Below are 53945 nucleotides of genomic sequence, written 5' to 3'. Positions count from 1 at the left end.
CGGGACGCGGCGGAACTGGTGCTGCGCGACCGGGCGGTGGAGGTCTCCGGGGTGCAGTCCGTACGGGTGCGGGTGAGGCGGTCCCGGGTCGCGGTGCGGGCGGTGTCCCACTTCCGCGAACTCGACGAGGTCCGGTCCGACCTGGACACCGCGCTGGGCGACGGCATCCGCGAGCTCGGACTGGTGCGGCGGCCGGCCCTGTCCGTGCAGGTGCGCCGCCCGGCCGGGAAGGGGTGAGGGGAATGCTCCGGGTCGTCAACCGGGTCCTGGTCGGGCTGGCCGGTCTGCTGCTCGTGCTGCTGGGCGGAGCGGTGCTCGCGGCAGGGCTCGGGCTGCCGGTGCCCTCCTGGTGGCCGTGGCGTGGGCCGGAAGCCGTACTGCTCGGCGAAGCGCGCCGGCAGCGGTGGGAGGACCAGGGCTGGTGGTGGCCCGTGGTGATCGCCGCGCTGTCGGTGGTCGTCCTTCTCGCCCTCTGGTGGCTGCTGGCGCAGTTCCGCCGCTCTCGGCTTGGCGAGGTGCTGGTGGACAGCGGTGACGGGGAGGGCGCGCTGCTGCGGGGCCGTGCCATGGAGGCCGTGCTCGCGCGGGAGGCCGAGGACCTGGACGGCGTGGCCCGCGCCCAGGTCGCCCTGTACGGCCGCCGCACCGCTCCGGCGGCCCGTGTGCGGCTCCTCCTCGAGCCCTTCGCGTCACCCGGCCGGACGCTGCACCGCTTCTCGGCCGGGGCCCTGACCCACGCACGCGACTCGGCGGGGCTGGCGTCGCTGCCCGCGGAGGTACGGCTGCGGGCCCAGAAGCACCGGGCTCGGCGGGTGACTTGAGCGGGGCCGAGGGTCGCGCGGCGGGGAGCCTCTCGGACGGAGCGCCCCCGTCATGCCGCCGCCCTTCCACGGCCAGGGCCCGGTTCCGGACCCGGTTCCGCGAGCCTGTCGCCGCGAGCGTGCCGCCGGGGGAGATCCAGCCTGCTCCACTCGTTCGGCGCGGCGGTCACCTCCGCGGGCGCCGCCGAAGGTGCTTCCCTTCGGCCGGTGCCCCGAGCGCCCTCCGTTTCCGGCATGAGCGGCGTTCGGGATGCGCGTGGCCAGGGGCACTGGTTCGCTGAGAGTGGTCCGCTGAAGTCGACACCGAAGGAGGTCATCAGCATGTCGGACGAGGTCGGCGGCCGGGTACGGCAGATGCGGCAGAAGGCCGAGGAACTGAAGCAGGCCGCGGAACGCGTGAACGATCCCGAGGAGAGCCGGCGGCTCAAGGAGAAGGCGCGCAGGCTCCAGGAGCAGAGCGAGCAGGAGAGCGCGATGGGGTCGGGGGACGTCTACCCCATGGAGTGACACTCCGTGCCCGTACGCGCCGGCCGGTGATCGCGCATGTCACCGGCCGGCGCGTGCACGCTCCCGCGCAGGCCCGCCCGGCGCCCGTGCGGAGGGACGCTGGAGGACGCTGGGGGATGCCGGTGCCGTGAGGACATCGGGAGGCATCCCGGGCCGGGCTCCGGACGGGCCGTGCCCGGCCGCCCGGGAGCGGGTGCGGTGACCCATCCGGTGACTCATTCGGTGACTCATCCGGCGCCCGTCGGCACCTCACCCGGCGGCCTCCCCGGAGGGTGCCTGCCGGTGCTCGCCTGCCACGAGCACGGGAACGGCGTGCTGACGTACCAGTTCCCGGGCGACGTTGCCGAGCAGCCGGCGTGACAGGCCCCTGCCGTGCGTGCCGACGACGATGAGGTCGATGTCCTGCTCTCTGGCGTAGTCCACCAGAGCCTGCGCCGGTGGGCCCGAGATGATGTCCCATTCCGTCACCCGCCCCCCGCTCCGCTCGGCGACGGTCTCCAGACGGCTCCTGGCCGCGGTGATGCTCGGGTCCCCCTCGTCGTCGGCCGCGTCGTACCCCACGACCTCGACCGCGACGAGCGCTTTCGCGTACGGCCCCAGCAGTTCGACGGCCAGGTCCAGGGCGGCCTGCGATGCTCTGGAGCCGTCCACACCCACCAGCACGCGCAGGCCGCCCGGCCCGGGCGCACCGACTTCCATCCGCGCGAGCGGTCCCACACGGCGCGGCTGGATGCGCTCGCTGGCGACCAGGGCCAGGATCGGCCCGAAAACGGCACCCATCAGCAGCCACCCCCAGTGGTGGTAGCCGCGTCGAGCCATCCACCAGGCGGTGACGAGGCCGATGGCGATCCAGGCCCCCACGACGACGAGGACGAACGCGAGATCACTCATGGCGGTTCCAGGACGGGGACGGGGCGGCAGGTCGCGCGTGACGGCAGGACTGCCACCGGGGTACGGGGGAGTGGCCGGTCGGCACCCCGTGCGGGGGGGAACGGGGCGCTGTTCGGCAGGACGGGCGCGGCGCGCGCCGCCCGCGTGGTAGCCGGCTCGTCGCGGCGCACCGGGAGCCTCACCGCCGGGTGTCGGACGCCCGGACGACGACGACCGGGCAGTGCGCGTGATGGAGAAGGGCCTGGCTGACCGATCCGAGGAGCAGACCGGTGAACCCGCCGCGGCCGCGGGCACCGACGACGATCAGCCCGGCGCTCCCGCTCGCCTCGATCAAGGCCTCTCGGGCACCGCCCCGTACGGCGGACTGCTCCACCGCGACATCCGGGTACCGCTCCCGCCGGCCGGCGAGGGTCTCGGCCAGCAGCCGCTCCTCACCGGCGGCGAGCACCACCGGATCCAGCGCGTTGGGCATCGACGGGTCCTGCGGCGGGGTGACGGCCACGCTCCACGGCGTCCACGCGTGCAGCGCGACCACGCCGGTGCCGCGAAGGACGGCCTCCCGGAAGGCGAACTCCACCGCCCCCTCACCGGCCGGTGAGCCATCGGCTCCCAGCAGGATCGGGCGGGTGTCGTCGACCCGGCCCCTCACCACCATGACCGGGCAGCGGCCGTGAGCGGCCAGGTGCACCGCCGTCGAACCCAGCAGCAGCGCGCCGAACCCGCCGAGCCCCCGGCTGCCGACCACCACCAGCGGTGCCGTGTGCGACTCGGCCTCCAGCACCGTCAGCGCCTCACCCGTCACCACCGCGTTGCCGACCTCCACCTCGGGGGCCGCGGAACGCGCATGCTCCACCGCCTGCGCCACCAGCTGTCCGACCATGTCCCGCATCCCGCCCTCCGCGGGACCGAGCGGCGACGACCCGAGCGGCACATGCATCGCGGGCCAGAGGAACGCGTGCACCACCTTCAGCCCGCACCCCCGCAGCCGTGCTTCCCGAGCCGCCACCGACACGGCGTCCAGACTCGACGGTGAACCGTCCACGCCGACGACGACCGGCCCGCTCACCGCGGGCCTCCCGGCCGCCGCCACGGCTCCCGGCCGCGGTGGGAGGACCCGCCGGTCCGCGCCCGGCGCTCCGTGCCGTCCTGCCGGGCGGCCGGTTGGGCGGTACATCCAGTGATCACGGTGTCCACCTCCTCCTCACTCATCACACTTGTTCATGTGTGCGCGAAGCGCCAATGAGGAAGACGGGCCCACCCCCGGGTGGCCGGACGACGGCGCGGCCCGGCCGGGCCGCGCGAGGGAAGGCGGTGGGCGGACCCGACCGCCGGGCCGCTCGGACGCGACGTCCGGAGACGGCCCGGGGCACCTCGTCGGAAGCCGGATCCTGCCCCGCCGCGCAGCGCCGGCGCCGCCCCCGTCAGAAGCCGGACCTCGCCCCGCCGTCCACCGGCAGCATCACCCCCGTGAGGTACGACGCCGCGGGCGAGAGCATGAACGCCGCCGTGCGCCCGAACTCCTCCGGGGTGCCGTAGCGCCGCAGCGGGATACGGGACTCGTTGGCGGCACGGGCCGCGTCCGCGTCCCCCGACAGCGAGTCGAGCTCGCGCACCCGGTCGGTGTCGATACGGGCGGGCAGCAGTCCCACCACGCGGATCCCGCGCGGACCCAGCTCGTCCGAGAGCGACTTGGCGAAACCGGCCAGGCCGGGACGCAGGCCGTTCGAGATGGTGAGGCCGGGGATCGGCTCGTGGACCGAGCCGGACAGCACGAAACCGACGACCCCGCCCTCGCCCAGCGCCGCCGCCGCGCCCCGCGCCAGCCTGACCGCGCCCAGGAACACCGACTCGAAGGCCGCCTGCCACTGCTCGTCCGAGTTGTCGGCGACGAATCCCGGCGGCGGGCCGCCGACGCTGATCAGTACGCCGTCGAAGCGGCCGAAATGCGCCCTTGCGGCTCCGATCAGCCGCTCGGCGGTCTCGGGGGCGGCGTTGTCGGCCGCGACGCCGACGGCGTCCGGGCCGATCTCCGCCGCCGCGTCCGCGGCCGCCTTCGCGTCCCGCCCGGTGATGATCAGCTTCGCGCCCTCGGCCGCGAGTGCCCGGGCGGCTGCGTTGCCCAGTCCGCGGGTCGCGCCCGTCACGACGTAGACACGGTCCTTCAGTCCAAGATCCATGGCCCTATCCTGCCGCGCCGCGTGCGGCCAGAGCCAGGGCGGATCCCACCAGTCCCACATGGCTGAACGCCTGCGGGAAGTTGCCGAGCTGCCGCCGCGCCACCGGGTCGTACTCCTCGGCCAGCAGACCCACGTCGTTGCGCAGCTCCAGCAGCCGTTCGAACAGGTCCTTGGCCTCCTCCACCCGTCCGGTCGCGCGGAGTGCGTCGACCATCCAGAACGAGCAGACCAGGAACGTTCCTTCACGGCCGGGCAGCCCGTCGACGGAGGGGCCCTTGGTGCTGTAGCGGTCGACCAGCCCGTCGCGGCTCAGCCCGGCCCGCACCGCGTCGACCGTGCCCACGACCCTGGGGTCTTCGGGCGGGAGGAAGCCCACCCGGGGAATGAGCAGCGCCGCGGCGTCCAGCTCGTCCGAACCGTAGTACTGGGTGAAGGTGTTCCGCTCCGCGTCGAAGCCCTTCTCGCACACCTCCCGGTGCACGGCGTCCCGCATCGCCCGCCACCGGGTCACATCACCCGGCAGCGAGGGGTCGTCCTCCAGCGTCCGTACGGCCCGGTCGGCCGCTACCCAGGCCATCACCTTGGAGTGCACGAAGTGGCGCCGCGGCCCCCGCACCTCCCACAGGCCCTCGTCGGGTTCCCGCCAGGTCGACTCGAGGAAGCCCAGCAGACTCAGCTGGAGGTTCCAGGCGTGCGGCGCGGACTCCAGACCGGCCTCGCGGCCCAGCCGGAGCGAGTCCATGACCCCGCCGTAGACGTCGAGCTGGAGCTGGTCGACGGCGCGGTTCCCGATCCGCACCGGCGCGGAGTTCTCGTAGCCGCGCAGCCAGGGCAGTTCCGCCTCGGGCAGCCTGCGCTCCCCGGCCACCCCGTACATGATCTGCAGATCGGACGGGTCGCCGGCCACCGCGCGCACCAGCCAGTCGCGCCAGGCGGCGGCCTCCTCGAGGTAACCGGTGGACAGCAGTGCGCCGAGGGTCAGTGTGGAGTCGCGCAGCCAGCAGTAGCGGTAGTCCCAGTTCCGTACGCCGCCCGGGTCCTCGGGGAGCGAGGTGGTGGGAGCGGCGACGATCCCGCCCGTCGGGGCGTACGTCAGCGCCTTCAGGGTGATCAGCGAACGGACCACGGCGTCCCGGTACGGGCCCTCGTAGGCGCACCGCCCCGACCACTCCCGCCAGCCGTCCACGCTCGCCGCGAGCGCCTCGAAGGGATCGACGAGCCGGGGGGCCGGTTCGTGCGAGGGGTGCCAGGTGAGGACGAACGCGAGGGTCTGGCCCGCGCCGACGGTGAACGACGAGACCGTGCTGAACTGCTGTCCCCAGGTCTTCACCGGCACGGAGTCCGGGTTCTCCAGCCGCAGCCACACGGAGTCGGGGCCGGCGACCGCGACCCGGTGGCCGTTCGTCCGCCGCATCCAGGGGACGACCGAGCCGTAGTCGAAGCGCAGCCGGAGGGAGGCGGCCATCTCGACGCTGCCGCTGACGCCCTCCACGATCCGTACGACGTCGGGGGCCCTGTCGCGCTGCGGCATGAAGTCGGTGACCTTGACCGTGCCGGTCCGGGTCTCCCAGAACGACTCGAGGACGAGTGTGCCCGGGACGTAGCGGCGGCGGGTGCAGTTCCCCGCGCCCTTGGGTGCGAGCCGCCAGTGGCCGTTGTCGTCGTCGCCGAGCAGCGCCGCGAAGCAGGCGCCGGAGTCGAAGCGCGGCAGGCACAGCCAGTCGACCGAGCCGTCCCTGCCCACCAGACCCGCGGTCTGCAGATCGCCGATCAGGGCGTAGTCCTCGATGCGTTGGGTCACGACAGGCCGCTTTCCCTCGCAATCGGCCGCCCATGCGGTCGGGTTGCCCACGCGCACCCCCACTCCCATGCGCACGCCCACTCCCACGCTCACGACGAGGACGGCGCCGGAGACGGAGACGGAGACGGCCATCAGGCATCGGGCATCGGGCATCGGGCGTAGGGGTGCGGGCGTCGGGGTGCGGGGACGGCCCGGGCGTCCTGCGAGGGGCCGTGCCGGTCGTGGTGGCCGTGGTGGCCGCGGTGGGACTCGGGCCGGGGGAGCGCCCGGCGGAGCGCCCGGCGGCTCAGTTCGCCGGCGCACCGGCCGTCGCGGGTGTCTCCTCGGCGGCGGGCCCGGCGGCCTGCTCGGCCCGGTCGCGCTTCTCGCGGCGCACCAGAACCACCCAGCCCACCGGGACACCGGCCGCGAACAGCCACCACTGCACCGCGTACGCCATGTGCGCGCCGATGGATTCGTGGTCGGGTTCCGCGATCAGCTTGGGCGTGCCGCCTGCCGGCTCGGGGGCGGTCTGCTGGAGGTATCCGCCCAGCACGGGCCGGCCCAGGCGGCCGGCCTGCTGCTCGCTGTCGATCAGCATGATCTGACGCGGCGGCAGCCCGCTGAGGTCCTTGATCCCGCTGGCTTCGGTCGTCTCGTCGGCCATGAGCCGGCCCGTGACGGTGACCTCGCCCTCGGGCGCCGGCGGCACGGCGGGGTACGCGGCCTGGTCGGCCGCCGCCGGCACCCAGCCCCGGTTCACCAGGACCGCGCGGCCGTCGGCGAGGATCAGCGGGGTGAGGACGTGCACCCCCACCCGGTCGTCGCCGTCGGTACGGCGGCGCACGACGACCTCGTGGGCGGTGTCGAACGTGCCCGTGGCCGTGACGTGCCGCCAGTAGTCCGCGCGGGGGACCGTGTGCCCCGGGGAGGTCAGCTCGGTGACGGGCACGGGGCGTGCGGCGAGGTTGTCCTCTATCAGCTTGTTCTGCGCGACGCGGCGCTCGTGCCGGTGCAGCTGCCAGAAGCCCAGCTCGGCCATCACGGGGATGAGGACGAGGCTGACGAGGGTGAGGATCACCCACTGCCGGGACAACAGGAAGCGGTACACCCCACGACGGTACAACTCGGTCGCGGGGTGTCCGGCGGCAGGGTCCCGGGCACGGCCCGGAAGCGTGCCCGGTGAAGCCCGGTGAAGCCCGGTGGTGGCCGGTGGGCCCGGTGGTGGCCGCGGAAGCGGTGCGCCGTGCGGGGGACCGGCCGAGGGACCGGACGAGGAGCCGGCCGAGAACCGGCCGGGTCACACCTTGTCGACGATGCCCGTCCTCCCCTCGGCGCGGGCGCAGTGCCCGCCGCAGTACCAGTGGCCCTGGACCTCGACGCCCTGGCCGATGATCTGGACCCTGCAGTGCTCGCAGATCGGGGCCATCCGGTGGATGGCGCAGGAGAAGCAGTCGAAGACGTGCACCGCGCCCTGCGCGTGCACCTCGAAGGACATGCCGTAGTCGTTTCCGCAGACCTCGCAACGTGCCATGCGCCGCATGGTCCGCAGGCGGGCGGACCGGGGCAAGGTCCGGCAGGGCGGGTCGGGCCTGCTGCACCCGACCGGCTCAGGCCCCTCCGGGCCGCGGTCCGCCCGCGGGATCCGGGCCGCCGGGCTCCCGGCGGGCGGTCACTCCTCGGCCGGTGCCACGTCCCTGAGAAGCTGGGTGAACGCGGCCTCGTCGATGATCGGCGTCCCGTACGACCTGGCCCGGAGCGTCTTGGAGGTGGGCGCGTCGGGATCGTTGGTGACGAGGAGACTCGTCAGCCGGGAGACGCTCGTCGCGACATGGAGTCCGGCCTCGACGGCACGGTCCTCCAGCAGCTCCCGCTCGATCGAGGTGTCGCCCGAAAAGGCCACCCGCATGCCCTGTTTGAGTTGTTTGTCCGCCTCGTAGCGTCCCGGATTCGGATACGGGCACGGGGACCGCTTGCGTGACGGGCGCCAGCCGTTCGGCCGGTACGAGGAGCCCGACGCCTGCCGGCCGATCCGCGGTGCGGAGGGTGCGGCGGACCACTCGGTGAGCGGACGGCACTCCAGCAGCGGCAGCCGTACGCCCCGTTCGGCCGCCGTGTGCAGACTCGGCCGGAACACCTCCGCCAGTACCCGGGCGTCGTCCAGGGCGTTGTGCGCATGGCGCTGGACCACGCCGAAGTGTGCGGCGAGCGACTCCAGCTTGTGGTTGGGCAGCGGCAGTGACAGCTCCTTGGAGAGCGCGATGGTGCACAGCCGCTGGCGCACCGGGGCGAGGTGCTCCGCCCGTGCGTACTCCCTGGCGATCATGGACCAGTCGAAGACGGCGTTGTGCGCGACGAGCACCCGGCCGTCCAGCCGGTGCGCGAACTCATGGGCGATGTCGCCGAAGAGCGGCGCACCCTCCAGCATGTCGCTCGTCAGTCCGTGGATCCACACCGGACCGGGGTCCCGCTCGGGGTTGACCAGGGAGTACCAGTGGTCCTCGACGTTCCCCTGCGCGTCCAGGCGGTAGACGGCAGCAGACACTATCCGGTCGTCGCGGGCGAGGCCGGTGGTCTCCACGTCGACGACCGCGTACCCCTGTGGATACGCGGCCGGCCACGCTGCTGCTGTCGTACGGTCGTCGAGCATGGTCACAGAGCTTACGGGCCGCCACTGACACGGTCGCTGGGGACCCGTGCGCCGCCGCGCACGGGTCCCGGCCGGCGGGGTGCGCGTCTGGGGCCTCGTCAGCCCGGTACGGAAACCGGGCAATTCGCCCCGGCCGACCGGTGGGGATCTCGCCGGACACATCCGGAATCCGCCGGGGGAGGGGAGCGGCCGCTCACCCCGCGTCAGGTGCTCCCCTGCGCCAGCAGGGACTTGACCAGCGCCCGCATGGACGCGGTGAACAGCCGCTCCGGGTCGGCGGGGCGCGCCAGCGCGCGGGCCAGAGCCGGGTCCTTCCTCGCGCTCGCGCTCTTCCGTGGCCGCTCCCGTCCGGGCGTCTCGTCCTGGGCGAGCTCGCGCGCACGCTCGACCAGGACGAAGCCGACGACCTGGAACTGCACCGCGCGAACCGCCTCGGCGGCACGGGCGCCCCGCAGTCCGGCGGTGTGCGCCTCCCGGACGAGCGCGCGCTGCGCGGGCAGCAACACCCGTTCGGTCAGGCCGCGTTCATGGACCATGGCGATCAGGTGCGGCCGCGCGTGCAACTCGCCGCGGAGCCTGCGGGCGACCGAGACGATCCGGGTGGCCGGGGTGCGGCCGGTCGGCTGTATCGCCCCCATCTCCTCGACCGTCCGCTCCACGAGCGCGTCGAGCAGTGACTCGCGATTGCCGACGTGCCAGTAGATGGAGGTCACGGCCGTACCGAGCCGGGCGGCGAGCCCCCGCATGGTGAGCGCGTCGGGACCGTGCTGCCGCACGAGGTCGTCCGCGGCCTCCAGCACCTGCTCGCGGGTCAGCACGGTACGCGACATGGAACCCCCAACTCCGGTCAACTCCCCTGTGGAAGACGGTTCTTGGATCTTCCATCGGCAAGCAGTGTAACTGCGTTACAGGCGATGCCGGGCCGCACACCCGCACCAGCCCCGTTGCGGTGCCCCCGCGCCGCCCGTGTGGCGGCTGTGTCAGCGGCGGCGGGAGTGGGACGCTCCCGGTGTGACGCAACCGACGCCCCGCCACGTGCCGCACGGCGCTTCCATGGGCACCCGGCTCAACTGGCTCCGCGCCGCGGTCCTCGGCGCCAACGACGGCATCGTGTCGACCGCGGGCCTCGTGGTGGGTGTGGCGGGTGCGACGAGCGACAGCGCCGCGCTGCTCACGGCCGGCCTCGCCGGACTGCTCGCCGGATCCATGTCGATGGCAGCCGGGGAGTACGTCTCGGTCTCCACCCAGCGTGACTCGGAGAAGGCGGCACTGGCGCTGGAGAAGCGGGAGCTCAAGGAGCAGCCCGCGGCCGAACTCGAGGAGCTGACCTCCCTGCTGATCGCCCGCGGCCTCTCCCGCGAGGTCGCCCGCGCGGCGGCGGAGCAGTTCACCGCACGCGACGCGCTCCGCGCCCACGCCCGGGTCGAACTGGGCATCAACCCCGACGAACTCGCCAACCCCTGGCACGCGGCCGGCGCCAGCTTCCTCGCCTTCACCGTGGGGGCGCTGCTGCCCCTGCTGGCCATCGTGCTGCCGCCGGCCGCCGCCCGGCTGCCGGTGACCGTCGTGTCCGTACTGCTCGCCCTCGCCTTCACCGGCTGGTGGAGCGCCCGCCTCGGCACGGCGCCGGCCGGGCGGGCGATGGTGCGCAATGTGTGCGGGGGCGCGCTGGCCATGGGGGTGACGTACGCGGCCGGCTCGCTGCTGGGGGCCGCGGGCGTCTGACCTCCCCCGGCCGCGCACCGGAGGCGGTGCCCGCGGGCACCGCCCGGGGAGGAGCCGCCGGAACCACCCGGTGCCCCGTCCCGAGACGGAAGCCGCCGGAACCACCCGGGCGCCCCGTCCCGAGAACGTGCCGGTAACCGTCTGGCCGAGCCGCCGTCCCCGCCCCTACGGTGCCCGCATGCCGTCCAGCCTGCCCGATGTCGTGCTGTGGTCGATCCCCGCCTTCGTCCTGCTCACCCTCGTGGAGATGGTGAGCTACCGGCTCCGTCCCGACGACGCGGCGGCCGGCTACGAGCCGCGGGACGCCGCCACCAGCATCGGCATGGGACTCGGCAGCCTCTTCTTCGACCTGCTGTGGAAGGTCCCGGTCGTCGCGATCTACACCGCCGTGTACGAACTCACCCCGCTGCGGGTGCCCGTCCTGTGGTGGACGGTACTGCTGACGCTGCTCGCACAGGACTTCTTCTCCTACTGGTCGCACCGCGGGCACCACGTCATCCGCGTCCTGTGGGCCTGCCACGTGGTGCACCACTCCAGCCGGAAGTTCAACCTCGGCACCGCGCTGCGCCAGCCGTGGACCGCCTTCAGCTCGTGGCCGTTCTACCTGCCGATGATCGCGTGCGGGGTGCACCCGGCCGCCCTGGCGTTCTGCTCCTCGGTGAATCTCGTGTACCAGTTCTGGATCCACACCGAGCGGATCGGCAGACTGCCGCGCCCGGTCGAGTACGTGTTCAACACCCCGTCCCACCACCGGGTCCACCACGCCTCCCAGGGCGGCTACCTGGACCGGAACTTCGGCGGCATCCTCATCGTCTGGGACCGGCTCTTCGGGTCGTTCGCGGCCGAGACCGAGCGGCCCGTGTACGGGCTCACCAAGAACATCGAGACGTACAACCCGCTGCGGGTCGCCACGCACGAGTACGTGGCGATCGCCCGGGACCTGCGGGCGGCGGCCGACTGGCGCGAGCGGGCGGGGCGGTTGTTCCGCGGGCCGGGTTGGCGGCCGGGGGCGTCGGCCTCCGGGCCGTACGCCGCCGTCACCGTCCCGCCCGGGGGCCCCGGGCCCCGTGACCGGGACGCCTCCCGGCGCCCGGCCGAGGCAGGGGAACCCTCCGGGTGACGGTCGGCCCCCGGCGGCGCGGCCGCCCGGTTACCCGGGCCGGGGCGCCGCCCGCAAGCCCTCAGGCCAGCGTCTTCAGCGCCGCCGCGTCGTACGGCTTCAGCTCGTCCGTCCGGCCCTCCAGGACCTTGGACGCCCACTCCGGGTCCTGGAGCAGGGCGCGGCCGACGGCGACCAGGTCGAACTCGTCGCGCTCCAGGCGGTCGAGCAGGTTGTCGAGGCTGCCGAGCCCGGCGCCCTCGCCCATGAACGCGCGGATGAAGTCGCCGTCCAGGCCGACCGAACCGACGGTGATGGTGGGCCTGCCGGTGAGCTTCTTGGTCCAGCCGGCCAGGTTCAGGTCGGAGCCGTCGAACTCCGGGAGCCAGTAGCGGCGGGTGGAGGCGTGGAAGGCGTCGACGCCGGCCGCGGCGAGCGGGGCCAGGATCGCCTCCAGCTCCTGCGGGGTCTCGGCCAGCCGCGCGTCGTAGGCCTCCTGCTTCCACTGCGAGTAGCGGAAGATCACCGGGAAGCCGGGCGAGACGGCGGCGCGGACCGCGGCCACGATCTCGGCCGCGAACTTCGAACGGGCCACGGGGTCGCCGCCGTAGGCGTCGGTACGGCGGTTCGTCCGCGCCCACAGGAACTGGTCCAGGAGGTAGCCGTGGGCGCCGTGGAGTTCGACGCCGTCGAAGCCGAGGCGCTCGGCGGCCGCGGCGGCCTCGGCGAAGGCGCCGATCACGTCGTCCAGGTCGCGCCGGGTCATCGCCCGGCCGGTGCCCTCGGTGCCGTCGACGCGGATACCGGAGGGGCCTACGGCGGGGGCGTCGGCGAAGGGCGCGTCGCCCTGCTTGCGCACCATGCCTATGTGCCACAGCTGCGGCACGATCGTGCCGCCCGCCTCGTGCACGGCCTCGGCGACCTTCGCCCACCCCGCCAGCTGCTCCTCACCGTGGAACCGCGGCACGCGGTCGCTCTGCCCGGCCGACTCGTGGCCGACGTAGGTCCCCTCGGTGACGATCAGGCCCACCCCGGCGGCGGCCCGGCGGGCGTAGTACGACCGCACGTCCTCGCCGGGAACGCCGTCGGGGGAGAACATGCGCGTCATGGGCGCCATCACGATGCGGTTCGGGACGGTCAGGCCGTTCAGCGCGACGGGCCGGGCGAGGATCTCGGCGGCGCGGGAGGTGGGGGACGCGGTGACGATCACGGAAGAACACTCCTCGTGGTTACTTGATAACCTAGATGCTTGAGAACTTCAGGTAATGGAGGAGACGGTAGAGGCGACTACTTGAAATAGTCAAGCTTCTCTGGGTAGGGTCCCCTCATGACAGAAGCCCCGCGTGTCGACACGTCCCAGCTCATGGAGCTGCTCTCGGTGTCACTCGGCGTCTTCTACGGCGACTTCACCGTCGCGGCGGCGAGTGAGAACCTCACGGCGAGCCAGGGCAAGGCGCTGACCGTGCTGCGCCGCGGGCCCGCCGCGATGCGCGCCCTGGCGGAGACCATGGCCTGTGACGCCTCCAACGTGACCGGGATCGTCGACCGGCTGGAGAAGCGCGGCCTGGTGCGGCGCGAGGCCGGCGCATCCGACCGGCGGGTCAAGAACGTCGTCCTCACGGCCGAGGGGGAGCGCGTCACCGACGCGATCCGCGCCAGGATGCGCGCCACGCAGGACGGCCTGGACAGACTCGGCGACGAGGACCGGGACCGCCTCCGCACCCTGCTGGAGCGGGTCTTCCTCGACCGGCCCGCCGCCTGACCCGAGACGGGGAGGGCGTCCGGGCCCGGCACGGTCCCCCGCCGCCTACGCGCACCGTCATGAAGTGCCGTGGCCAGGCGACCGCACGACAGGTCCGGGCGGACTCCCCGGCGATTCCCGCAACCCCGGCGCACCCCGGAACCCCGGAATCCCCCCGGCCCACTCCCCGGCGCCGTCAGTCCGTGCGCCACACCGGCGCGTCCGCGCCCCACACACCCGGCGGGCGCGCCCAGTCCGCCGGGCCGCCGGCGTACCCGACCGGGGGCAGCGCGTAACGGAGCCGGCCGAGCGGGCCGTCCCGTTCCGCCAGCCACCGGCCCGGCTCGTACCGGCCTTCGTCCCCCTCGGGGGCGCGCGGCAGCCCGTGTACCAGGAAGTGCGCGGTGCGGGCCAGCGCCAGCCGTACGAGACGGGTGCCGCCGTCGTCGTCCTGGTCGGTGAGCGCGCGCAGCACCGCCGCCGCGAGCAGATAGCCCGTGGCGTGGTCCAGTGCCTGTGCGGGCAGGGCGCCCGGCCGCTCCGGGGTGCCCTCCAGTACGGCGATCCCGCTCGCCGCCTGGACCAGGCTGTCGAACCCGCGCCGCGCGTCCCAGGGGCCCCCGTCCCCCCACGCCGAGAGGCGGGCGACCACCAGCCCGGGCCGGACCAGCCCGAAGCGCTCCAGTGCGCCCGGCCGGTATCCGGTGACCAGGACGTCGGCCCGGTCGAGGAGTTCGCCGAACACCCGCCGGTCCCCGGCGCGGGCCAGGTCCAGCGTGGCCGACCGCTTGCCGAAGCCGGTGTCGGCGTGCTGGTCCGGCAGTTCCGGCAGCCGCGGCGGATCGACGCGCAGCACGTCGGCGCCGAACAGGGCGAGGGTCCGGGTGGCGACCGGGCCCGCGATGACCCGTGTCAGGTCGAGGACCCGCAGCGGGCGGCCCGAACGGTCCGGGGGAGGGGCGTCGTCGAGCCGCTCCCGCACCACCGGAGGGAGGGCTCCCGCGGCCACGCCCTGCGGATGCGCCGCCCACTCCCCGGGCGTCCGCACCGCGACGGCCAGGCCGCCGGCCGCGTACACCTCCTCCTCCACTGCCCTCGCCGGCCGCTCCGCGAGCGCGGCGGCCATCCCGCTCTCGTCCGTGTCCAGCGCGGTCAGCAGGGCGGCCCGGTGGTGCGGGTAGTTGGCGTGGGTACGCACCCAGCCGTCGGCCGCGCGCCAGTACCCCGACAGCGGGGCGAAGGTCACCGGTGCCCGGCCGTCCACCCTCAGATGCCGCTCGCTGACGAACGCCGTGGCCACCGCTCCGTCGTCGACCCGGACCGCGGGCACCGGGCCGCCGGTCCCGCGGGCCGCCCGCTCCGCCGCGGCGAGCGAGCACACGGCGACCGCGGCCCGGGCGAGTTCCCTGACGGGCAGCCGCGCCGGGAGCACGCCCGGCGGGCCGCCGTGGGCGACCCGCGCCGTGAGCGCGGGGTCCCCGCCGAGGGCCGCCCAAAGCGCCTCCGTGCCGCCGGGGCCCGCGGGGCCACCGGCCTGGCCGGGTACCGCGCTTGAGGGAGTGTCGGTCATGGTCGCAGTCTGCACCCGCGGTGCGCGCGGACGCACCGGGGCCCGGGCGTGATCCCTCACACCCGGGCCCCTCACCGGTGCCCGCGCCCACCCGGCAGGCGGGCCGCCTGCCGGGCGGAGCGTCCGGCTACCAGCGCACCGCGTCCAGCGCGTCGACCATCCCGGCCCCGTAGAAGCCGTTCTTGCCCTTGCCGCCCTCGCACACCGCGTCGACCGTGCCGTCGCCGTTGATGTCGTACGGGTTGGTGCAGGCGCGGTCGTCGGCCTGTGCGTACAGCAGCGCCTTGACCCCGGCCGCCGGCAGGTAGGGGTGCTTCGACTTGATCAGCGCGACGACACCCGCGACATGCGGGGCGGCCATGGACGTGCCCGCCTTGTAGTTCCAGGTGTGGCCGCCCCGGAACGTCGTCGAGAGGATGAGCCCGCTGGTGGCTGGCGCCTCCGGCGGCTGGAGGGCGGTGGAGTCGCCGCCCGGCGCCGCGATGTCGATGACCCCGTGGCCGTAGTTCGAGTACGACGACTTCAGGCCCTTGGCCCCGGTCGCCGACACCGTCACCACACCCGGCAGCATGGCCGGGATGTCCGGGCACTCGCGCGGGTTGACGACCCGGGTGACCGGAGTGGTGTCGTTCGGGCTCGTCGTGTCGGTGACCTCCTCGGAGGTGAGGTCGGTGCGCGAGTTGCCGGCCGAGGCGACGTGCACCACGCCCTTGCGCTCCGCGTACCGGGTGGCCCGGGTGAGGGTCTCGACCAGGGCCTTCTGGTCGTCGTCGGCCTTGCAGTTGTACAGCCACGGGTCGACGTAGTAGCTGTTGTTGGTGACGTCGGCGCCGTGGTCCGCGGCCCACATGAAGCCGCAGAGGACCGCCTCGGTGTAGAAGAACCCGTCCGGGTTCGCCACCTTGAGGCTGGACACCTTCACCCCGGGTGCGACGCCGGTGACGCCGAAGCCGTTCTTCGCGGCGGCGATGGTGCCCGCCACGTGCATGCCGTGGTCGCTCTCGCCCGCCGCCGGACGCCACGCGTCGTTCTCGGTGACCGGGACGCCGCTGACGCAGTTCGCGGACGCCCGGCGGTCGAAGTTCTGCGCGATGTCCGGGTGGGTGTCGTCGATCCCCGAGTCCAGGACGGCGACCGTGACCTTGCTGCTGCCCAGCGAGCGCTGGTGGGCCTTGTCGGCCTTGATGGCCGGCAGGTCCCACTGCAGGGGCTCCAGCGGGTCCTGCTCGTCGGTCGCCTTGGCCGCGGCGGCCTCCATCTGCTCGGCCGTCAGCGGCTGCTCGGCGTCGATGGCGTCGTCCCGCTGGGGGACCAGCGGGTTGGTGCGCGTGGCGCCCGCCGAGGCGACGTTCTTCACCGCCCTCATCTGCCCGGCGAAGTCGGGGTTCTGCGAATGGGCGACGATGACGCCGATGCTGTCGTAGGCGATCACCACCGTGCCGCCGGCCTTCTCCACCGCCCGCTTCACCTTGGCGACGGCCGATCGCCCGCCGTCCACGTTGACGACGTACGAAAGCGCCGGGCCGTCGGTCGAGACGGCGGCGGGCGTGTCGTCGGTGGGGGCGGCGGTCGCCGCACCCGCGGGCAGGAATCCGAGCGAGGCCGTGAGCGCCAGACCCGCGGGCAGTGCTATCGCGCGCGTTCGTCTGGATCGCAGATGAGCCATGGGATCTCCACATCATCCGGTCGGCCGCCCAGGCACCCGGTGCCTTGGGCGGGTACATGACGAGTGAAGCTATCGCCGATCACGCGGGCACATCAACGATTTCGGGAACTCGGATCCGGAATCCGGGCGGAAAGCGGAAGCGCGAACAACGGCCGGAGGTGAACCGCTCCGCGGTGCGCGCCGTGCCTCTGTTGCAGAAGAAGGGGTGAGCCGCCCCGCTCCCGTACGCGATCCCGTCCCCTCCCGAGCAGACCACCAGACCACCAGACCCGACCCGTCCCGACCCGTCCCGACCGTCCGGTCGATGTCCCGCCGCACCCGCGGCGCGAGGAGAGCCCGTGACCACCGACGCACCGCCGCCCGCCGGAAGCAGGGACCTCGGTCCCCACCGGCCCACGACCGAACGATTCGTCGAGGTGCAGGCGAGCGCGGAGTTCGCCGAACTGCGCCGCGCCCACCGGTCCTTCGCCTTCCCGCTGACCGTCGCCTTCATCCTCTGGTACCTGCTGTACGTCCTGCTGTCCAACTACGCGGGCGCCTTCATGGGCACCAGGCTCTTCGGCAACATCAACGTGGCCTTCGCCCTCGGCCTCGCCCAGTTCGCCACCACCTTCCTCATCGCCTGGTTCTACGCCCGGCACGCGGCCGGGAAGCTCGACCCCAGGGCGGACGCGATCAAGTCCCGTATGGAGGCCGACGCATGAGCGCCACGGCACTCCCCTCCGCCGGGCTCGCGGCGGCGAGCGACGCCGGTGCGCACCGGCCGCTGATCATCACCCTGTTCGCCGCCTTCGTGGTCGCGACGCTGTTCATCACGGTATGGGCCGGCCGGCAGACCAAGGACGCCGCCGACTTCTACGCCGGCGGGCGCCAGTTCACCGGTTTCCAGAACGGACTCGCCATCTCCGGCGACTACATGTCCGCCGCGTCCTTCCTCGGCATCGCCGGCGCCATCGCCCTCTTCGGGTACGACGGCTTCCTGTACTCCATCGGCTTCCTGGTCGCCTGGCTGGTCGCCCTGCTGCTGGTGGCCGAACCCCTGCGCAACTCCGGCCGGTTCACCATGGGCGACGTCCTCGCCTACCGCATGCGGCAGCGTCCGGTCCGCACCGCGGCCGGCACCTCCACGATCGTCGTCTCGATCTTCTACCTGCTCGCCCAGATGGCGGGCGCCGGAGTGCTGGTCTCCCTGCTGCTCGGCATCACCAGCGACGCGGGGAAGATCGCCATCGTCGGCCTGGTCGGCGTGCTGATGGTCCTCTACGTCACCATCGGCGGGATGAAGGGCACCACCTGGGTGCAGATGGTCAAGGCCGTCCTGCTGATCGCGGGCACCCTGCTCATCACCTTCCTGGTGCTGTGGAAGTTCGACTTCGACGTCTCCGCGCTGCTCGGCACCGCGGCCGAGCAGAGCGGCAAGGGCGCGGCCTTCCTGGAACCCGGCCTCAAGTACGGCGCCACCGGCACCTCCAAGCTCGACTTCCTCTCGCTCGGCATCGCCCTGGTGCTCGGCACCGCCGGCCTGCCGCACATCCTGATCCGCTTCTACACCGTGCCCACCGCCAAGGCCGCCCGTACGTCGGTGATCTGGGCCATCGGCATCATCGGCGCCTTCTACCTGATGACGATCGCCCTGGGCTTCGGCGCGGCCGCCCTGGTCGGCCCGGAGGAGATCACGGCCTCCAACAAGGCCGGCAACACGGCGGCACCGCTGCTGGCCCTGCACATCGGCGGCGCCGACACCGCCGGCGGCGCGATCCTGCTGGCCGTGATCTCGGCGGTCGCGTTCGCCACCATCCTCGCCGTCGTCGCCGGGCTCACCCTGGCGTCCTCCTCGTCGTTCGCGCACGACATCTACGCCAACGTCATCCGCAAGGGGCAGGCCACCGAGAAGGAGGAGGTCCGCGCGGCCCGCTGGGCGACCGTCCTCATCGGCGTCGTCTCCATCGCCCTGGGGGCCATGGCCCGCGACCTGAACGTGGCCGGCCTGGTGGCGCTCGCCTTCGCGGTCGCCGCCTCGGCGAACCTGCCGACGATCCTCTACAGCCTGTTCTGGAAGAGGTTCACCACCTCCGGCGCCCTCTGGTCGATCTACGGCGGCCTGGTCTCCTCGGTGGTGCTGGTGTTGTTCTCCCCGGTCGTCTCCGGCAAGCCCACGTCGATGTTCCCCGCGGTGGACTTCGCCTGGTTCCCGCTGGAGAACCCCGGACTCGTCTCCATCCCGCTGGGCTTCCTGCTCGGCTGGGCCGGCTCCCTGCTGTCGAAGGACGAGCCGGACCGGGGCAAGTACGCGGAACTGGAGGTCAAGTCCCTCACCGGCGTCGGCGCCCACTGAGGAGGAAAGCGTCATACGCCCGTACCGGCCGCGTCGTAGGGTCCTACGACGCGGCCGCGCCGTTCCTCGTGGCAAACGGCCCCTGCCGTTGTCGGAGGTCTCGCGTAGGCTCGCCTGTAGGTACGAGTTCCTCACTCGCGAGACGAGTGCCAGACGACTTCCGGACACGGGGAGGGGGCCCACAGTGCTCATCGACACGTACGGCCGCGTGGCCACCGACCTGCGGGTCTCGCTCACCGACCGGTGCAATCTCCGCTGCTCGTACTGCATGCCGGAGGAGGGCCTGCAATGGCTCTCCAAGTCCACCCTGCTCACGGACGACGAGATCGTCCGGCTCGTCCACATCGCGGTGACCACGCTCGGGATCACCGAGGTCCGCTTCACCGGCGGCGAGCCGCTGCTGCGGCCGGGGCTCGTCGGGATAGTGGAGCGCTGCGCCGCGCTGGAGCCCCGCCCCAGGCTGTCGCTCACCACCAACGGCATCGGCCTGAAGCGCACCGCGACGGCCCTGAAGGCCGCGGGGCTGGACCGGGTCAACGTCTCCCTGGACACGCTCCGCCCCGACGTCTTCAAGACGCTCACCCGGCGCGACCGCCACCACGACGTCATCGACGGCCTGCGGGCCGCCCGTGACGCCGGCCTCACCCCCGTCAAGGTCAACACCGTGCTGATGCCGGGGCTCAACGAGGACGAGGCACCCGAGCTGCTGGCCTGGGCCGTGGAGCACGCCTACGAACTGCGCTTCATCGAGCAGATGCCGCTGGACGCCCAGCACGGCTGGAAGCGCGACGGGATGATCACCGCGGACGACATCCTGGAGTCGCTGCGCACCCGCTTCGACCTCGTACCCGAGGGCGGCCAGGCCCGTGGCTCCGCCCCCGCGGAGCGCTGGCTGGTGGACGGCGGCCCGCACAAGGTCGGCGTCATCGCGTCCGTCACCCGCCCCTTCTGCAGCGCCTGCGACCGCACCCGCCTCACCGCCGACGGACAGGTCCGCACCTGTCTGTTCGCCCGCGAGGAGACCGATCTCCGCGGTGCGCTGCGCTCCGGCGCCCCGGACGAGGAGATCGCGCGGATCTGGCGGGCCGCGATGTGGGGCAAGAAGGCGGGTTCCGGGCTGGACGACCCGGAGTTCCTTCAGCCGCAGCGCCCGATGTCAGCCATCGGCGGCTGAACCGCGCCCTTCGCCGGGCGCCGGGTCCTCCCACTCGCCGAGCGTCACGACGTCCTTGAGGAAGCCGCGCACACCGAGGAACGCCGACAGATACTCCCGGTGCTCCTCGCAGGCCAGCCACGTCTTGCGGCGCTCGGGCGGGTGCAGCTTCGGGTTGTTCCAGGCCAGCACCCACACCGCGGCGGCTCGGCAGCCCTTCGCGGAGCAGATGGGGGTCTCGGCGCTCACCGGGTCGGTACTCACCGGATCATTGTCCACAACGCCGCGACGCCGAGCAGCCACGGGGGGAGCTGCCCGGCGTCGGTCCGTCGCTCCGACGGGGGATGCGGAGCGCACTGGCAGTATGTCACGGGGAACGGTCCGTGGTGCACCGGAACTTCATGATTGATCTGAGCTTTTCCTGAGCTTCTCGGTGCATGTGCCGGCGGCCGCGCCGTTCAGCCGCGCCCGTACTCCCGTTCCGGCGCCTCCTGCGCCCGGTGCTCCGTACCGTCCTCGGCGGGCGTCCGCACAGCGTGCCCGAGGTGCGCCGCGTCCTCCGGCGCCGGTCGCGGCGCCGGAGTGCCGCTCCCGAGGGCCGGCCGGGTGGGCGCCGGCACGAACGTGGCAAGGGGCTTCGGGGCGCTCTCCCGGCCCGCATTGGCGATCACCACGGCGATGTACGGCAGGGTGGCTCCCAGGACGAGCGCCACGATCGCCACATGCCGTTCGACGTTCCACAGGACCGCGGCCAGGACCACCGCGAGGGTGCGGATGGACATGGAGATGACGTACCGGCGCTGGCGGCGGCGCACATCCTCGGCCAGACCCTGCCGGGCGCCGGTGATCCGGAAGACCTCGGTCTCCTTGTGCATCCGCATGTCGTTCCGCCGCTCAACCGCCGCGCCGGGCCCTCCCCGGCGCGCACCTTCTTCCACGGTACGCCGCGGTTCCGCCGCATTCGAGACCGGGCCCCGTGTCCGGCCGGCGGCGGCGTCCCGTACCGCACGGACCACGGTCCGACATGCGCCCTCTGGCGGATGCGTCGAAACTGTCCGTAACTGCTCACGTCGATCCGAAAGCGGGAGGCAGCCATGGGCTGGTTGTGGGCGATCATCGTCGGATTCGTGCTGGGGTTGATCGCCAAGGCGATCCTGCCGGGGAAGCAGCACAGTCCGCTCTGGCTCATCACGATCTTCGGCATCATCGGGGGCATCGTCGGGAACGCCCTCGCGGGAGCCTTCGGGATCGGGGAGACCCCCGGTATCGACTGGGGCCGCCACGCCCTGCAGATCATCGCCGCCCTGGTCGTCGTCGGCGTCGGCGACATGCTCTACATCGCCGTCCGCGGCAGGAAGAAGGTGGCCTGACGGACCGCGCCGTGCGCCGGCCGGGCCCTTTGGCCACGGACCGGCCCACGGAGAGCCAGGGACCGGCAGACAGAGAGCGACGGACGAACGGCGGCCGGGCGGGAGCGCGTCCCGCCCGGCCGCCGCGTCGTGTGACGCCCCGGGCCGTGCCCCGGGCGCGGCCTCAGCCGCCCGTGACCTCGATCGCGGCCAAATTCCTCTTGCCGCGACGCAGCACCAGCCAGCGCCCGTGCAGCAGTTCGCCCGCGGCCGGGACCGCGTCCTCGGCGGCCACCTTCACGTTGTTCACGTAGGCCCCGCCCTCCTTGATGGTGCGGCGGGCGGCCGACTTGCTCGCCATCAGCCCCACCTCCGCGAAGAGGTCCGCCACCGGGCCCGGCTCGGCCACCCGCGCGTGCGGCAGCTCGGACAGCGCCGCCGCGAGGGTCGCCTCGTCCAGCTCCCCCAGCTCGCCCTGGCCGAACAGCGCCTTGGACGCGGCGATGACGGCGGCGCACTGGCCGGCGCCGTGCACCAGCGTCGTCAGCTCCTCGGCCAGCGCCCGCTGCGCGGCGCGGGCCTGCGGGCGCTCCTCGGTGAGCCGCTCCAGCTCCTCCAGCTCCGCCCGGCTCCGGAAGCTGAGGATCCGCAGGTACCGGGCGACATCGCGGTCGTCCACGTTCAGCCAGAACTGGTAGAACGCGTACGGCGTCGTCATCTCCGGGTCCAGCCAGACCGCGCCGCCCTCGGTCTTGCCGAACTTGCTGCCGTCCGCCTTGGTCATCAGCGGAGTGGCGAGCGCGTGCACGTTCGCGTGCGGCTCCAGGCGGTGGATCAGGTCCAGCCCGGCGGTCAGGTTGCCCCACTGGTCGCTGCCGCCCTGCTGCAGGGTGCAGCCGTGGCGCCGGTACAGCTCCAGGAAGTCCATGCCCTGCAGCAGCTGGTAGCTGAACTCCGTGTAGCTGATGCCCTGGTCGGACTCGAGCCGGCGGGCGACCGAGTCCTTCGTCAGCATCTTGTTGACGCGGAAGTGCTTGCCGATGTCCCGCAGGAACTCGATGGCGGACATGCCCGCCGTCCAGTCCAGGTTGTTGACCATGACCGCTGCGTTGTCGCCCTCGAAGGACAGGAACGGCTCGATCTGGGCGCGGACCCGCTCCACCCAGGCCGCGACGGTCTCCGGGTCGTTCAGGGTGCGCTCGGCCGTCGGCTTGGGGTCGCCGATCTGGCCCGTCGCCCCGCCCACCAGGGCCAGCGGGCGGTGTCCCGCCTGCTGCAGCCGGCGCATGGTGAGCGCCTGCACCAGATGCCCGACGTGCAGGCTGGGCGCGGTCGGGTCGAATCCGCAATAGAACGTGACGGGACCGTCCGCGAGCGCCTTGCGCAAAGCGTCCTCGTCGGTGGACAGGGCGAACAGCCCGCGCCACTTCAGCTCGTCGACGATGTCCGTCACGGTTCCGGTTCTCCTCGAACAGTGGGAAGAGGGTGGTGGTCGCCCCGAGGGGCATCCTGCAGTCTACGGTTTTCGCCCGGGGGCCCGGACGCGCGCTCGCCCCGGCGGCGGCCGGGCCGGGGGCGCCGGGCAGAGGTGGCCGGGCCGGTGGCGGCCGGGCCTCGGACGCGTCGGCCCCGGAGGCCCCCCGGCCCGGGACGGCCCCGGCCTCGTACCTCCGGCCACTGGCCACCGGTCTCGTACCTCCGGCCACCGGGCCGGAGGTACGAGCCCCGGCCTCAGACTCCCCGGCTGACCGAGCTCATGTTGAAGTCCGGGACGCGCAGCGCCGGCATGGCCGCCCTGGTGAACCAGTCGCCCCACTCCCGCGGCAGCGTCTTCTCCGTCCGCCCGGCCTCCTGGGCCCGGGACAGCAGGTCGACGGGCGACTCGTTGAAGCGGAAGTTGTTCACCTCCCCGGTGACCTCGCCGTTCTCCACGAGATAGACACCGTCCCTGGTCAGCCCGGTCAGCAGCAGCGTGGCCGGGTCCACCTCCCGGATGTACCACAGACACGTCAGCAGCAGGCCGCGCCCGGTCGACGCCACCATCTCCTCCAGCGAACGCTCACCGCCCGCGTCCACGATCAGGTTGTCCGCGGCGGGGGAGACCGGCAGCCCCGACAGGCCCGCGCTGTGCCGGGTGGTGATCAGCCGCTCCAGCGCGCCGTCCCGCACCCACTCGGTCGCGGGCACCGCCAGACCGTTGTCGAACACCGAGGCGTCGCCACCGGAGGAGTGCGCGATCACGAACGGGGCGCACTCGAGACCCGGTTCGTCCGGATCGCTGCGGAGGGTGAGCGGCAGCTCCGACAGCCGCTCGCCGATGCGGGTGCCGCCGCCCGGCTTGGAGAAGACCGTGCGGCCCTCGACCGCGTCCCGGCCCGAGGACGACCACAGCTGGTAGATCAGCAGGTCCGCGACGGCCGTCGGCGGCAGCAGCGTCTCGTACCGGCCCGCCGGCAGCTCGATCCGGCGCCGCGCCCAGCCCAGCCGGGTCGCGAGCTCGGCGTCCAGGGCCGCCGGGTCGACGTCCGTGAAGTCCCGGGTCGAGCGCCCCGTCCAGGCCGAGCGGCTGCGGTCCGGCGACTTCGCGTTGAGCTCCAGCGTCCCGTTGGGCTGGTCGTGGCGCAGCCGCACCCCCGTGGAGGTGCCGAGGTAGGTGGAGGTCAGCTCGTGGCTGGCGAAGCCGTACAGCTCACGGCCGCCGGCGCGGGCCCGGGCGAAGGACTCGCCCAGCGCGGGCGCGAAGTCCGCGAAGACGGCCGAGGAGGTCTCCGCCGGGGCGTCGGTGAAGTCACCCGACACCGGGACGCCGCTCACCAGCGGCTGCGCGTCCTCGGCGGGGCCCGCGGCCCGTGCGGCGGCCTCGGCGGCCCGCACCAGCGGCTCCAGGTCCGCGGCCGTCACGGCCGACCGGGACACCACACCGGACGCGGTGCCCTGCGTCCCGTCCACGGTCGCGATCACGGTGAGGGTGCGGCCCCGGGTCACGCCGTTCGTGGTGAGGGTGTTCCCGGCCCAGCGGAGATTGGCCGAGGAGTGCTCGTCGGCGATGACGACACAGCCGTCCGCGGTGGACAGTTCCAGTGCACGCTCGACGATCTCGTGCGGCTTGCTGACGGGGCTCATCGACCGGCCTCCTGGGTGGTGTTCAAGATGTTGACGCCGCGGAACAGCGCGGACGGGCAGCCGTGCGAGACGGCCGCGACCTGGCCCGGCTGGGCCTTGCCGCAGTTGAACGCGCCTCCCAGGACATACGTCTGCGGGCCCCCGACCTTCTCCAGCGACCCCCAGAAATCGGTCGTCGTCGCCTGGTAGGCGACATCGCGCAGCTGCCCGGCCAGCCGGCCGTTCTCGATGCGGTAGAAGCGCTGGCCGGTGAACTGGAAGTTGTACCGCTGCATGTCGATCGACCAGGACCGGTCCCCGACGACGTAGATGCCGCGCTCCACCCCGCCGATCAGGTCCTCCGTCGACAGCCCGCCCGGTTCGGGCCGCAGCGACACGTTCGCCATCCGCTGCACCGGGACGTGCGACGGCGAGTCGGCGAAGGCGCAGCCGTTGGAGCGGCCGAGGTCCGTGAGCCGCGCGATCCGGCGGTCGAGCTGGTAGCCGACGAGCGTGCCCTCCCGCACCAGGTCCCAGCTCTGCGCCTGCACGCCCTCGTCGTCGTACCCGATCGTCGCCAGTCCGTGCTCAGCGGTCCGGTCCCCGGTCACGTTCATCACCGCGGAGCCGTAGCGGAGCTTCCCGAGCTTGTCGAAGGTGGCGAAGGAGGTGCCCGCGTACGCCGCCTCGTAGCCCAGCGCCCGGTCCAGCTCGGTGGCGTGCCCGATCGACTCGTGGATCGTCAGCCACAGGTTCGACGGGTCCACGACCAGGTCGTACGTCCCCGCCTCGACGCCCGGCGCGCGCATCTTGGCGGCCAGCAGCTCCGGGATCTCCTCCAGCTCCGCGTCCCAGTTCCAGCCGGTGCCGGTCAGGTACTCCCAGCCGCGGCCCACCGGCGGCGCGATGGTGCGCATGGAGTCGAACTCGCCGGTGGTCTCGTCCACCGCGACCGCCGTGAGCTGCGGATGCAGCCGGACCCGCTGCTGCGTGGTGACCGTACCCGCGGTGTCGGCGTAGAACTTGTTCTCGTGCACGGTCAGCAGCGAGGCGTCCACGTGCGCCACGCCGTCCGCCCGCAGCAGCCGCGCGCTCCAGTCCGCGAGCAGCGCGGACTTCTCCTCGTCCGGGACGCCGAACGGGTCGATCTCGTACGAGGAGACCCAGGTGCGGTCCGCGTGCACCGGCTCGTCGGCCAGCTCGACCCTCTCGTCCGAGCCGGCCGCCGCGATCACCTTCGCCGACAGCCTGGCCATCGCCACGGCCTGCCCCGCCACCCTGGCGGCGGCGTCCGGCGTCAGATCGACACCGGACGCGAAGCCCCAGGCCCCGCCGTGCACGACCCGCACCGCGTACCCCAGATCGGTGGTGTCGGACGAGCCGGCCGGCTTCGCGTCCCGCAGCCGCCACGAGCCGCTGCGCACCCGCTCCAGCCGGAAGTCGGCGTGCTGGGCGCCGAGGGAACGCGCCCGCGCCAGCGCCGCGTCGGCGAGCGCCCGCAGCGGCAGCGCCAGGAATGACTGATCGATCTCATGGGGCACGACTGGGGTCCCTTCGGGAAGCTCAGCGGCGATGGGCTGTCACTGTCAGCGGAAGTGAATCACGGACCCGGGGACCTGATCGCCGGAAAATCCGCGAGCGGCAGCACGAAACGGGCGGGCACGGAACCAACTTCCGTGCCCGCCCGCGAGCGATCGGTTCGGCGCCTGCCCAGCCGGCTCAGCGGGCCGGGTAGGCGCCCGCCGCGTGTGCGGTGAACGCCGCCCACGCCGTCGGCGTGACGACGAGGGGGCGGATGCGCGTGTCCTTGGAGTCGCGGATGTGGACCGCGTCGGGACGCAGGGCGATCTCGACGCAGTTGTCGCCCTCGCCGCCGCTGTAGCTGCTCTTGAACCAGGCCAGTTCGGTGCTCATAGCGGTGATCAGTTCGGCGCGGGCTCGGCGGGCGGGTAGGAGCCCGCCGCGAGTGCGGTGAACGCCGTCCACGCCGTCGGCGTGACGACGAGGGGGCGGATGCGCGTGTCCTTGGAGTCGCGGATGTGGACCGCGTCGGGACGCAGGGCGATCTCGACGCAGTTGTCGCCCTCGCTGCCGCTATAGCTGCTCTTGAACCAGTGCGGCTCTCTGATAGTGCTCATAGCGCTCCTCGCATCTGTTCCAGCAGCTTCACGGTAGCCCGGCAGTCCAAGGCCTGTGAACGCAGCTTGCCATAGCGTTGGAGCAGGACACTGACGTCTTTTGGAGCTGAAATCAGGGTGCTTGACCGCTGTCCCTCCGTATACCCCATCCACCGATGGGTGGGGGTCTCGGCGAGGTACATCTGGCCATCGATGCCGCAGTGGTCCTCCTGCAGGGTGGGCATGATCTGGATCTCGACGTTCCGTCGCCTGCCCAAGTCGAGAAGCCGGTCGATGACCTGCCTGGTGACCTCAGGGCCTCCCATGCGTCGTTCCAGGATGCTCTGCTCGATGACAAAGCTGAAGGCGGTGTTCTCCATGGTGGACACGAGTTGCTGGCGGTCCAGGCGAGCCGTGACCTCGCGTTCGATCTGCTCCTCGGACACCGGCGGCAACCGCCGCTCGAACACCGCCCGGACGTACCCCTCCGGCTGCAGCAACCCCGGTACCGCCCGGCACTCGTACGCGTACAGGGAGAGCGCCTCCTCCTCGACCCCCGCCCACTGCCGGAACCACGACGCCAGCCCCGCCCTCCGCGTCAGGCTCTTCGCCGCCGCGGTGAGGACCTTGAGCGCGACCGGTCCCAGGACCTCCTCCGCCCGTGCGGGCAGGTCCGCCGGGGGGAACCGCTTGCCCTGCTCGATCTTGGCGACGTACGCGGCCGAGTACCGCACCCGTCGCGCGAACTCCTCCTGCGTCAGGCCGGACTCCTCCCGCAGTGCCTTCAGGACGACGCCGAAGGTCCTCAGGCTGTCGGAGAGCTCCGCCTCACCGCCGTTCGTACCGCCGCCGCCTCCGCCGTGGTCCGTCCTCATCGCCGCCGCGCCTCCCGTGCCCACGCTTTCGCGCCCCGCCCGACCCCGCCCAACCCGTCCAGGGTCACGCACGGTGACCCACCCGGTCCAGAGTGTGCACTGGTACAGCGGCACGTGTATGGGTGTCGTGCCTGTTGGGGCGGGCGGCGGGCCGGGAACGCTGGGCGCATGCCAGCGTCACCCGCCCAAGAGGCCGTTACCGTAAGTGTGTTCGTGCAGCGCTTCTCCGCCACGCGCCGTGGGGCCCGTCTCGCCCGCCGGCTCGCCGCGCACCACCTGGACCTGTGGCACCTGCCGTACGGCGGTACCGCGTCCGACACCGTCACCCTCGTCGTCGCCGAACTCGCGGCCAACGCTGTCCTGCACGGCCGCGTCCCCGGGCGCGACTTCGAACTGCGGCTCGGCTACGACCGCTCGGCCGGCGTCGTCCGCGTCGAGGTGTCCGACACCCACCCCGGGCGGCCCGGGCTCTGCGGGACGGCGGCTCGGGGCCCCGCGGATGCGGAAGGCGGCCGAGGACTGCTCGTGGTCGCGGCCGTCGCCGCGCGCTGGGGTGTCGACGACCGGCTGGGGCCCGGCAAGACGGTGTGGGCGGAGTGCGCGGTCCCCGTCCCGCCCGATCCGCGTCCGGTATGTCCCCTCCGGGGCTAAGCGAGGATCGTCGTCCGCCACCCCGCGGGGCGCAGGTCGCACGGACACGGAGGAACCAGGAGCAGACTGTAGAGACCCGACAGCGCAGCCGCGACGCCACTGTCAGGGGTCGATCCCCCTGCACAGGGGGCGGTACCGATAGGTTTTCGCAGTATCAGACCGCTATCGAAAGGGTGATCCGTTGAGCCGCTCGGTTCTCGTCACCGGAGGAAACCGGGGCATCGGCCTCGCCATCGCCCGCGCTTTCGCCGCGGCCGGAGACAAGGTCGCGATCACGTACCGGTCCGGCGAGCCGCCGGCGGAGCTCACCGAGCTGGGCTGCCTGCCCGTCCGCTGCGACATCACCGACGCCGAACAGGTGGAGCAGGCCTACAAGGAGATCGAGGAGAAGCACGGTGCCGTGGAGGTGCTCGTCGCGAACGCCGGCGTCACCCGGGACCAGCTGCTGATGCGGATGTCCGAGGAGGACTTCGTCTCCGTCCTCGACACCAACCTCACCGGCGCGTTCCGTGTGGTGAAGCGCGCCAACCGCGGCATGCTGCGGGCCAAGAAGGGCCGCGTCGTCCTGATCTCCTCCGTGGTCGGGCTGCTCGGCTCGGCGGGCCAGGCCAACTACGCCGCGTCCAAGGCCGGACTGGTGGGCTTCGCCCGGTCCCTCGCCCGGGAGCTCGGCTCGCGGAACATCACCTTCAACGTCGTCACGCCCGGCTTCGTCGACACCGACATGACCAAGGCGCTCACCGACGAGCAGCGTGCGGGCATCGTCTCGCAGGTCCCGCTCGGCCGTTACGCGCAGCCGGAGGAGATCGCCGCCGCGGTGCGGTTCCTCGCCTCCGACGACGCCTCGTACATCACTGGAGCCGTCATCCCCGTTGACGGCGGATTGGGCATGGGTCACTGATCACATGAGTGGAATCCTCGCCGGCAAGCGCATCCTCATCACCGGTGTGCTGATGGAGTCCTCCATCGCCTTCCACGCCGCGAAGCTGGCCCAGGAGCAGGGTGCGGAGATCATCCTGACCGCCTTCCCCCGGCCCACGCTGACCGAGCGCATCGCCAGGAAGCTCCCCAAGCCGACCAAGGTCGTCGAGCTCGACGTCACCAACGACGAGCACCTGGGGCGGCTGGAGGAGATCGTCCGGGGCGAGCTCGGCGGGCTGGACGGCGTCGTCCACTCCATCGGCTTCGCCCCGCAGGACGCGCTCGGCGGCAACTTCCTGAACACGCCGTTCGAGTCCGTCTCGACCGCGATGCACGTCTCGGCGTTCTCGCTGAAGTCGCTGACCATGGCCTGCCTGCCGCTGTTCCCGCACGAGGGCGGCTCGGTGGTCGGTCTGACCTTCGACGCCCAGTTCGCCTGGCCGCAGTACGACTGGATGGGCCCGGCCAAGGCGGCGCTGGAGGCCACCAGCCGCTACATGGCGCGCGACCTCGGCAAGCAGAACATCCGCTGCAACCTGATCTCCGCCGGGCCGATCGGCTCCATGGCCGCCAAGTCCATCCCGGGCTTCGGTGAACTGGCGGACGTCTGGAACCACCGCTCCCCGCTGGAGTGGGACATGGCCGACCCGGAGCCGGCCGGCCGCGGCATCGTCGCGCTGCTGTCCGACTGGTTCCCGAAGACCACCGGCGAGATCATCCACGTCGACGGCGGCGTGCACGTGATGGGCGCGTAACGCAGCGTCACCCCGGACGGCCGTCACCTGGTCGCTTTCGACGCCCCGGTCACCCGCTGTGTGCGGGCGGCCGGGGCGTCGCCCGTTCGGGTCAACGCAGCGGGCGGGCCGGCACCCGGCCGGGTGACCCTGGAGAGGCAATCCCTCCCTTGTGGTGCAGCAGCGGCGCATGCCGCAGTACGGCCGAGGAGGTCCTGGTTGTGCGTATGTCGCGGCGATCCGCTTCCGCGCTCGTGGCGCTCGGGGTGCTCGGGGCCGTGGGGGTGCTGGTGTGGCCCGCCTCCACGGCGGCCGTCTCCGAGCCGCAGAAGCCCGCGGCCCGGCCCTTCGGGGCCGCCTGCAGCGTCTATGTCGAGGGCTCCACGGCCACGGCCCACTGCCACAACCCGTACCTGGACACCGACCGGGTGCAACTGCACGTCGAGTGCGAACGCTGGTGGGACGTGGACGCGGACAGCGCGCCCGTCGACCTCGGCCCCACCGGCCGCGCCACGCTCACCGAACGCTGCTGGAAGGAGATCCGCAGCGTGCGGGTGAGCCATCTGCGGCGCTGACGCGTCCGCCCACCGGCCCGGTGAGGCGTTCGTCGTGCTCTGGAGGGACGTACGTCATACCCTGCGGGACGCATACGTGCCCCGCCGGACGTACGCCGTGTCCGACCCCGCCCCGTCCCGTCGGCGTCTGCCGCTCACGCCTCCCCGCGCAGGCACAGGAACGGATAGGTCGCCGCTTCGGCGGCCGCCGTCCCCCCGTCGCGGGCGCGGATCGCCTCCAGCAGCCGCCCGTGGTCCATGTGGTTCTCGGGGCGCAGTTCCCGGCCCACGTCGTCCCGCAGCCAGTCGCGCAGCAGATCCCCGAGGTCGGCGTAGAGCGCGGTCAGCACGTCGTTGTGGGAGGCCGCGACCACGGCCAGGTGGAAGGTGGCGTCGGCCGTGACGAACCGCTCGGCGTCGCCCGACTCCCAGGCCTCCTCCCGGCGGGCGAGCAGTGCGTCCAGCTGCTTCAGGTCCTTCGCGGTGCGCCGCTCGGCGGCCAGCCGTGCCGCCGAGGACTCCAGGGTGGAGCGCAGCTCGGCGATATGGCGTGGATCGGCGTCGGCGAACCTGCGGTGCATGACCCCGGCCAGCTCGCTGGTCGCGACCACATAGGTGCCGGAGCCCTGGCGGATGTCCAGCAGCCCGTTGTGCGCCAGTGCCCGGACCGCCTCCCGGACGGTGTTGCGGGCGACGCCCAGCTGCTCGACCAGTTCCGGTTCGGTCGGGATCCGCGAGCCCACCGGCCACTCGCCCGAGGTGATCTGGTTCCGCAGTTCCGCGATCACCTGGTCCGAGAGGGCGGAACGCCGGGGAGAGGTCAGCGCCATGGTGCTCCTTGTCCGGGGTGGGTCCACGGCCCGGCCGCCCCGCCGCCCCTCGGCACCGGTGGCTCCGGAGGCCGGCTCTTCGCGGGATCGTCCGGGATTGGACAACCAATCATCCCATGATTCTATGATGGCTCCATGCCGGACGAGACCCAGACCCTCAGCCCCGCCGCCACGGCGGTCCGTACAGCAGCCGATTCTTCCGCCTCGCGCACCGGAAAGGTGCCGGTCCCGGTCCTCCGTCTGGTCCTCGTCGCCCTCGTGCTCGCCGCACTCAACCTCCGGCCCGCCATCACCAGCCTCGGAGCCCTCCTGGAGGAGGTCCAGAGCGGGCTCCGCATGAGCGGTGGCGTGGCCGGGGTGCTCACCTCGGTGCCCGCGCTCTGCTTCGCCGTCTTCGGGCTCGCCGCACCCCGGCTGGCCCGCCGCTTCGGGCCCGCCGCGGTCGTCTGCGCGGGCCTGGCGGCCGTCGCCGCGGGACTGGCGATCCGCCCGTTCGCCGGGGGCACCGCGGGGTTCCTCGCCGCCAGCGCGCTCGCGCTCATGGGCATCGCGGTCAGCAACGTACTGATGCCGGTGATCGTCAAGCGCTGGTTCCCCGACCGCCTCGGCAGCGTCACCGGGCTCTACTCCATGGCGCTGTCCCTCGGCACCGCCGTCGCCGCGGCCGCGACCGTGCCCATGACCCAGGCACTGGGCGGCAGTTGGCGCGCCGGTCTGGCCGTCTGGGCCGCGCTCGCCGCCATCGCCGTGCTGCCGTGGATCCCGCTGGCCCGCGACCGGGGTACGGCTCGCCCCGCGCCCACGGCGACGGGCCCCCGCGACGCCCCCGCGGGGAGCACATCGGCCCCTGCCGGGAGCGCGCCGGCCCCCGCCGGGTCCGCGGCCCGGTCCGCGCGGACCTCCGCGCCGCGCATCGCCCGCAGCCGCACCGCCTGGGCCCTCGCCTGCTTCTTCGGCCTCCAGGCCACCGGCGCCTACATCACCATGGGCTGGATGCCGCAGATCTTCCGCGACGCCGGTGTCCCGGCCGGCACCGCCGGTCTGCTGCTCGCGGTGACCATGGTCATGGGTGTTCCGCTCGCCTTCGTCATCCCCCGGCTCGCCGCCCGGCTGCGGACCCAGGGCCCGATCGTCCTCGCGCTCGGTCTGTGCGGACTGACCGGCTACGCGGGCCTGTTCCTCGCCCCCGCCGCCGGGGCCTGGGCCTGGACCCTGCTGCTCGGCGTCTCCAACTGCGCCTTCCCGCTCGCGCTCACCATGATCGGCATGCGCTCCCGCACCGGCGCCGGAGTCGTCCGGCTGTCCGCCTTCGCGCAGAGCACCGGCTATCTGATCTCCATCCCCGGACCGCTGCTCGTCGGCGTCCTCTACCAGCACAGCGGCGGCTGGGACCTGCCGCTCGCGCTGATGGCCGGGCTGATGCTGCCGCAGATGGCGGCCGGTGTCCTCGCGGGCCGGGACCGCGCGATCGAGGACGAGGCCGGGATGCGACACTGACCCCATGCCTGTGCTCGACCCGAACCCCCCGAACGGCCAGAAGAAGCTCCTGCTCGTCTTCGGCGCGATGATCGGCATCACGGTGATCATCGGAATCATCGCCTCGATCGCCTCGCCCTGACCGCCGCGGCAGAGGTCCCCCGCCGTCCCCCTAGGGGTGGGTGTCAGGGGGAAGTGGGTGGCTCACCGGATGGGTGACCGGGCCCATGATCCGTAGGTTGGAGGCAGCTCAGCGGGAGCCCAGCTTCGGACCTCACGGAGGCGGCCATGTCGGCCCGTACGCACCCCCGGCACCACGCTCCGGATGCCGCCGGCGGTCACACCGGGGCGAGGAGCGGCGGTGGCGGCCCGAGCGCCGTCGCACCCCTGTCGCGTACCGCCGCCACCGGGTTGAGGACCGGCGCATCCCTGCCCGGGGGGTCCGCTGCGGGGCCGGGTGCCGTCGCGACCGTGCCACGCGGCGCCGCCGCCGGGCCGGGGGCGGGCGGCACCGGGCTGCGCTGGTGGGCCATCGTCCTGCCGGTGATCGCGTTCTCCGTACTGTTCCTGCTCGTGACCGGCACGGGGCAGGCGGCCGCATCCCCGTCGCCGGTGGCCTTCCTCGGCTGGATCCAGCCGGCCCTGACCGGCTTCTGAACCGGGCGTCGCGCCCGCCCCGCCGGGCCGCGGGGGCGTGCTCCCCCTTCGTGCCGTCACCCCCAACACCCTGCGCCCGCTGGCTGATTTCATGCGAAGCTGGGGAGCATGAGCGCCGATACACCGCGAAGGATCGTCCTACTCCGCCACGCGAAGGCCGACTGGCCTCAGGTGTCCGACCACGAGCGGCCGCTCGCCGACCGGGGCCGCATGGACGCCCCCGCGGCCGGCCGCAAGCTCGCCGACACCGGCATCCCCTTCGACCTCGCCCTGTGCTCGACCGCCACGAGGACCCGCGAGACCTGGAAGCTCGCGGTCCAGGAACTGCCCGAGCGGCCCAGGACCGTGTACGAGGAGCGGCTCTACGAGGCCTCCCTCGGAGATCTTCTCGCGCTGCTCAACGAGACCCCGGACGAGGTCGGGGATCTGCTCGTCATCGGTCACAACCCCGGGATGCACGCCCTCGCCGACGCCCTCTCGGGCAGGGCGGAGGGCGACGCCCTGCGGCGGATGAGCCGTGGTGGCTTCCCGACCGCGGCGTTCGCCGTGGTCGGCTTCTCCGGTTCCTGGAAGTCCGTCGAGCACGGCGTGGGCACGCTCGTCGACTACTGGGCCCCGCACGACTGACCGGCGTTCGCCGCCGGGAGCGGGTCGGTGCGCCCGGTGTGCCCGGCAGCAGGCCCGGCAGCGGGCCCGGCGCGCACCGGGCCTGCCCGCCCGGCGGGCCACCGCCCGTGCCGCCCCACGCGACGGCACGGGCATGCCGCGCCATGCGATGGGCACGGGCGTTCCGCGCCATGCGACGGGCCCAGGCCACGGAGGATGCGACGGCCCGGACCGCGGCGGATGGGACGGGCCCGGACCGCGGCGGATGCCGTCGCCGCCCGATCAGTCCTCGTGGGCGTCCGCCGTCTCGACCTCTTCTCGGGTGATCCCGAGCAGATACAGCACCGCGTCCAGGAAGGGCACGTTGACGGCCGTGTCGGCGGCCTTGCGCACCACGGGCTTGGCGTTGAAGGCCACCCCCAGACCGGCCGCGTTCAGCATGTCCAGGTCGTTGGCGCCGTCGCCGATCGCCACGGTCTGCGCGAGCGGCACCCCCGCCTCCGCCGCGAAACGCCGCAGCAGCCGGGCCTTCCCCGCCCGGTCCACGATCTCGCCGGTGACGCGTCCGGTAAGCCTGCCGTCCACGATCTCCAGGGTGTTCGCCGAGGCGAAGTCCAGGCCCAGCCGCTCCTTGAGGTCGTCGGTGACCTGGGTGAACCCGCCCGAGACCACGCCGACTTGGAAGCCCAGGCGCTTCAGCGTACGGATCAGGGTGCGCGCGCCCGGGGTGAGCCGCACCTCCGTCCGCACCTTGTCCACCACCGACGCGTCCAGGCCCGCCAGCAGTGCGACCCGCGCGTGCAGCGACTGCTCGAAATCCAGCTCCCCGCGCATCGCGGCGGCCGTGACCTCGGCGACCTGGGCCTCGCAGCCCGCGTGAGCGGCGAACAGCTCGATGACCTCGTCGGTGATCAGCGTGGAGTCGACGTCCATCACCACCAGGCGCTGCGCCCGGCGGTGCAGCCCGGCCGAGACGACCGCGACATCCACCCCGATCTCCGCCGCCTCGGTCGCCAGCGCGGTCCGCAGCGGCTCGGTCTCGCAGCCCGACACCGCGAACTCCACCGCGGTCACCGGGTACTTGGCGAGCCGGTGGATACGGTCGATGTTGCCGCCCGTGCCGGTGATCCTGGCCGCTATGGCGGCCGTGGACTCCGCGGTCAGCGGATGCCCGAGCACGGTCACGTGCGAGCGGCCGCTGCCGCGGGGCCGGTTGTCACCGCGGCCCGAGATGATCTCGGCCTGCAGCTTCAGCGACTCGGCCCAGCCGTGCACGGTGGCCCGCAGCTCGCCCTCGGTTCCGGCGGTCGGCTCGGTGACGAGTGCGCACAGGGTGATGCGCCCCCGGGTGACGACCTGCTCGATGTCGACCACGTCGACGGAGAAGGCGGCGAGGGTGTCGAAGAGCCCGGCGGTGATGCCGGGCCGGTCCTTCCCGAAGATCTTCACCAGCAGGGTGGGGACCTCGGGCGTCTGCGGGGGCTGCGATGCGCTCATGGTACTCCCACCGTATCGGGCACTCCGTGCCATCCGCCGCCCCGTCCCGCGTACCGGACAGCCGATCGGCCCTTCCGGGCGGGGCGACCTGCGGGTGGCCCCGGGGCCGCCGAGCGGCCGACGGCCGCCGTACGGGGGACTGCGGGTATGAGGGCACGGGGGACGGCGGGCGTGAGCACGCTGGTGCGACGAACGCCCGGCGGCTGCCCGAGCGGGCGTTGAGGCGCGTCACGCGGCTCACCTGGGCCGGTGGAAGGCGCGGCCCGTGGCGGCGTCCTTCGGCCGCGACACACGGGCGACGAGGAGGAGCAGCACGCCACAGGTGGCGACGAGGATCCAGCCGGGGCGGGACGCGTGTGCCAGCGCCGCCGGGCCGGCGGCCGTGACCAGGCCGCCGGCGAGAGCGATACCGAGGGCGGAGCCGAGCTGCCGCGCGGTGGAGGTGATCGCCCCGGCCACCCCGGCACGGGCGGGTGGCAGTCCGTTGACCGCGGCGTTGGTGATCGGGGCGTTGGCGAATCCGAACCCGATGCCGATGAGCGCGTACGCGGCCAGCAGCACGAGCACGTCGGTGTGCGGGGTGAGCCCGACCAGGCAGAGCCCTCCGGCCGTGAGGAATCCACCGGCGAGGAGCAGCGGCAGCCTCGGGCCCGTGCGGCCGACCATCCGGCCGGACCAGGGGGCGCAGACGGTCGCGCCGACGGCCAGGGGCAAGGTCGCCACCCCGGCGGCCAGCGGCGTCCACTGCCGGGTCTGCTGCAGGTAGAGGGTGCTGAGCAGCAGCGTCGTGCTGAGGGCGACGAAGACCGACACCGCGCCCACGACGGCACCGCTGAACGCCGGGCTCCCGAAGAGCCGCATATCCATCAGCGGCTCGCGCCGGCGCGACTCGACCCACACGAATCCGGCTGTCGCCACGGCAGCGCATGCGTACCCCGCCAGTGCCGCGGGCGACGTCCAGCCGATGCGCGGCCCTTCGATCAGGACGCCGACCGTGACGGCGAGGACCACGGTCAGCAGGACCTGGCCCGGCAGGTCGAGCCGCCGGGCCCGCGGTGCCCGGGACTCCGGCACGAACACCGCGCTGAGCAGCAGAGCGGCCGCGATGACGGGCGCGTTGATCCAGAACAGCGCCCGCCAGTCGAGCGCTGCGAGCAGCGCGCCGCCCGTGACGGGGCCGGCCGCCAGGCTCAGCCCGAACACCGACGCCCAGATGCCGATCGCCTGCGCCCGCTCCCTGGGGTCCGGCATCGCGTTCACCACGATCGCGAGCGCCACGGGGCTGAGCATCGAGGCTCCGACGCCCTGCAGGGCGCGGGCCGCGACGAGCACTCCCGCCGACGGGGCGAGCGCGCACAGCAGTGAGGCCGCGCCGAACACGGCCAGCCCGCACTGGAACACCCGGCGGCGGCCGAAGCGGTCCGCCAGTGCGCCGGAGGAGATCAGCAGACCGGCCAGGACGAGGGTGTAGGCGTCCACGATCCATTCGAGACCGCGGGTGCCGACGTCCAGGCCGCGCCCGATGGCCGGCAGCCCCACATTGACGATGGTGGTGTCCAGGCCCACCAGGAACATGCTGAGGCAGCAGACGGCCAGTACCGTCCAGCGTCTGCGCGCACTCGGCACGGGATGGACGGGGTGTGTCGTCGTGGTCACGGTCTTCCTCTGACGTCCGGGGACAGGGCCCGGTAAGAATCGGCCCGGGTGACGGCCGCCGCCCACCGACTTTGCGAGGACTGCAAAAGTGCATCCATGACCACGGGATCCAGGGACGGCGGGGACGGGCACGGGGAAGGCCTGCACGGGGAAGGCCGGCAGGGGGACGGAACGGAGCTGGCGCGGATTCTCGACGGCATCGGGCCCCGGTTGCGCGGGCTGCGCCGGGAACGGGGGCTCACGCTCGAGGCACTCGCCGCGACGACCGGCATCTCGGTCAGCACGCTGTCCCGGGTGGAGTCGGGCAAGCGGCGCCCGACTCTGGACCTGCTCATCCCGCTGGCACGGGCGCACCGCGTCGCACTCGACCAGCTGGTGGCGGCACCGCCCAGCGGTGACCCCCGGGTGCACCTGCGGCCCCTGCACCGGGAGCGCGGGAGCGTCCTCGTGCCCCTGACGCAGTACCCGGGCCGAGTGCAGGTCTTCAAGCAGGTACTGGCCCCCCGCCCGCCGGAACTGGTCGTCCACGAGGGATACGAATGGCTCTACGTCCTCGCCGGCCGGCTGCGCCTCATCCTCGGGGCCGAGGACTTCACACTGCGGCCCGGCGAAGTGGCCGAGTTCGACACCACCGAGCCCCACTGGTTCGGCCCCGCGGACGAGACCAGCGTGGAGATCCTGCACCTGTTCGGTCCGCGAGGAGACCAGGCCGTCGTGCGCGCCGGACCGTCCACGCCGACGCCCCGCGGCCCGGAGGACGGAGGCGGCCTTCACCAGGCCCGGCTTTCGGATACGCGACCGTCCCTGGAATAGTTCCTCACGACGTTCGCCATCCCCGGATGCCCGTCGACGGGGGGCAGCTCGGGGGACAACTAGGTGGGGCATGGAGTGCCGGAACTCGTACTGGAATTGAACGGAAGGACTTGGACCCTCGATCCGTCCAGGTCGTACACCCTGGGGCGGGATCCCCAGGGTGACGTGGTGATCGACGACGCCAGGGTGTCGTGGCGGCACGCCACGATCAGCTGGAGCGGCCGGAGTTGGGTCCTCGAGGACCACGGCAGCACCAACGGCACGTATGCGCAGGGCCGGCGCGTGCACCGGCTGGAGCTCGGCCCCGGCTCCGCCGTGCACCTCGGCAACGCCACCGACGGCCCGCGGCTGAGCCTGTCCGGAGACGAGGCCGGCGCGTACACCGCGCAGGGCACCGCCCCGCAGCAGGCCGGCACCGCCCCGCAGCAGGCCGGCACCGCTCCGCACCAGGCTGGCACCGCTCCGCAGCAGGCGGGCACCGCCCCGTCGTCCGGGCAGGCGCCCGCCCACCAGGGCTGGGCGCGGCAGCAGGCGCCCCGGGAGCAGTGGCAGCAGCCGCCCGCCGCCCAGGTGCCGCACCAGCAGGGCCCGCGCGACCACCAGGTCGGGGAGACGCCCGGCGGTCCCACGGGGGCTCCGCCGGTGCACGGCGACCGCAGCCCGACCACGTTCCACCAGCTGTCCCTGGGCCGGGTGATGCGTATCGGCCGTGCGCTGGAGAACGACCTGGTGGTATCCGACCTCCAGGTCTCCCGCCACCACGCCGAGTTCCACGCGACGCCCGACGGCCGGTTCGAGATCCGCGACCTCGGCTCGCACAACGGCACGTATGTCAACGGCCAGCCGCTCGCCAAGTCCGGCACCGCGCTGATCGGCCCGAACGACACCGTCGGCGTCGGCCACTCGGCGTTCCGGCTCGTCGGCGACCGCCTCGAGGAGTTCGTCGACACCGGTGAGGTGTCCTTCTCCGCCCGCCACCTCACCGTCACCGTCGACGGCGGCAAGCAGATCCTCAAGGACGTCTCCTTCGGCGTCCCGGAGAAGTCGCTCATCGCGGTCATCGGCCCCTCGGGGTCCGGGAAGTCGACCCTGCTCAAGGCGCTCACCGGCTACCGCCCCGCGGACCGGGGCGATGTGCTCTACGACAACCGGAACCTCTACAAGCAGTTCGCCGAGCTGCGGCAGCGCATCGGTCTGGTCCCGCAGGACGACATCCTGCACAAGGAGCTGACCGTCAAGAAGGCCCTCACCTACGCGGCCAAGCTGCGCTTCCCCGCGGACACCACGGCGGCCGAGCGCGAGGCCCGCATCGACGAGGTGCTGCGCGAGCTGAAGCTCGACATCCACAAGGGCAAGAAGGTCACCTCCCTCTCCGGGGGCCAGCGCAAGCGTGTCTCCGTCGCCCTGGAGCTGCTGACCAAGCCGTCGCTGATCTTCCTGGACGAGCCGACCTCGGGCCTCGACCCGGGCATGGACCGCGATGTCATGCAGCTGCTGCGCGGCCTCGCCGACGACGGCCGCACGGTCCTCGTGGTCACCCACTCGGTGGCCGAACTGGCGCTGTGCGACAAGCTGCTGGTGATGGCGCCCGGCGGCTCGGTGGCGTACTTCGGCCCGCCGGAGGAGGCCCTGAACTTCTTCGGCTACGAGACCTGGGCCGACGTGTTCTCCGCCTTCGAGAACTACCGCGACTACGACTGGGCGGGCCGCTGGAAGGGCTCGCAGCACTTCCAGCTGTACGCCGCGGACGTCGACGCCGTCGCCGCGCAGTCGGTGCCCATGCCCCCGCCCCAGGCGATGAGACCGCCGAAGCCGCAGGGCTGGTTCTCCCAGCTCGGCACGCTGATGCGGCGCTATGTCTCGGTGATCTCCTCCGACCGGGGCTTCCTCGCGCTGACGGTGCTCCTGCCCGCCGTCATCGGCGCGGTCAGCCTGCTCATCGACCCGGACAAGGGCCTGCTGCCCAACGGCGTGAACCCGCAGACCGGCAGGATCGTCCCGAACGGCACCGCCACGACCGTGCTGCTGATCCTCGCGGCCGGCGCCTGCTTCTCCGGCGCCGCCAACTCGGTCCGCGAGCTGATCAAGGAACGGGTGATCTACGAGCGGGAGCGGGCGACCGGCCTGTCGCGCTCCGCCTACCTGATGTCCAAGGTGATCGTCCTCGGCATGATCACCGTGTTCCAGGGCGCCCTGGTCGGGGCCATCGGCTTCGCCGCCCGGGAGATCCCCGAGGAAGGACTGGTCCTCGGCTCGGCCACGCTGCTGGAGCTCTCCCTGCCGATCATGGCGCTCGGCTTCGCCTCGATGATGTTCGGCCTGGTCATCTCGGCGCTGGTGAAGACCGCCGAGAAGGCCATGCCGCTGCTGGTGATGTTCGCGATCGTCCAGATCGTCTTCACCGGCTGCCTGTTCACCCTCAACGGCACCATCGGCGTGAACGAGTTCTCGTACCTGATGCCGTCCCGCTGGGCGGTCGCCGCGGCCGGCGCCACCCTGGACCTCAACAAGATCAGGCCCGACCAGGACGACCCGGGCAACACCGACCCGCTCTGGGACCACGAGGCCGGAGCCTGGGGTCTGGACATGGCCGCCCTGCTGGCGCTCGGCGCGCTGTGCGGCTTCCTGGTGGCCCGCTTCCTGCGGCGCCACGAGCCGGAGGTCATGCGCAAGTAGCAGGGCTCCCGCCGCCCGGGCATGTCCCGCCGCCCGGGCGCGCGGTAGGGGCGGCCGCCCCTGCCGGCACCGGGCTGATGGGACGGACAAGCCTGGACAAGCACGGACAAGTACGGACAGGGCGGTACGGACGGCGCCGGAGGGCGGCACCCGCTGCGGGTGCCGCCCTCCGGCGCATGTGTGTGGTGCGTCTCGCGGCCGTCAGTAGGCGCTGTTGACGTTGTCGATCGAGCCGTAGCGGTCGGCCGCGTAGTTGCAGGCGGCGACGATGTTGGCGACCGGGTCGTACTGGTCCTTGGCGGTGCCGGGGACGTGGTACGCGTCGAAGGTCGGCTTGATGACCTGCAGCAGGCCCTTCGACGGGACGCCGTTGACGGCGTTGATGTCCCAGTTGTTGATCGCGCGCGGGTTGCCGCTCGACTCACGCATCACGTTCTTGTAGATGCCGTGGTAGGTGCCCGGGATGTCGTGCTTCTTCATGATGTCCAGGGCCTCGCGGATCCAGCCGTCCAGGTTGTTGGCGTAGACCGGCTTGCGGGCGGCGGCGCGGCTGGCGGCCTGCTCCAGGGCACGCTCCTTGGCGGCTGCCTTGGCCTTGGCGGCCTTGGCGGCGGCGACCGCCTTGGCCTTGGCGGCGGCCTTGACGTTCGCGGCGGCCTGGGCCTTCGCCTGCGCGGCGGCCTTCGCCTGCGCCGCGGTGAAGGCGTTCTGCTCGGCGATGCTGGTCTGCAGCGCGGTGGCCTTGGCGGTGTCGACGGTCGCGGACCAGGCGACCTCGGAGGCCGGCGCGACCTGCGTCTCGGTACCGGCGACGGCGCTGCCCGGGACGAGCGAGAACGCGAGGGCGGAGGCGCCTGCGGCGGCGATACCGGCGATCGAGAACTTGTGGGTCTTGGACATGCGGCGGAAGCCGGGGGTGCGGGACGCGGACATGCGAGACGTACCTCTTCGAATAGCGGAAGTCGCTTCGGCCGGGGCGGCGCAGCGCCTGCTCGGCGGCGACGGACGCAATTCTTAGCGGCAGCAAAATCCTGTGGCAAAGGTGTGACATACGATCCCGGGTAGTGGAGCTGGAAGCCCCAAAATCGGACAAGTCGCGCACTCTGCACACTCTGGCCTGCTCACATGTCCTTTATGTATCCACTAGCGTGCTTCGTAAGTGATGTGGGTCCTATGTGCGGGCTCACATCGCACTACCGCCGCACTCACCTTCCGTTGCTTCCGCAATGCGCTCAGTGAGCGTCCTCGGCCGGGAGGACAAGATGAACGTCGCCGAACTCGTGCCAGAGGTAGCGATGTCGCAGGGCCTCCGTGTAGCTCCTGGTGAGCGCCTCACGTCCGGTGATCGCCTCCAGCATCAGCAGATGGGAGGCCGCCGGCTCGTGCAGGCCGGTCAGCAGGCCCTCCACCACGCGCACCCCCCGTGCGGGCGTGACGACGAGATCCGTCCAGCCCGCCGACGGACGCACCGTACCGTCCGGCCCCGCCGCGGACTCCAGCGCACGCACCGCGGTCGTCCCCACCGCCACGATCCGTCCGCCCTCGCCGGCCCGTCCGCCCTCGCCGGTCCGCCGGCCCCCACCGGTCCGCCTGCTCGCACGGGCCGCGTTCACCAGCCACGCCGTGGCCGCCGGCACCTCGAAGCGCTCCGGGTACGGCGGCTCGTGCGCCTCCGCCGAAGCCACCCCCGTGTGCAGCGTGACCGGGGCGAACTGCACCCCGCGCCGCACCAGCTCGGTCACCAGGGACTCCGTGAAGGGACGTGCCGCGCTCGGCATCTCGGCCGAGCCCGACCCGTCCGGCGCGGGCAGCGCGAACACCGTCCGGTACGCGGAGAGCGGCTGGTCCCGCTCGGTGTAGCGGTACCGGATCGGCCGGCCGTACCGCGCCAGCAACGCGGGCACGTCCACCGACACCGCGGCCCACCACAGCCGGGGCGAGCCCTCCACCAACGGCTCCCGCGGCACGAGCACCCCGCCCCCGGGCAGTCGCACCCGCGCGCCCGCCGGGCCTCCCGCCCGCGGCAGTGTGCTGCCCGCCCCGTCCGGCGACCGCAGCTCCACCGCCCACACCCCGCCCGTCGGCGCCGCCCCGGAGGGCCCCGCGTCACCCCGCGTGGAGAAGTGGACGACCAGGCGCTCCCCACCCAGCCGCGCGTTCACGGCCGCGGGCAGGGTCGTGGAGGTGTTCACCACCAGCACGTCCCCGGCCCGCAGCAGCCCGGGCAGCTCGCGGAACGCGTGGTGCGCCACGGCCGTACCGCGCGACACCATCAGCCGCACATCGTCCCGCCCCGCCCCGCGCTCCTCCGCCGGGACCCGTGCCGACAGCCCGTCCGGCACCCGCAGGGCCTCCAGCACGCTCATCGCCCGACCGCCCGCACCGCCAGTGCCGCCGCGGCGTACCGGCCGCTCGCCGGCCGCTCGTCCAGCAGCCGCAGGAATCCCGGCACCACCTCGTCCGGCGCCGGCCTCGGGCCGTGGTCGTCCGGCACCGCCGCCGCGTACAGATCCGTGCGCATGTCTCCGGGGTCCACCGCCCACACCCGCAGCTCCGGCTCCTCCACCGCCAGCACGGCCGCCAGCCGGTCGAGCGCGGCCTTCGACGCCCCGTAGCCTCCCCAGGTCTCGTACGCCCCGATCGCCGCGTCCGACGAGACCGCGACCACCGCGCCCGGTACCCCGGCCCGCAACAGCGGCAGCGCCTCCTGCACCAGCCCCAGCGCCGCCACCACATTGGTCTCCAGCGCCGCCCGCAGACCGTCCAGTCTCAGCTCCGCCAGCCGCACCAGCGGTTCGGCACCCAGCGCGCCGGCATTGCTCACCAGCAGGTCGAGGGAACCGTCCAGCCCGCGGGCCGCGGACACCAGCTCGGCGCGGTGCCGCGGGTCCGTGACGTCGCCGGGCACCGCCCGTACCCGCGTCCCGAACCGGCGCAGCTCCGCCGCCGACGCCTCCAGAACCGGCGCCGTCCGCGCGTCCAGCACCAGATCCCAGCCGCGCCGGGCGAGCGCGGCCCCCAGTGCGTACCCGAGCCCCTTCGAGGCCCCCGTGATCATCGCGACAGGCATGACGTACTCCTCCTCCCACCGCGACGCCGCTCCGTGCCGCGCCGCGCTTCCGTGTGCGGTCCGGGCCGTGTGCGGTCCGGACGTGTGCCGTTCGGGCCTGGCGCCGTACCGCGCTTCCGTGTGCCGCTCGGGCCTGGTGCCGTTCGGGCCCTGCGCCGTCCAGGCCGTGTGCCGTTCCGGTGTGCGGTCCGGGCCGTGTGCTGTTCAGGCTGGCTCCGCGGCCGGGCTCGCCGCCTCGTCCCGGCGCCCCTACCGCGCAGGGCACTTCGACCTAGGCCCAGGGACCGGGCCCGCCGCCGTCCACAGGCCGATACGCACCGTCACGGCACCCCGGTACGGTGATCCCATGAGCCATCGACCGAGCTCCGGCCTGGCCGCCGTCAGCACCGCACTGCTCGCGATGAGCAGGCATCTCGAGGTCCGCGACGTCCTCAAGACGATCGTGGCGTCGGCCCGGGAACTGCTCGGCGCGGAGTACGCGGCGCTCGGCGTCCCGGACGACCACGGAGGCTTCGCCCAGTTCGTCGTCGACGGCGTCAGCGACGAGCAGTGGCGGGCGATCGGCCCGCTGCCCCGTCAGCACGGCATCCTCGCCGCGATGCTGCGGGACGCCAGGACCGAGCGGCTGGCGGACGTGCGGAAGGACCCCCGCTTCGAGGGCTGGCCCGCCGCCCACCCCGACATGGCCGACTTCCTGGGCCTGCCCGTCAAGGACGGCGACGAGACGATCGGCGCGCTGTTCCTCGCCAACAAGCGGTGCCCCAAACCCGAGGGCGGCTGCGGGTTCACGGAGGCGGACGAGGAACTGCTGTCGATCCTCGCCCAGCACGCGGCCATCGCCCTCACCAACGCCCGGCTGTACGAGCGCAGCCGCGAACTCACCATCGCCGAGGAGCGCTCGCGCCTCGCGCACGAGCTCCACGACGCCGTCAGCCAGAAGCTGTTCTCCCTCCGGCTGACCGCACAGGCCGCGGCCCGCCTGGTGGACCGCGACCCGGGCCGGGCCAAGGGCGAGCTGCAGCAGGTGGCCGCGCTCGCCGCCGAGGCCGCCGACGAACTGCGTGCCGCGGTCGTCGAGCTGCGCCCCGCGGCCCTCGACGAGGACGGCCTGGTCGACACCCTCCGCACCCAGATCCAGGTCCTCGACCGCGCCCACACCGCACAGGTCACCTTCGACAGCCGCGGCGTCCGCGCCCTGCCGGCCGCCCAGGAGGAGGCCTTGCTCCGGGTCGCCCAGGAGGCTCTGCACAACGCGCTGCGGCACTCGGACGCACCACGGGTCGCGGTCAGCCTCGCCCGCCGCGGCCAGGGCGCGGTGCTCAGCGTCACCGACGACGGCGTGGGCTTCGAGCCCGAGGCGGTCCGGACGGCCGGCCGCCACCTCGGCCTGGTCTCCATGCGCGACCGGGCGAGCGGCGTCGGCGGAAGGCTCACGGTGGAATCGGCGCCCGGCAAGGGCACCACGGTCGAGATGGAGGTCCCCGGTGGCTGAGAGGGACAGCGGAGGCACGGCCCGTCCCGCCGGCGGGACGGTGCCCGGAGACGGGCGGGCGATCCGCGTGCTGCTCGTGGACGACCACCAGGTGGTGCGCAGGGGTCTGCGCACCTTCCTCGAGGTGCAGGACGACATAGAGGTCGTCGGCGAGGCGGGGGACGGGGACGAGGGGGTGGCCCGCGCCGGGGAACTGCTGCCCGACGTGGTGCTGATGGACGTACGGATGCCCGGCACCGACGGAATCGAGGCGCTGCGCAAGCTGCGGGCGCTCGACAACACCGCGAAGGTGCTGGTCGTCACGAGCTTCACCGAGCGGCGCACGGTCGTCCCCGCGCTGCGCGCCGGGGCCTCGGGCTATGTGTACAAGGACGTCGACCCCGACGCGCTCGCCGCGGCGATCCGCTCCGTGCACGCGGGGCATGTGCTCCTCCAGCCGGAGGTGGCGGGAGTGCTGCTCGCCCAGGACGAGCCGGGTGGCGGGCAGGGGAGGGGCACATCGCTCACCGAGCGGGAGCGGGAGGTGCTCGGGCTCATCGCCGACGGCCGCTCCAACCGGGAGATCGCCCGGGCCCTGGTCCTGTCGGAGAAGACGGTGAAGACCCATGTGTCGAACATCCTGATGAAGCTCGATCTCTCGGACCGCACCCAGGCGGCGCTCTGGGCGGTCCGGCACGGCCTCTCCGGTTGAACACGGGCCTGCGACGCGGGCTGGGTTCCGGGCTGATCGGAACGTTTCGGCAGGCGATCCGGCGAGATGTTCGGCGGGTCATCCGAGCGGGAGGCGGGTCATCCGGGCGGGAAGCGGACCGTTTCCCTCCGGTGTGAGGTTCATACCGTCGTGTGTATGTCGCCCACACGGCGTATCCCAGGCGCGTCCCGGGCGTTCTCCAGGGCGAGCTGCGGCGGTCCCGCCGCGGTGACGCCTAGGAGGATCCCGAAGTGAAGAACCTGAAGAAGGCCCTCGCCGTCTCCATGGTCGCCGGCGGCATCGTGGCCGCAGGCGCCGGTGTCGCGTCCGCCACCAGCGCGCACGCGGACGGCCACGCCACGCACTCCCCGGGCGTCGGCTCCGGCAACCTGATCCAGGCGCCGGTCCACGTCCCGGTCAACGCCGTCGGCAACACGGCCAACGTCATCGGCGTCCTGAACCCGGCCTTCGGCAACACGGGCGTCAACGGCTGAGCGAGCCGCACGGCTCTCCCGCAGCTACTCGGCTGCTCGGCTACTCACTACGCAGCCGAGCAGCCGAGCAGCCGAGCAGCCGAGCAGCCCCGCAGTGCCCGACGGGCCCCGGACCATGCCCGGGGCCCGTCGGAACACCCGGCCCCGCCGCGCACGCCTCACCGCACGGGTGGCGGTGCGGCCATGGAGGCAGCGCGGCCGGGTGGCGGTGCGACCCCGCAAGGCACCCCGCCGCCCCCTTCGCCCCCGCCGCACCCCTCTCAGCCCCCTCGCCCGTCGTCAGCGACCCGCCCGGCGCTCCAGGTCCTCCACGTAGGCGTTGTACGCCGCCACCTGCGCGCGCCGCGCCACGCGCTCCACCGGACGCAGAGCCGCCCCCCGGGCCGCCATCTCCGACGCGCTCATCGCCCCGCCGTGCCCGTTCTCGTACGCCAGGGACAGCAGGAGACCGATCCGCTGGGCCAGTTCCAGCACCCGTGCCGCACGGGACGGGTACCCGGGTGCGAGCACCTCGCGGGCCGCCTTCGGCTCCGCCCGCGCCCGGTACGCGCCCAGCGCCGCCTCGGCCACCGGCCCGGAGGCCGCCACGTCCAGCCGCGACAGCACCTCCGTCGCCTCCCGCAGCCCCTCCGCGAGCTCCCGCTCCGCCTCGCCGAGGGAGGGGACGTCGGCGGGCGGGGCCTCCCGCACCGGCAGGCAGTGCCAGACCACCTCGACGTGCACATCTCCGTCCGGGCCCGCCTCGCGCACCTCGGGCACCAGGCCGTACGCCGCCCCGTGGCAGACGACCGCCTCCCGCACCTCCAGCGCCCGCGCGTTGAACTCCGGCGGCCCGCTGAGCCCCAGCGGATGCCCGGGCGCGGGCAGAGCCACCCGGAATCCCCGGACCCCGGCCGTGCGCAGCCGCCCCAGCGCCAGCGTGAGCCCCACCGGCCCGCTCTCGCCGGGGAGCCCTTCCACGCGGTGCACCGCGTCCTCCCCGACGATCGCGGTCACTGCGTCATCCGGCGATACGAATCCGGCCGAGAGGGCGTTCCCCCAGGCGGCCAGGCGTCCTGAACGTGGTTCCGAGAGCATGGACCCAGCCTAGGTACCGGACCCGGGGCGGGAGCACCGGACCGGTGGCGTAGGTTTACCCGGGGAGCCGCGCCCACAGGCGGGCAGAGCCCGAGACCCGACGACCGAATGGGGAGACAACGCGCTCATGAGCGATGTACTGGAGCTGGTGGACGTATCCGTGGTCCGCGGAGGACGTGCTCTGGTGGACGACGTCTCCTGGTCGGTCAAGGAGGGCGAGCGCTGGGTGATCCTCGGCCCGAACGGCGCCGGCAAGACCACGCTCCTCAACCTCGCCTCCAGCTACCTGTTCCCGACCACCGGCACCGCCACCGTCCTCGGCGACCGGCTCGGCAGCGTCGACGTCTTCGAACTCCGCCCCCGCATCGGCATGGCCGGCATCGCCATGGCCGACAAGCTGCCCAAGCGCCAGACCGTCCTGCAGACCGTCCTCACCGCCGCGTACGGCATGACCGCCACCTGGCACGAGGACTACGACGCCGTCGACGAGCGGCGCGCCCGCGCCTTCCTCGACCGCCTCGGCATGTCCGAGTACCTGGACCGCACGTTCGGCACCCTCTCGGAGGGCGAGCGCAAGCGCACCCTCATCGCCCGCGCGATGATGACCGACCCCGAACTGCTGCTGCTCGACGAGCCCGCCGCCGGCCTCGACCTCGGCGGCCGCGAGGACCTGGTCCGCCGCCTCGGCCGGCTCGCCCGCGATCCGTACGCCCCCTCCATGATCATGGTGACCCACCACGTCGAGGAGATCGCGCCGGGCTTCACCCACGTCCTGATGATCCGTCAGGGGAAGGTGCTCACCGCCGGCCCGATGGAGACCGAGCTCACCTCCCGCAACCTCTCCCTCTGCTTCGGGCTCCCGCTCGTCGTCGAGCGCAACGGCGAGCGCTGGACCGCCCAGGGCCTGCCGCTCTCCTGACGGCGCCCCGGCAGCGGCCGACAGCGCCCTGACAGCGCCCTGTCGGCGCGGCGTTCGCCCGCCTACCATGGCTCCGTGGACATCGACGCATGGGTGTGGTGGCTCGTCGCGGCGGTCGGGCTCGGTATCCCCCTCGTGATCACCGCCATGCCCGAACTCGGGATGCTCTCCGTCGGCGCGGTCGCGGGAGCCGTCACCGCGGGCCTCGGCTTCGGCGTGGTGGCGCAGGTGGTGGTGTTCGCCGCCGTCTCGGTCGCGCTCATCGCCGTCGTACGGCCCATCGCCGCACGCCACAGCGCACAGCGCCCCCAACTCGCCAGCGGAGTCGACGCACTGAGAGGCCGTCAGGCCGTCGTGCTGGAACGGGTCGACGGAGACGGCGGCCGGATCAAGCTCGCCGGCGAGGTCTGGTCGGCCAGGGCCCTCGACGCCTCCCGGGCCTTCGAGCCGGGGGAGCAGGTGGACGTGGTCGAGATCGACGGTGCGACGGCCGTGGTGATGTGACACCCGGGTGACGGTTCGTCATGATCATGTGACGTAACCTCACCCATGACCGCCCGCGGTCTGGGAAACTCGATCATCAGAGACTCATCCGGCAGCGAAGGGCACGGGAAGCACGATGCCATCGATCATCATCGTTCTGGTCATTCTGGTGGTGCTGGTCTTCATCGCCCTGATCAAGACGATCCAGGTCATCCCGCAGGCCAGTGCCGCCATCGTCGAACGGTTCGGCCGCTACACGCGCACCCTCAACGCCGGGCTGAACATCGTCGTGCCGTTCATCGACTCCATCCGCAACCGGATCGACCTGCGCGAACAGGTCGTCCCGTTCCCGCCCCAGCCGGTGATCACCCAGGACAACCTCGTCGTCAACATCGACACCGTCATCTACTACCAGGTGACCGACGCCCGTGCGGCGACCTACGAGGTGGCCAGCTACATCCAGGCGATCGAGCAGCTCACCGTCACCACCCTCCGCAACATCATCGGCGGCATGGACCTCGAGCGCACCCTCACCTCCCGCGAGGAGATCAACGCCGCCCTCCGCGGCGTACTCGACGAGGCCACCGGCAAGTGGGGCATCCGCGTCAACCGCGTCGAACTCAAGGCCATCGAGCCCCCCACCTCCATCCAGGACTCGATGGAGAAGCAGATGCGCGCGGACCGCGACAAGCGCGCCGCCATCCTCACCGCCGAGGGCATCCGCCAGTCGCAGATCCTCACCGCCGAGGGCGAGAAGCAGTCCGCCATCCTCCGCGCCGAGGGCGAGGCCAAGGCCGCGGCCCTGCGCGCCGAGGGCGAGGCCCAGGCGATCCGCACCGTCTTCGAGTCCATCCACGCCGGCGACCCGGACCAGAAGCTGCTCTCGTACCAGTACCTCCAGATGCTCCCGAAGATCGCGGAGGGCGACGCCAACAAGCTCTGGATCGTGCCCAGCGAGATCGGCGACGCGCTCAAGGGCCTCTCCGGCGCCATCGGCAGCTTCGGCGGACCCCTGTCCGGCAACGGCGGCGGGAACGGCGCGGGAGGGTCCGGCGGCAGCGGCGTCCCCCGCCAGAGCGGCACGGAGCGACGCGAGCAGCCCCCGATCGACTGACCGCCCAGCCCGTCGTGCATGATCGGTGCGGCCCCTCGACCTCGATGGCGGGGAGGCGACGCACCGAGCATGTGAGGAGACGGCCTTGTCCATCTGGGAAGCGGTCGCGATCTTCGTGGCGGGCACGGCGGCGGGCACGATCAACACGATCGTCGGCTCGGGAACCCTCATCACCTTCCCGGTCCTGCTGGCCACCGGGCTGCCGCCCGTCACCGCCACCGTCTCGAACGCCCTCGGCCTGATACCGGGATCGATCAGCGGAGCCATCGGCTACCGCGCCGAACTCGCCGGCCAGCGCCGCCGCATCCTCCGACTCGGACTCGCCGCCCTCGTCGGCGGCCTCGCCGGGGCGATGCTGCTGACCCTGCTGCCGCCCACGGCCTTCGAGACCATCGTCCCGGTCCTCGTCACGCTCGCCCTGGTCCTCGTCGTCCTCCAGCCCCGGATCTCCGCCGCCGTCCAGCGCCGTCGCGAGCGCCGCGGAACCGGTGCACCGCACCTCGACGGCGGCCCCCTCCTCTTCACCGCCCTGCTGGTCGCCAGCGTCTACGGCGGCTACTTCACCGCCGCCCAGGGGATCATCTACCTCTCCCTCATGGGCATCCTGATCGACGACAGCCTGCAGCGGATCAACGCCACGAAGAACGTGCTCGCCGCCATCGTCAACACCGTGGCCGCGCTCTTCTTCCTCTTCGTCGCCCACTTCGACTGGACCGCCGTCCTGCTCATCGCGGTCGGCTCCGCCATCGGCGGCCAGATCGGCGCCGGGATCGGCCGGAGGCTGTCACCCGTGGTGCTCAGGACCTTCATCGTGGTGGTGGGAACGGCGGCCGTCGTCCAGCTCGTCCTCCGCTGACGCCGTATGGCAGGCGGCCCGCGAAAGGCGGGGCACACGGATGAAGTGCGGCACAGGAAAGCCCGCCCCCACGAGGGGGCGGGCTGCCGCGCTCATCCGGGGCGCACCCGCGACGGGCGGTCTCCGCGCCGGAAGCCGCGCTGGAACCCGTGCCCGAACCCGTGCCGGAACCCGCGCCGTCAGGCCGCCGACGTCAGCGGGGGCCGCTCCGCCGGGTGGCCGCCGAGCTGCCCCAGCCACTCCGGCAGCGGCGACCGCTCACCCGCCCGGAGCGCGAGCAGCATCGCGTCCGCCGGCGTCGGCACGAACGGCTGGTGCAGCAGGGGCATCCCGGCCTGCTCCGGGGTGCGGTCCGCCTTCCGGTGATTGTCCTCGGCGCAGGACGCGACCGTGTTCAGCCAGTTGTCCGCACCGCCCCGCGACCGCGGCACCACATGGTCCACGGTCGTCGCCCGCTTCCCGCAGTAGGCGCACCGGTGCTGGTCCCGTACCAGCACGCCCCGTCTCGACCACGGCGCCTGTCTTCGGAACGGCACCCGTACGTATCTGCAGAGCCTGATCACCCGCGGCACCGGTAGCTCCACCGCGGCCGCGCGCACCCGGAGCGCGGGGTGGGACTGCTCGACGACGGCCTTGTCCTGCAGTACCAGCACCACCGCGCGGTTGAGCGTCACCGTCGACAGCGGCTCGAAGCTCGCATTCAGTACCAGTGTGTCCCTCATGGTGCCCCACCTCCCGTGTGCAGGCCGGCCCTGGTGCCGGGCTCTGGGCCGGGATCAACTCTGGCCGGGCACGCCGCGATGGACAACGCAATATCCGCGTACCACGAAAGATGCCCGCTCCTGATCTCTCCAAGACCAGGAGCGGGCAAACAACAGGCGAACGCCGGTGAAGCTAGCCGCGGTTCTCGTACTCGCCGATCAGCTGGGCTCGGGCCAGCGTGTGGAACCGCAGGTTGAAGCCCACGACCGCGGGCGACACATCGTCCCCGGGGCCCAGCTTCTCCGAGTCCACCGCGTACACGGTGAACACATAGCGGTGCGGACCGTCACCGGGCGGTGGCGCCGCGCCGCCGAAGTCCTTCGTCCCGTAGTCGTTGCGGACGTGCACGGCGCCCTCGGGGAGTCCTTCGAACTTCCCGCTCCCCGCGCCCGCCGGCAGTTCGGTCACCGACGCCGGGATGTCGAACAGCACCCAGTGCCAGAACCCGCTGCCCGTCGGGGCGTCGGGGTCGAAGCACGTCACGGCGAAGCTCTTCGTCTCCGCGGGGAAACCCTCCCACCGCAGCTGCGGTGACGTGTTGCCCGCCGAGTGGACCTGGGCGCCCCGCAGGACACCGCCGTCCTCGACGTCGGCACTCGTCACGGTGAACGACGGCACCTGCGGATGGAAGTCATGAGGCAGCGGAGCCCTCTTCGCCTCGGACACGTGTGAACCTCCGTACTCGGGAGTCCTGCGCTCGTGATCGCGCGCTTACGGCTCCGAGCCTAGAGCCCTACAGCCAGTTACGACGGCCGCCGACCTCAGCGAGCCACTGGTTGAGGTACGCGGCGTAGTCCGTCCCCTGGAAGTCGTGCAGGTTCACCGTGAACGCCCGGTACGAGTCGCTGCCCTCGCTGAACAGTCCCGGCTTCTTGTCCATCTCCAGCACCACGTCCATCTCGCGGTCGTCGGCGATGAAGGTGACCTCGACCTGGTTCAGCCCCCGGTACTGCTGCGGCGCGAAGAACTCGATCTCCTGGTAGAAGGGCAGCCGCTGGCGCGTCCCCCGGATGTGGCCGCGCTCCATGTCGGCGCTCTTGAAGCGGAAGCCCAGCTGGATGAACGCGTCCAGGATCGCCTGCTGCGCAGGCAGCGGGTGCACATGGATCGGGTCCAGGTCACCCGAGTCCACGGCGCGGGCGATCTCCAGTTCGGTCGTCACCCCGATGTCCATGCCGCGCAGCCGCTGGCCGGCGATCGACGTGATCGGCGTCTCCCAGGGGATCTCCAGCCCGAACGGCACCACGTGCACGGCGCCGGCCTGCACCTCGAAGGCACCTCCGAGACGCTGCTTGACGAACTCGATGTCCTGCTTGACCTCCTGGTCGCCGCCCTCGACCTCGACCCGCGCCTGCAGACCGACGGACAGCCCCTCGATCTGCTGGTTCACCGAACCGCCCTGGATACGCACCTCGCCCTGGACGACCCCGCCCGGCACGACGTTGTCCTCGGTCAGCACCGTCTCGACCGAGGCACCGCCGGCACCGAGGCTCGCGAGCAGCTTCTTGAAGCCCATGTTGCATCCTTCCTCTTCACTGACCTCTACATACGCGCGACGAACGGTAGCCGGTTCCCCGGACGGGACGAGTACCCTCGTACGGCATGATCGGCAGCCCCGACCGTACGCCGCCGCCCCGGGCCTTCTTCGGCCGGCCCGTCCCCGGGATCGCGCCCGACGCGCCCGGCCGGATCCTGGTGCGCAGCACCGAGGACGGCCGCGCCTGCCGCGGCCGCACCGCCCGCGACGGAGCCATGGACGCAGTCATGGACGCAGTCGTGTTCGGGCCGCCCGGACACGCGTACGTCCACGGCATGCCAAGGCGGTCGGCATGAACGTCGCCCTCCTCGCCCATCCCGCTGAAGAGGTCGCCCCCAGGCTGCTCGGGAGCGTCCTCAGCTGCAAGACCTCCGAGGGCACGGTGAGCATCGCCATCACGGAGACCGAGGCGTACTCCGGAACGGCCGACCCGGCCTCCCATGCCTACCGAGGCCGGACCCCCCGCAACGCCGTGATGTTCGGACGCGCGGGACACCTGTACGTCTACCGGTCCCACGGTCTGCACTGGTGCGCCAACGTCGTCACGGGCACGGACGGCGCCGCCTCCGCCGTCCTCGTCCGGGCAGGCAGGGTCATCGAGGGCGAGGACCTGGCACGCAGCCGACGAGGGGAGCGGGTCGAGACGTCACGGCTCGCGCGGGGTCCGGGGAACTTCTGCCGGGCACTCGGCATCACGGCGGAGCACAACGGCGCAGACCTGCTGGCCTGCGCCCCGGTCGTGCTGTCCGAGGGCGAGTCGGTACCTGCCGCGCTCATCAAGGTCGGTCCTCGGGTAGGGGTGAGCAGGGCCCACGACTGGC

58 protein-coding genes (2 of these 58 only partly in view) are annotated in these 53945 nt (G+C 72.7%); 29 read left to right on the top strand and 29 right to left on the bottom strand.

Going from position 1 to position 53945, the window contains the following annotated elements:
• The 3 genes from DDW44_RS07655 to DDW44_RS07645 form a co-directional block, all read left to right on the top strand.
• Window positions 1-237, top strand: the final stretch of a protein-coding gene (locus DDW44_RS07655; RefSeq protein ID WP_108905956.1) for a DUF6286 domain-containing protein. 480 nt of this gene lie to the left of the window's left edge; only the last 237 of its 717 coding nucleotides appear in the window; its start codon lies beyond the left edge, outside the window; it ends in the stop codon at window positions 235-237.
• 5 nt (window positions 238-242) lie between these two features.
• Window positions 243-821: an alkaline shock response membrane anchor protein AmaP gene (amaP, locus tag DDW44_RS07650; RefSeq protein ID WP_108905955.1), complete on the top strand. Its 579-nt coding sequence runs from the start codon at window positions 243-245 to the stop codon at window positions 819-821.
• Window positions 822-1142: 321 nt separating this feature from the next.
• Window positions 1143-1328 (top strand): DUF6381 family protein, encoded by a 186-nt coding sequence (locus DDW44_RS07645; RefSeq protein ID WP_017948868.1) that lies wholly within the window; start codon window positions 1143-1145, stop codon window positions 1326-1328.
• 249 nt (window positions 1329-1577) lie between these two features.
• Here the strand turns inward: DDW44_RS07645 and DDW44_RS07640 are convergent, their stop codons facing one another.
• From DDW44_RS07640 to DDW44_RS07605, 8 genes are all read right to left on the bottom strand, one after another.
• Complete coding sequence (locus DDW44_RS07640; protein ID WP_108905954.1) at window positions 1578-2219, bottom strand: universal stress protein; 642 nt, start codon at window positions 2217-2219, stop codon at window positions 1578-1580.
• A 178-nt stretch (window positions 2220-2397) separates the two neighbouring features.
• Window positions 2398-3285 (bottom strand): universal stress protein, encoded by an 888-nt coding sequence (locus DDW44_RS07635; protein ID WP_108908760.1) that lies wholly within the window; start codon window positions 3283-3285, stop codon window positions 2398-2400.
• 355 nt (window positions 3286-3640) lie between these two features.
• Entirely contained in the window at window positions 3641-4396 is a 756-nt protein-coding gene (locus DDW44_RS07630) for an SDR family oxidoreductase (protein ID WP_018890197.1), read from the bottom strand.
• Between the two features lie 4 nt (window positions 4397-4400).
• The gene (locus DDW44_RS07625; RefSeq protein ID WP_108908759.1) at window positions 4401-6197 is read right to left on the bottom strand and encodes a glycoside hydrolase family 15 protein; all 1797 of its coding nucleotides are present in this window, start codon (window positions 6195-6197) and stop codon (window positions 4401-4403) included.
• A gap of 286 nt (window positions 6198-6483) precedes the next feature.
• Complete coding sequence (locus DDW44_RS07620; RefSeq protein WP_108905953.1) at window positions 6484-7287, bottom strand: SURF1 family cytochrome oxidase biogenesis protein; 804 nt, start codon at window positions 7285-7287, stop codon at window positions 6484-6486.
• Window positions 7288-7476: 189 nt separating this feature from the next.
• On the bottom strand, window positions 7477-7710 hold the full coding sequence (locus DDW44_RS07615; protein WP_017948874.1) for a hypothetical protein: 234 nt from the start codon (window positions 7708-7710) through the stop codon (window positions 7477-7479).
• Between the two features lie 138 nt (window positions 7711-7848).
• The gene (locus DDW44_RS07610; protein ID WP_018890194.1) at window positions 7849-8832 is read right to left on the bottom strand and encodes a DEDDh family exonuclease; all 984 of its coding nucleotides are present in this window, start codon (window positions 8830-8832) and stop codon (window positions 7849-7851) included.
• A gap of 197 nt (window positions 8833-9029) precedes the next feature.
• Window positions 9030-9656 (bottom strand): TetR/AcrR family transcriptional regulator, encoded by a 627-nt coding sequence (locus DDW44_RS07605; RefSeq protein WP_027731695.1) that lies wholly within the window; start codon window positions 9654-9656, stop codon window positions 9030-9032.
• A 223-nt stretch (window positions 9657-9879) separates the two neighbouring features.
• Between DDW44_RS07605 and DDW44_RS07600 the strand changes: the two genes are divergently transcribed.
• Together DDW44_RS07600 and DDW44_RS07595 are read left to right on the top strand one after the other, a co-directional pair.
• Window positions 9880-10551 (top strand): VIT1/CCC1 transporter family protein, encoded by a 672-nt coding sequence (locus tag DDW44_RS07600; protein ID WP_017948877.1) that lies wholly within the window; start codon window positions 9880-9882, stop codon window positions 10549-10551.
• A 178-nt stretch (window positions 10552-10729) separates the two neighbouring features.
• Complete coding sequence (locus DDW44_RS07595) at window positions 10730-11671, top strand: sterol desaturase family protein (RefSeq protein ID WP_108908758.1); 942 nt, start codon at window positions 10730-10732, stop codon at window positions 11669-11671.
• A 61-nt stretch (window positions 11672-11732) separates the two neighbouring features.
• On the opposite strand, the gene DDW44_RS07590 is transcribed toward DDW44_RS07595, so the two are convergent.
• Window positions 11733-12860 (bottom strand): NADH:flavin oxidoreductase, encoded by a 1128-nt coding sequence (locus DDW44_RS07590; protein ID WP_018890191.1) that lies wholly within the window; start codon window positions 12858-12860, stop codon window positions 11733-11735.
• A 117-nt stretch (window positions 12861-12977) separates the two neighbouring features.
• On the opposite strand from DDW44_RS07590, the gene DDW44_RS07585 reads away from it, so the two are divergent.
• Window positions 12978-13412, top strand: a complete 435-nt coding sequence (locus DDW44_RS07585; protein ID WP_026281714.1) for a MarR family winged helix-turn-helix transcriptional regulator — start codon at window positions 12978-12980, stop codon at window positions 13410-13412.
• Window positions 13413-13587: 175 nt separating this feature from the next.
• Here the strand turns inward: DDW44_RS07585 and DDW44_RS07580 are convergent, their stop codons facing one another.
• Both DDW44_RS07580 and DDW44_RS07575 read right to left on the bottom strand, forming a co-directional pair.
• Window positions 13588-14961 carry a CoA transferase gene (locus DDW44_RS07580; RefSeq protein ID WP_108905952.1) on the bottom strand — a complete coding sequence of 458 codons (1374 nt, stop codon included), beginning with the start codon at window positions 14959-14961 and terminating at the stop codon, window positions 13588-13590.
• A 127-nt stretch (window positions 14962-15088) separates the two neighbouring features.
• Window positions 15089-16627, bottom strand: coding sequence for a S8 family peptidase (locus DDW44_RS07575; RefSeq protein ID WP_108905951.1), 1539 nt, complete (start codon window positions 16625-16627; stop codon window positions 15089-15091).
• Between the two features lie 338 nt (window positions 16628-16965).
• On the opposite strand from DDW44_RS07575, the gene DDW44_RS07570 reads away from it, so the two are divergent.
• The 3 genes from DDW44_RS07570 (at window position 16966) to moaA (ending at window position 20136) form a co-directional block, all read left to right on the top strand.
• The gene (locus DDW44_RS07570; RefSeq protein WP_017948883.1) at window positions 16966-17331 is read left to right on the top strand and encodes a DUF485 domain-containing protein; all 366 of its coding nucleotides are present in this window, start codon (window positions 16966-16968) and stop codon (window positions 17329-17331) included.
• Window positions 17328-18962: a solute symporter family protein gene (locus tag DDW44_RS07565; RefSeq protein ID WP_108905950.1), complete on the top strand. Its 1635-nt coding sequence runs from the start codon at window positions 17328-17330 to the stop codon at window positions 18960-18962. The genes DDW44_RS07570 and DDW44_RS07565 overlap by 4 nt, the downstream gene beginning before the upstream one ends.
• Window positions 18963-19146: 184 nt before the next feature.
• Window positions 19147-20136 carry a GTP 3',8-cyclase MoaA gene (moaA, locus tag DDW44_RS07560; protein WP_108905949.1) on the top strand — a complete coding sequence of 330 codons (990 nt, stop codon included), beginning with the start codon at window positions 19147-19149 and terminating at the stop codon, window positions 20134-20136.
• Here moaA and DDW44_RS07555 read toward each other — a convergent pair.
• Complete coding sequence (locus tag DDW44_RS07555) at window positions 20119-20379, bottom strand: hypothetical protein (protein WP_108905948.1); 261 nt, start codon at window positions 20377-20379, stop codon at window positions 20119-20121. The two genes, moaA and DDW44_RS07555, sit on opposite strands and share 18 nt — an antisense overlap.
• 194 nt (window positions 20380-20573) lie before the next feature.
• Window positions 20574-20996, bottom strand: coding sequence for a DUF3099 domain-containing protein (locus DDW44_RS07550; protein WP_108905947.1), 423 nt, complete (start codon window positions 20994-20996; stop codon window positions 20574-20576).
• 213 nt (window positions 20997-21209) lie between these two features.
• Between DDW44_RS07550 and DDW44_RS07545 the strand changes: the two genes are divergently transcribed.
• On the top strand, window positions 21210-21485 hold the full coding sequence (locus tag DDW44_RS07545) for a GlsB/YeaQ/YmgE family stress response membrane protein (protein ID WP_017948888.1): 276 nt from the start codon (window positions 21210-21212) through the stop codon (window positions 21483-21485).
• A gap of 163 nt (window positions 21486-21648) precedes the next feature.
• Here DDW44_RS07545 and tyrS read toward each other — a convergent pair whose 3' ends face one another.
• The 6 genes from tyrS to DDW44_RS07515 all read right to left on the bottom strand — a co-directional run bounded on the left by tyrS (window position 21649) and on the right by DDW44_RS07515 (window position 27558).
• On the bottom strand, window positions 21649-22917 hold the full coding sequence (gene tyrS, locus DDW44_RS07540) for a tyrosine--tRNA ligase (RefSeq protein ID WP_108905946.1): 1269 nt from the start codon (window positions 22915-22917) through the stop codon (window positions 21649-21651).
• Window positions 22918-23195: 278 nt separating this feature from the next.
• Window positions 23196-24587, bottom strand: a complete 1392-nt coding sequence (locus DDW44_RS07535) for a metallopeptidase TldD-related protein (RefSeq protein WP_108905945.1) — start codon at window positions 24585-24587, stop codon at window positions 23196-23198.
• On the bottom strand, window positions 24584-26107 hold the full coding sequence (locus DDW44_RS07530) for a TldD/PmbA family protein (RefSeq protein WP_108905944.1): 1524 nt from the start codon (window positions 26105-26107) through the stop codon (window positions 24584-24586). Before DDW44_RS07530 ends, DDW44_RS07535 begins: the two co-directional genes overlap by 4 nt.
• Window positions 26108-26285: 178 nt before the next feature.
• Window positions 26286-26480, bottom strand: a complete 195-nt coding sequence (locus DDW44_RS07525) for a DUF397 domain-containing protein (protein WP_108905943.1) — start codon at window positions 26478-26480, stop codon at window positions 26286-26288.
• An 8-nt stretch (window positions 26481-26488) separates the two neighbouring features.
• Window positions 26489-26704 carry a DUF397 domain-containing protein gene (locus DDW44_RS07520; RefSeq protein ID WP_108905942.1) on the bottom strand — a complete coding sequence of 72 codons (216 nt, stop codon included), beginning with the start codon at window positions 26702-26704 and terminating at the stop codon, window positions 26489-26491.
• Complete coding sequence (locus DDW44_RS07515) at window positions 26701-27558, bottom strand: helix-turn-helix domain-containing protein (protein ID WP_108905941.1); 858 nt, start codon at window positions 27556-27558, stop codon at window positions 26701-26703. The genes DDW44_RS07520 and DDW44_RS07515 overlap by 4 nt, the downstream gene beginning before the upstream one ends.
• A 207-nt stretch (window positions 27559-27765) precedes the next feature.
• On the opposite strand from DDW44_RS07515, the gene DDW44_RS07510 reads away from it, so the two are divergent.
• The 4 genes from DDW44_RS07510 to DDW44_RS07495 all read left to right on the top strand — a co-directional run bounded on the left by DDW44_RS07510 (window position 27766) and on the right by DDW44_RS07495 (window position 30439).
• Window positions 27766-28209: an ATP-binding protein gene (locus tag DDW44_RS07510; protein WP_108905940.1), complete on the top strand. Its 444-nt coding sequence runs from the start codon at window positions 27766-27768 to the stop codon at window positions 28207-28209.
• Window positions 28210-28390: 181 nt separating this feature from the next.
• On the top strand, window positions 28391-29110 hold the full coding sequence (gene fabG, locus DDW44_RS07505) for a 3-oxoacyl-[acyl-carrier-protein] reductase (protein WP_027731711.1): 720 nt from the start codon (window positions 28391-28393) through the stop codon (window positions 29108-29110).
• Window positions 29111-29114: 4 nt separating this feature from the next.
• Window positions 29115-29885, top strand: a complete 771-nt coding sequence (gene fabI, locus DDW44_RS07500) for an enoyl-ACP reductase FabI (RefSeq protein ID WP_108905939.1) — start codon at window positions 29115-29117, stop codon at window positions 29883-29885.
• A gap of 206 nt (window positions 29886-30091) precedes the next feature.
• On the top strand, window positions 30092-30439 hold the full coding sequence (locus DDW44_RS07495) for a hypothetical protein (RefSeq protein WP_108905938.1): 348 nt from the start codon (window positions 30092-30094) through the stop codon (window positions 30437-30439).
• A gap of 134 nt (window positions 30440-30573) precedes the next feature.
• Here the strand turns inward: DDW44_RS07495 and DDW44_RS07490 are convergent, their stop codons facing one another.
• A complete protein-coding gene (locus DDW44_RS07490; protein WP_108905937.1) occupies window positions 30574-31248 on the bottom strand; it encodes a FadR/GntR family transcriptional regulator in 675 nt (224 codons plus the stop codon).
• A gap of 135 nt (window positions 31249-31383) precedes the next feature.
• Here DDW44_RS07490 and DDW44_RS07485 point away from each other — a divergent pair, with 135 nt between their 5' ends.
• The 4 genes from DDW44_RS07485 to DDW44_RS07475 all read left to right on the top strand — a co-directional run bounded on the left by DDW44_RS07485 (window position 31384) and on the right by DDW44_RS07475 (window position 34008).
• Complete coding sequence (locus DDW44_RS07485; protein ID WP_108905936.1) at window positions 31384-32745, top strand: CynX/NimT family MFS transporter; 1362 nt, start codon at window positions 31384-31386, stop codon at window positions 32743-32745.
• Window positions 32746-32749: 4 nt separating this feature from the next.
• Complete coding sequence (locus DDW44_RS33160; protein WP_267808332.1) at window positions 32750-32866, top strand: SGM_5486 family transporter-associated protein; 117 nt, start codon at window positions 32750-32752, stop codon at window positions 32864-32866.
• Window positions 32867-33195: 329 nt separating this feature from the next.
• The gene (locus DDW44_RS32640) at window positions 33196-33381 is read left to right on the top strand and encodes a hypothetical protein (RefSeq protein WP_244223981.1); all 186 of its coding nucleotides are present in this window, start codon (window positions 33196-33198) and stop codon (window positions 33379-33381) included.
• A gap of 108 nt (window positions 33382-33489) precedes the next feature.
• Window positions 33490-34008, top strand: coding sequence for a SixA phosphatase family protein (locus DDW44_RS07475; protein ID WP_108905934.1), 519 nt, complete (start codon window positions 33490-33492; stop codon window positions 34006-34008).
• 261 nt (window positions 34009-34269) lie between these two features.
• Here DDW44_RS07475 and serB read toward each other — a convergent pair whose 3' ends face one another.
• On the bottom strand, window positions 34270-35484 hold the full coding sequence (gene serB, locus DDW44_RS07470) for a phosphoserine phosphatase SerB (RefSeq protein ID WP_017948904.1): 1215 nt from the start codon (window positions 35482-35484) through the stop codon (window positions 34270-34272).
• Window positions 35485-35721: 237 nt separating this feature from the next.
• The gene (locus DDW44_RS07465) at window positions 35722-37140 is read right to left on the bottom strand and encodes an MFS transporter (RefSeq protein WP_108905933.1); all 1419 of its coding nucleotides are present in this window, start codon (window positions 37138-37140) and stop codon (window positions 35722-35724) included.
• Window positions 37141-37236: 96 nt separating this feature from the next.
• On the opposite strand from DDW44_RS07465, the gene DDW44_RS07460 reads away from it, so the two are divergent.
• A complete protein-coding gene (locus DDW44_RS07460; RefSeq protein WP_108905932.1) occupies window positions 37237-37953 on the top strand; it encodes a helix-turn-helix domain-containing protein in 717 nt (238 codons plus the stop codon).
• A gap of 75 nt (window positions 37954-38028) precedes the next feature.
• Window positions 38029-40629 (top strand): FHA domain-containing protein, encoded by a 2601-nt coding sequence (locus DDW44_RS07455; RefSeq protein WP_108905931.1) that lies wholly within the window; start codon window positions 38029-38031, stop codon window positions 40627-40629.
• Between the two features lie 201 nt (window positions 40630-40830).
• Here the strand turns inward: DDW44_RS07455 and DDW44_RS07450 are convergent, their stop codons facing one another.
• The 3 genes from DDW44_RS07450 to DDW44_RS07440 all read right to left on the bottom strand — a co-directional run bounded on the left by DDW44_RS07450 (window position 40831) and on the right by DDW44_RS07440 (window position 43699).
• The gene (locus DDW44_RS07450) at window positions 40831-41562 is read right to left on the bottom strand and encodes a transglycosylase SLT domain-containing protein (RefSeq protein WP_017948909.1); all 732 of its coding nucleotides are present in this window, start codon (window positions 41560-41562) and stop codon (window positions 40831-40833) included.
• A 299-nt stretch (window positions 41563-41861) separates the two neighbouring features.
• On the bottom strand, window positions 41862-42995 hold the full coding sequence (locus DDW44_RS07445) for an S-adenosylmethionine:tRNA ribosyltransferase-isomerase (protein WP_108905930.1): 1134 nt from the start codon (window positions 42993-42995) through the stop codon (window positions 41862-41864).
• A complete protein-coding gene (locus DDW44_RS07440) occupies window positions 42992-43699 on the bottom strand; it encodes an SDR family NAD(P)-dependent oxidoreductase (protein WP_108905929.1) in 708 nt (235 codons plus the stop codon). Before DDW44_RS07440 ends, DDW44_RS07445 begins: the two co-directional genes overlap by 4 nt.
• A 346-nt stretch (window positions 43700-44045) precedes the next feature.
• On the opposite strand from DDW44_RS07440, the gene DDW44_RS07435 reads away from it, so the two are divergent.
• The 3 genes from DDW44_RS07435 (at window position 44046) to DDW44_RS07425 (ending at window position 46376) form a co-directional block, all read left to right on the top strand.
• The gene (locus tag DDW44_RS07435; protein WP_027731719.1) at window positions 44046-45191 is read left to right on the top strand and encodes a GAF domain-containing sensor histidine kinase; all 1146 of its coding nucleotides are present in this window, start codon (window positions 44046-44048) and stop codon (window positions 45189-45191) included.
• Window positions 45184-45882, top strand: coding sequence for a response regulator (locus DDW44_RS07430; RefSeq protein WP_017948913.1), 699 nt, complete (start codon window positions 45184-45186; stop codon window positions 45880-45882). The genes DDW44_RS07435 and DDW44_RS07430 overlap by 8 nt, the downstream gene beginning before the upstream one ends.
• Window positions 45883-46133: 251 nt before the next feature.
• Window positions 46134-46376: a chaplin gene (locus DDW44_RS07425; RefSeq protein WP_108905928.1), complete on the top strand. Its 243-nt coding sequence runs from the start codon at window positions 46134-46136 to the stop codon at window positions 46374-46376.
• A gap of 279 nt (window positions 46377-46655) precedes the next feature.
• Here DDW44_RS07425 and DDW44_RS07420 read toward each other — a convergent pair whose 3' ends face one another.
• Window positions 46656-47453, bottom strand: a complete 798-nt coding sequence (locus DDW44_RS07420) for a hypothetical protein (RefSeq protein WP_078503520.1) — start codon at window positions 47451-47453, stop codon at window positions 46656-46658.
• A 127-nt stretch (window positions 47454-47580) separates the two neighbouring features.
• On the opposite strand from DDW44_RS07420, the gene DDW44_RS07415 reads away from it, so the two are divergent.
• The 4 genes from DDW44_RS07415 (at window position 47581) to DDW44_RS07400 (ending at window position 50825) form a co-directional block, all read left to right on the top strand.
• Window positions 47581-48372 (top strand): ABC transporter ATP-binding protein, encoded by a 792-nt coding sequence (locus DDW44_RS07415; RefSeq protein ID WP_108905927.1) that lies wholly within the window; start codon window positions 47581-47583, stop codon window positions 48370-48372.
• Window positions 48373-48447: 75 nt separating this feature from the next.
• A complete protein-coding gene (locus DDW44_RS07410; protein WP_017948917.1) occupies window positions 48448-48876 on the top strand; it encodes an NfeD family protein in 429 nt (142 codons plus the stop codon).
• 115 nt (window positions 48877-48991) lie between these two features.
• Entirely contained in the window at window positions 48992-49969 is a 978-nt protein-coding gene (locus tag DDW44_RS07405; RefSeq protein WP_017948918.1) for an SPFH domain-containing protein, read from the top strand.
• An 85-nt stretch (window positions 49970-50054) separates the two neighbouring features.
• Window positions 50055-50825 (top strand): sulfite exporter TauE/SafE family protein, encoded by a 771-nt coding sequence (locus DDW44_RS07400; RefSeq protein WP_017948919.1) that lies wholly within the window; start codon window positions 50055-50057, stop codon window positions 50823-50825.
• A gap of 179 nt (window positions 50826-51004) precedes the next feature.
• Here the strand turns inward: DDW44_RS07400 and DDW44_RS07395 are convergent, their stop codons facing one another.
• The 3 genes from DDW44_RS07395 to DDW44_RS07385 form a co-directional block, all read right to left on the bottom strand.
• Window positions 51005-51547, bottom strand: coding sequence for an HNH endonuclease (locus DDW44_RS07395; protein WP_108905926.1), 543 nt, complete (start codon window positions 51545-51547; stop codon window positions 51005-51007).
• A 172-nt stretch (window positions 51548-51719) separates the two neighbouring features.
• Window positions 51720-52253, bottom strand: a complete 534-nt coding sequence (locus tag DDW44_RS07390) for a YbhB/YbcL family Raf kinase inhibitor-like protein (protein ID WP_108905925.1) — start codon at window positions 52251-52253, stop codon at window positions 51720-51722.
• A gap of 67 nt (window positions 52254-52320) precedes the next feature.
• Window positions 52321-53103: a sporulation protein gene (locus DDW44_RS07385; protein WP_017948922.1), complete on the bottom strand. Its 783-nt coding sequence runs from the start codon at window positions 53101-53103 to the stop codon at window positions 52321-52323.
• Window positions 53104-53189: 86 nt separating this feature from the next.
• On the opposite strand from DDW44_RS07385, the gene DDW44_RS07380 reads away from it, so the two are divergent.
• Complete coding sequence (locus DDW44_RS07380) at window positions 53190-53420, top strand: DNA-3-methyladenine glycosylase (protein WP_108905924.1); 231 nt, start codon at window positions 53190-53192, stop codon at window positions 53418-53420.
• On the top strand, window positions 53417-53945 hold the 5' portion of the coding sequence (locus tag DDW44_RS07375) for a DNA-3-methyladenine glycosylase (RefSeq protein ID WP_018890162.1). 83 nt of this gene lie beyond the right edge of the window; only the first 529 of its 612 coding nucleotides appear in the window; the start codon lies at window positions 53417-53419; the stop codon falls past the right edge of the window. Before DDW44_RS07380 ends, DDW44_RS07375 begins: the two co-directional genes overlap by 4 nt.

The organism is Streptomyces tirandamycinicus (genome assembly GCF_003097515.1).
Lineage (GTDB): Bacteria > Actinomycetota > Actinomycetes > Streptomycetales > Streptomycetaceae > Streptomyces > Streptomyces tirandamycinicus.
Note: the sequence above shows the minus strand (reverse complement) of the source record. Positions and strands in the feature narration are given on the sequence as shown.

What these genes read in the sequence shown, in the direction of transcription:
- DDW44_RS07385 (WP_017948922.1), bottom strand. Translation starts at nt 53,103, where the DNA reads ATGGGCTTCAAGAAGCTGCTCGCGAGCCTCGGTGCCGGCGGTGCCTCG.
- DDW44_RS07495 (WP_108905938.1), top strand. Translation starts at nt 30,092, where the DNA reads ATGTCGCGGCGATCCGCTTCCGCGCTCGTGGCGCTCGGGGTGCTCGGG.
- DDW44_RS07595 (WP_108908758.1), top strand. Translation starts at nt 10,730, where the DNA reads ATGCCGTCCAGCCTGCCCGATGTCGTGCTGTGGTCGATCCCCGCCTTC.
- DDW44_RS07445 (WP_108905930.1), bottom strand. Translation starts at nt 42,995, where the DNA reads ATGAGCGTGCTGGAGGCCCTGCGGGTGCCGGACGGGCTGTCGGCACGG.
- amaP (WP_108905955.1), top strand. Translation starts at nt 243, where the DNA reads ATGCTCCGGGTCGTCAACCGGGTCCTGGTCGGGCTGGCCGGTCTGCTG.
- DDW44_RS07520 (WP_108905942.1), bottom strand. Translation starts at nt 26,704, where the DNA reads ATGAGCACTATCAGAGAGCCGCACTGGTTCAAGAGCAGCTATAGCGGC.
- DDW44_RS07415 (WP_108905927.1), top strand. Translation starts at nt 47,581, where the DNA reads ATGAGCGATGTACTGGAGCTGGTGGACGTATCCGTGGTCCGCGGAGGA.
- DDW44_RS07535 (WP_108905945.1), bottom strand. Translation starts at nt 24,587, where the DNA reads ATGAGCCCCGTCAGCAAGCCGCACGAGATCGTCGAGCGTGCACTGGAA.
- DDW44_RS07485 (WP_108905936.1), top strand. Translation starts at nt 31,384, where the DNA reads ATGCCGGACGAGACCCAGACCCTCAGCCCCGCCGCCACGGCGGTCCGT.
- DDW44_RS07380 (WP_108905924.1), top strand. Translation starts at nt 53,190, where the DNA reads ATGATCGGCAGCCCCGACCGTACGCCGCCGCCCCGGGCCTTCTTCGGC.
- DDW44_RS07525 (WP_108905943.1), bottom strand. Translation starts at nt 26,480, where the DNA reads ATGAGCACCGAACTGGCCTGGTTCAAGAGCAGCTACAGCGGCGGCGAG.
- DDW44_RS07580 (WP_108905952.1), bottom strand. Translation starts at nt 14,961, where the DNA reads ATGACCGACACTCCCTCAAGCGCGGTACCCGGCCAGGCCGGTGGCCCC.
- DDW44_RS07460 (WP_108905932.1), top strand. Translation starts at nt 37,237, where the DNA reads ATGACCACGGGATCCAGGGACGGCGGGGACGGGCACGGGGAAGGCCTG.
- DDW44_RS07440 (WP_108905929.1), bottom strand. Translation starts at nt 43,699, where the DNA reads ATGCCTGTCGCGATGATCACGGGGGCCTCGAAGGGGCTCGGGTACGCA.
- DDW44_RS07585 (WP_026281714.1), top strand. Translation starts at nt 12,978, where the DNA reads ATGACAGAAGCCCCGCGTGTCGACACGTCCCAGCTCATGGAGCTGCTC.
- DDW44_RS07490 (WP_108905937.1), bottom strand. Translation starts at nt 31,248, where the DNA reads ATGGCGCTGACCTCTCCCCGGCGTTCCGCCCTCTCGGACCAGGTGATC.
- DDW44_RS07420 (WP_078503520.1), bottom strand. Translation starts at nt 47,453, where the DNA reads ATGCTCTCGGAACCACGTTCAGGACGCCTGGCCGCCTGGGGGAACGCC.
- fabI (WP_108905939.1), top strand. Translation starts at nt 29,115, where the DNA reads ATGAGTGGAATCCTCGCCGGCAAGCGCATCCTCATCACCGGTGTGCTG.
- DDW44_RS07575 (WP_108905951.1), bottom strand. Translation starts at nt 16,627, where the DNA reads ATGGCTCATCTGCGATCCAGACGAACGCGCGCGATAGCACTGCCCGCG.
- DDW44_RS07630 (WP_018890197.1), bottom strand. Translation starts at nt 4,396, where the DNA reads ATGGATCTTGGACTGAAGGACCGTGTCTACGTCGTGACGGGCGCGACC.
- DDW44_RS07515 (WP_108905941.1), bottom strand. Translation starts at nt 27,558, where the DNA reads ATGAGGACGGACCACGGCGGAGGCGGCGGCGGTACGAACGGCGGTGAG.
- DDW44_RS07475 (WP_108905934.1), top strand. Translation starts at nt 33,490, where the DNA reads ATGAGCGCCGATACACCGCGAAGGATCGTCCTACTCCGCCACGCGAAG.
- DDW44_RS33160 (WP_267808332.1), top strand. Translation starts at nt 32,750, where the DNA reads ATGCCTGTGCTCGACCCGAACCCCCCGAACGGCCAGAAGAAGCTCCTG.
- DDW44_RS07405 (WP_017948918.1), top strand. Translation starts at nt 48,992, where the DNA reads ATGCCATCGATCATCATCGTTCTGGTCATTCTGGTGGTGCTGGTCTTC.
- DDW44_RS07395 (WP_108905926.1), bottom strand. Translation starts at nt 51,547, where the DNA reads ATGAGGGACACACTGGTACTGAATGCGAGCTTCGAGCCGCTGTCGACG.
- DDW44_RS07600 (WP_017948877.1), top strand. Translation starts at nt 9,880, where the DNA reads ATGGGCACCCGGCTCAACTGGCTCCGCGCCGCGGTCCTCGGCGCCAAC.
- serB (WP_017948904.1), bottom strand. Translation starts at nt 35,484, where the DNA reads ATGAGCGCATCGCAGCCCCCGCAGACGCCCGAGGTCCCCACCCTGCTG.
- DDW44_RS07645 (WP_017948868.1), top strand. Translation starts at nt 1,143, where the DNA reads ATGTCGGACGAGGTCGGCGGCCGGGTACGGCAGATGCGGCAGAAGGCC.
- DDW44_RS07450 (WP_017948909.1), bottom strand. Translation starts at nt 41,562, where the DNA reads ATGTCCGCGTCCCGCACCCCCGGCTTCCGCCGCATGTCCAAGACCCAC.
- DDW44_RS07565 (WP_108905950.1), top strand. Translation starts at nt 17,328, where the DNA reads ATGAGCGCCACGGCACTCCCCTCCGCCGGGCTCGCGGCGGCGAGCGAC.
- DDW44_RS07550 (WP_108905947.1), bottom strand. Translation starts at nt 20,996, where the DNA reads ATGCGGATGCACAAGGAGACCGAGGTCTTCCGGATCACCGGCGCCCGG.
- DDW44_RS07640 (WP_108905954.1), bottom strand. Translation starts at nt 2,219, where the DNA reads ATGAGTGATCTCGCGTTCGTCCTCGTCGTCGTGGGGGCCTGGATCGCC.
- DDW44_RS07545 (WP_017948888.1), top strand. Translation starts at nt 21,210, where the DNA reads ATGGGCTGGTTGTGGGCGATCATCGTCGGATTCGTGCTGGGGTTGATC.
- DDW44_RS07615 (WP_017948874.1), bottom strand. Translation starts at nt 7,710, where the DNA reads ATGGCACGTTGCGAGGTCTGCGGAAACGACTACGGCATGTCCTTCGAG.
- DDW44_RS07435 (WP_027731719.1), top strand. Translation starts at nt 44,046, where the DNA reads ATGAGCCATCGACCGAGCTCCGGCCTGGCCGCCGTCAGCACCGCACTG.
- DDW44_RS07605 (WP_027731695.1), bottom strand. Translation starts at nt 9,656, where the DNA reads ATGTCGCGTACCGTGCTGACCCGCGAGCAGGTGCTGGAGGCCGCGGAC.